General features: G+C 62.6%; 56 protein-coding genes and 3 pseudogenes (1 of these 59 cut by a window edge). 36 read left to right on the forward strand and 23 right to left on the reverse strand.

Translation table 11 applies throughout. The features are described 5' to 3' along the window. Positions 1-141: 141 nt before the first annotated feature. Both NKI66_RS15995 and NKI66_RS16000 read right to left on the reverse strand, forming a co-directional pair. The gene (locus NKI66_RS15995) at positions 142-447 is read right to left on the reverse strand and encodes a hypothetical protein (RefSeq protein WP_352632167.1); all 306 of its coding nucleotides are present in this window, start codon (positions 445-447) and stop codon (positions 142-144) included. Positions 448-610: 163 nt separating this feature from the next. Then, entirely contained in the window at positions 611-1,357 is a 747-nt protein-coding gene (locus NKI66_RS16000) for a helix-turn-helix domain-containing protein (RefSeq protein WP_352632169.1), read from the reverse strand. 230 nt (positions 1,358-1,587) lie between these two features. Between NKI66_RS16000 and NKI66_RS16005 the strand changes: the two genes are divergently transcribed. Beyond that, complete coding sequence (locus NKI66_RS16005) at positions 1,588-1,872, forward strand: hypothetical protein (RefSeq protein ID WP_128305546.1); 285 nt, start codon at positions 1,588-1,590, stop codon at positions 1,870-1,872. Here NKI66_RS16005 and NKI66_RS16010 read toward each other — a convergent pair whose 3' ends face one another. Beyond that, on the reverse strand, positions 1,873-2,598 hold the full coding sequence (locus tag NKI66_RS16010) for a Crp/Fnr family transcriptional regulator (RefSeq protein WP_031213618.1): 726 nt from the start codon (positions 2,596-2,598) through the stop codon (positions 1,873-1,875). Positions 2,599-3,041: 443 nt separating this feature from the next. Between NKI66_RS16010 and NKI66_RS16015 the strand changes: the two genes are divergently transcribed. Next, positions 3,042-3,257, forward strand: a complete 216-nt coding sequence (locus NKI66_RS16015; RefSeq protein ID WP_023813301.1) for a hypothetical protein — start codon at positions 3,042-3,044, stop codon at positions 3,255-3,257. After that, entirely contained in the window at positions 3,254-3,463 is a 210-nt protein-coding gene (locus NKI66_RS16020; RefSeq protein ID WP_023813302.1) for a hypothetical protein, read from the forward strand. The genes NKI66_RS16015 and NKI66_RS16020 overlap by 4 nt, the downstream gene beginning before the upstream one ends. A 75-nt stretch (positions 3,464-3,538) precedes the next feature. Here NKI66_RS16020 and NKI66_RS16025 read toward each other — a convergent pair whose 3' ends face one another. From NKI66_RS16025 to NKI66_RS16040, 4 genes are all read right to left on the reverse strand, one after another. After that, a complete protein-coding gene (locus tag NKI66_RS16025) occupies positions 3,539-3,655 on the reverse strand; it encodes a hypothetical protein (protein WP_023813303.1) in 117 nt (38 codons plus the stop codon). Positions 3,656-3,758: 103 nt separating this feature from the next. After that, entirely contained in the window at positions 3,759-4,790 is a 1,032-nt protein-coding gene (locus tag NKI66_RS16030) for a hydroxyacid dehydrogenase (protein WP_352721066.1), read from the reverse strand. 428 nt (positions 4,791-5,218) lie between these two features. Next, the gene (locus NKI66_RS16035) at positions 5,219-6,409 is read right to left on the reverse strand and encodes an FAD-dependent oxidoreductase (protein ID WP_352752214.1); all 1,191 of its coding nucleotides are present in this window, start codon (positions 6,407-6,409) and stop codon (positions 5,219-5,221) included. A gap of 117 nt (positions 6,410-6,526) precedes the next feature. Then, positions 6,527-8,038, reverse strand: coding sequence for a glucosamine inositolphosphorylceramide transferase family protein (locus NKI66_RS16040; RefSeq protein ID WP_352752216.1), 1,512 nt, complete (start codon positions 8,036-8,038; stop codon positions 6,527-6,529). A 249-nt stretch (positions 8,039-8,287) separates the two neighbouring features. On the opposite strand from NKI66_RS16040, the gene NKI66_RS16045 reads away from it, so the two are divergent. After that, positions 8,288-10,387, forward strand: a complete 2,100-nt coding sequence (locus NKI66_RS16045) for a GumC family protein (protein WP_031213619.1) — start codon at positions 8,288-8,290, stop codon at positions 10,385-10,387. A 1-nt stretch (position 10,388) separates the two neighbouring features. After that, positions 10,389-11,720, forward strand: coding sequence for a VpsF family polysaccharide biosynthesis protein (locus tag NKI66_RS16050; protein ID WP_352752218.1), 1,332 nt, complete (start codon positions 10,389-10,391; stop codon positions 11,718-11,720). Here NKI66_RS16050 and NKI66_RS16055 read toward each other — a convergent pair. Both NKI66_RS16055 and NKI66_RS16060 read right to left on the reverse strand, forming a co-directional pair. Further along, positions 11,683-12,945: a glycoside hydrolase family 5 protein gene (locus NKI66_RS16055; protein ID WP_352752220.1), complete on the reverse strand. Its 1,263-nt coding sequence runs from the start codon at positions 12,943-12,945 to the stop codon at positions 11,683-11,685. The two genes, NKI66_RS16050 and NKI66_RS16055, sit on opposite strands and share 38 nt — an antisense overlap. Next, positions 12,942-14,111: a DUF1972 domain-containing protein gene (locus tag NKI66_RS16060; protein WP_164893068.1), complete on the reverse strand. Its 1,170-nt coding sequence runs from the start codon at positions 14,109-14,111 to the stop codon at positions 12,942-12,944. Before NKI66_RS16060 ends, NKI66_RS16055 begins: the two co-directional genes overlap by 4 nt. A gap of 355 nt (positions 14,112-14,466) precedes the next feature. Between NKI66_RS16060 and NKI66_RS16065 the strand changes: the two genes are divergently transcribed. The 14 genes from NKI66_RS16065 to NKI66_RS16130 all read left to right on the forward strand — a co-directional run bounded on the left by NKI66_RS16065 (position 14,467) and on the right by NKI66_RS16130 (position 29,967). Beyond that, positions 14,467-15,636 (forward strand): glycosyltransferase, encoded by a 1,170-nt coding sequence (locus NKI66_RS16065; RefSeq protein WP_352752222.1) that lies wholly within the window; start codon positions 14,467-14,469, stop codon positions 15,634-15,636. Continuing rightward, positions 15,633-16,940, forward strand: coding sequence for an MATE family efflux transporter (locus NKI66_RS16070; RefSeq protein ID WP_031213623.1), 1,308 nt, complete (start codon positions 15,633-15,635; stop codon positions 16,938-16,940). Before NKI66_RS16065 ends, NKI66_RS16070 begins: the two co-directional genes overlap by 4 nt. An 8-nt stretch (positions 16,941-16,948) precedes the next feature. Continuing rightward, on the forward strand, positions 16,949-18,178 hold the full coding sequence (locus NKI66_RS16075; RefSeq protein ID WP_352752225.1) for a GNAT family N-acetyltransferase: 1,230 nt from the start codon (positions 16,949-16,951) through the stop codon (positions 18,176-18,178). Positions 18,179-18,190: 12 nt separating this feature from the next. Continuing rightward, on the forward strand, positions 18,191-19,414 hold the full coding sequence (locus NKI66_RS16080; RefSeq protein WP_352752227.1) for a GNAT family N-acetyltransferase: 1,224 nt from the start codon (positions 18,191-18,193) through the stop codon (positions 19,412-19,414). 157 nt (positions 19,415-19,571) lie between these two features. Then, complete coding sequence (locus NKI66_RS16085) at positions 19,572-20,687, forward strand: glycosyltransferase family 9 protein (protein ID WP_031213626.1); 1,116 nt, start codon at positions 19,572-19,574, stop codon at positions 20,685-20,687. A 243-nt stretch (positions 20,688-20,930) separates the two neighbouring features. Then, the gene (locus NKI66_RS16090) at positions 20,931-21,155 is read left to right on the forward strand and encodes a hypothetical protein (protein WP_023813316.1); all 225 of its coding nucleotides are present in this window, start codon (positions 20,931-20,933) and stop codon (positions 21,153-21,155) included. A gap of 45 nt (positions 21,156-21,200) precedes the next feature. Then, positions 21,201-23,684 carry a DNA ligase D gene (gene ligD, locus NKI66_RS16095; protein WP_023813317.1) on the forward strand — a complete coding sequence of 828 codons (2,484 nt, stop codon included), beginning with the start codon at positions 21,201-21,203 and terminating at the stop codon, positions 23,682-23,684. Between the two features lie 237 nt (positions 23,685-23,921). After that, a complete protein-coding gene (gene ku, locus NKI66_RS16100; protein ID WP_024501732.1) occupies positions 23,922-24,827 on the forward strand; it encodes a non-homologous end joining protein Ku in 906 nt (301 codons plus the stop codon). Continuing rightward, positions 24,824-25,939, forward strand: a complete 1,116-nt coding sequence (locus tag NKI66_RS16105) for a tetratricopeptide repeat protein (protein ID WP_023813320.1) — start codon at positions 24,824-24,826, stop codon at positions 25,937-25,939. The genes ku and NKI66_RS16105 overlap by 4 nt, the downstream gene beginning before the upstream one ends. Before the next feature lie 209 nt (positions 25,940-26,148). Continuing rightward, entirely contained in the window at positions 26,149-26,793 is a 645-nt protein-coding gene (locus NKI66_RS16110) for an alpha/beta hydrolase family protein (RefSeq protein ID WP_023813321.1), read from the forward strand. A 4-nt stretch (positions 26,794-26,797) separates the two neighbouring features. Further along, a complete protein-coding gene (locus NKI66_RS16115) occupies positions 26,798-27,568 on the forward strand; it encodes an exodeoxyribonuclease III (protein WP_023813322.1) in 771 nt (256 codons plus the stop codon). A gap of 191 nt (positions 27,569-27,759) precedes the next feature. Then, on the forward strand, positions 27,760-28,956 hold the full coding sequence (locus NKI66_RS16120) for a hypothetical protein (RefSeq protein WP_023813323.1): 1,197 nt from the start codon (positions 27,760-27,762) through the stop codon (positions 28,954-28,956). A 274-nt stretch (positions 28,957-29,230) separates the two neighbouring features. Beyond that, positions 29,231-29,410 carry a WD40 repeat domain-containing protein gene (locus NKI66_RS16125; RefSeq protein ID WP_245486366.1) on the forward strand — a complete coding sequence of 60 codons (180 nt, stop codon included), beginning with the start codon at positions 29,231-29,233 and terminating at the stop codon, positions 29,408-29,410. 5 nt (positions 29,411-29,415) lie between these two features. Beyond that, positions 29,416-29,967 carry an isochorismatase family protein gene (locus NKI66_RS16130; protein ID WP_023813326.1) on the forward strand — a complete coding sequence of 184 codons (552 nt, stop codon included), beginning with the start codon at positions 29,416-29,418 and terminating at the stop codon, positions 29,965-29,967. A gap of 266 nt (positions 29,968-30,233) precedes the next feature. Here NKI66_RS16130 and NKI66_RS16135 read toward each other — a convergent pair whose 3' ends face one another. From NKI66_RS16135 to NKI66_RS16145, 3 genes are all read right to left on the reverse strand, one after another. Continuing rightward, positions 30,234-30,479 carry a hypothetical protein gene (locus tag NKI66_RS16135; RefSeq protein ID WP_031213628.1) on the reverse strand — a complete coding sequence of 82 codons (246 nt, stop codon included), beginning with the start codon at positions 30,477-30,479 and terminating at the stop codon, positions 30,234-30,236. Positions 30,480-30,549: 70 nt separating this feature from the next. Next, positions 30,550-30,849 carry a DUF1236 domain-containing protein gene (locus NKI66_RS16140; protein WP_031213630.1) on the reverse strand — a complete coding sequence of 100 codons (300 nt, stop codon included), beginning with the start codon at positions 30,847-30,849 and terminating at the stop codon, positions 30,550-30,552. Positions 30,850-32,634: 1,785 nt separating this feature from the next. Continuing rightward, a complete protein-coding gene (locus tag NKI66_RS16145; RefSeq protein WP_023813332.1) occupies positions 32,635-32,922 on the reverse strand; it encodes a hypothetical protein in 288 nt (95 codons plus the stop codon). 14 nt (positions 32,923-32,936) lie between these two features. Here NKI66_RS16145 and NKI66_RS16150 point away from each other — a divergent pair, with 14 nt between their 5' ends. From NKI66_RS16150 to NKI66_RS16160, 3 genes are all read left to right on the forward strand, one after another. Further along, complete coding sequence (locus NKI66_RS16150; protein WP_023813333.1) at positions 32,937-33,152, forward strand: hypothetical protein; 216 nt, start codon at positions 32,937-32,939, stop codon at positions 33,150-33,152. A 103-nt stretch (positions 33,153-33,255) separates the two neighbouring features. After that, complete coding sequence (locus tag NKI66_RS16155) at positions 33,256-33,474, forward strand: exopolysaccharide production repressor protein (RefSeq protein WP_245273286.1); 219 nt, start codon at positions 33,256-33,258, stop codon at positions 33,472-33,474. A gap of 601 nt (positions 33,475-34,075) precedes the next feature. Then, positions 34,076-34,378 (forward strand): DUF1236 domain-containing protein, encoded by a 303-nt coding sequence (locus NKI66_RS16160; RefSeq protein WP_023813335.1) that lies wholly within the window; start codon positions 34,076-34,078, stop codon positions 34,376-34,378. Between the two features lie 87 nt (positions 34,379-34,465). On the opposite strand, the gene yghU is transcribed toward NKI66_RS16160, so the two are convergent. Next, positions 34,466-35,332 carry a glutathione-dependent disulfide-bond oxidoreductase gene (yghU, locus tag NKI66_RS16165; protein ID WP_023813336.1) on the reverse strand — a complete coding sequence of 289 codons (867 nt, stop codon included), beginning with the start codon at positions 35,330-35,332 and terminating at the stop codon, positions 34,466-34,468. A 195-nt stretch (positions 35,333-35,527) separates the two neighbouring features. Between yghU and NKI66_RS16170 the strand changes: the two genes are divergently transcribed. Next, on the forward strand, positions 35,528-36,433 hold the full coding sequence (locus NKI66_RS16170) for a S1C family serine protease (protein ID WP_013530631.1): 906 nt from the start codon (positions 35,528-35,530) through the stop codon (positions 36,431-36,433). An 87-nt stretch (positions 36,434-36,520) separates the two neighbouring features. On the opposite strand, the pseudogene NKI66_RS16175 reads toward NKI66_RS16170, so the two are convergent. Continuing rightward, positions 36,521-36,673: pseudogene (locus NKI66_RS16175) on the reverse strand (SDR family NAD(P)-dependent oxidoreductase); the annotation flags it as partial. 111 nt (positions 36,674-36,784) lie between these two features. Next, on the reverse strand, positions 36,785-37,396 hold the full coding sequence (locus tag NKI66_RS16180; RefSeq protein ID WP_164893069.1) for a hypothetical protein: 612 nt from the start codon (positions 37,394-37,396) through the stop codon (positions 36,785-36,787). A 248-nt stretch (positions 37,397-37,644) separates the two neighbouring features. Here NKI66_RS16180 and NKI66_RS16185 point away from each other — a divergent pair, with 248 nt between their 5' ends. Next, a complete protein-coding gene (locus tag NKI66_RS16185) occupies positions 37,645-38,244 on the forward strand; it encodes a YdeI/OmpD-associated family protein (protein WP_023813338.1) in 600 nt (199 codons plus the stop codon). Between the two features lie 255 nt (positions 38,245-38,499). Further along, the gene (locus NKI66_RS16190) at positions 38,500-39,633 is read left to right on the forward strand and encodes a transporter substrate-binding domain-containing protein (protein ID WP_245273287.1); all 1,134 of its coding nucleotides are present in this window, start codon (positions 38,500-38,502) and stop codon (positions 39,631-39,633) included. A 91-nt stretch (positions 39,634-39,724) separates the two neighbouring features. Here the strand turns inward: NKI66_RS16190 and NKI66_RS16195 are convergent, their stop codons facing one another. Further along, entirely contained in the window at positions 39,725-40,036 is a 312-nt protein-coding gene (locus NKI66_RS16195) for a hypothetical protein (RefSeq protein WP_023813340.1), read from the reverse strand. Positions 40,037-40,401: 365 nt separating this feature from the next. On the opposite strand from NKI66_RS16195, the gene abc-f reads away from it, so the two are divergent. Beyond that, positions 40,402-42,024 (forward strand): ribosomal protection-like ABC-F family protein, encoded by a 1,623-nt coding sequence (abc-f, locus tag NKI66_RS16200; protein WP_352721035.1) that lies wholly within the window; start codon positions 40,402-40,404, stop codon positions 42,022-42,024. A 4-nt stretch (positions 42,025-42,028) separates the two neighbouring features. Here abc-f and NKI66_RS16205 read toward each other — a convergent pair whose 3' ends face one another. Beyond that, on the reverse strand, positions 42,029-42,469 hold the full coding sequence (locus NKI66_RS16205; protein ID WP_023813342.1) for a lipid-binding SYLF domain-containing protein: 441 nt from the start codon (positions 42,467-42,469) through the stop codon (positions 42,029-42,031). Between the two features lie 252 nt (positions 42,470-42,721). On the opposite strand from NKI66_RS16205, the gene NKI66_RS16210 reads away from it, so the two are divergent. The 6 genes and pseudogenes from NKI66_RS16210 (at position 42,722) to NKI66_RS16235 (ending at position 47,378) form a co-directional block, all read left to right on the forward strand. Continuing rightward, positions 42,722-43,078: a hypothetical protein gene (locus NKI66_RS16210; protein WP_031213633.1), complete on the forward strand. Its 357-nt coding sequence runs from the start codon at positions 42,722-42,724 to the stop codon at positions 43,076-43,078. 67 nt (positions 43,079-43,145) lie between these two features. Then, positions 43,146-43,451 (forward strand): annotated as a pseudogene (locus NKI66_RS16215) (ABC transporter permease); the annotation flags it as partial. A 388-nt stretch (positions 43,452-43,839) separates the two neighbouring features. Continuing rightward, a complete protein-coding gene (locus NKI66_RS16220) occupies positions 43,840-44,208 on the forward strand; it encodes an Ig-like domain-containing protein (RefSeq protein ID WP_352752231.1) in 369 nt (122 codons plus the stop codon). 9 nt (positions 44,209-44,217) lie between these two features. Beyond that, positions 44,218-45,060: a COG3904 family protein gene (locus NKI66_RS16225; protein ID WP_352752233.1), complete on the forward strand. Its 843-nt coding sequence runs from the start codon at positions 44,218-44,220 to the stop codon at positions 45,058-45,060. Between the two features lie 62 nt (positions 45,061-45,122). Beyond that, positions 45,123-45,464, forward strand: a pseudogene (locus NKI66_RS16230) (ABC transporter permease subunit); the annotation flags it as partial. A 252-nt stretch (positions 45,465-45,716) separates the two neighbouring features. Next, complete coding sequence (locus NKI66_RS16235) at positions 45,717-47,378, forward strand: reverse transcriptase domain-containing protein (RefSeq protein ID WP_352752235.1); 1,662 nt, start codon at positions 45,717-45,719, stop codon at positions 47,376-47,378. 160 nt (positions 47,379-47,538) lie between these two features. On the opposite strand, the gene NKI66_RS16240 is transcribed toward NKI66_RS16235, so the two are convergent. From NKI66_RS16240 to NKI66_RS16260, 5 genes are all read right to left on the reverse strand, one after another. Beyond that, complete coding sequence (locus NKI66_RS16240; protein WP_127398960.1) at positions 47,539-47,784, reverse strand: MoaD/ThiS family protein; 246 nt, start codon at positions 47,782-47,784, stop codon at positions 47,539-47,541. Positions 47,785-47,848: 64 nt separating this feature from the next. Continuing rightward, entirely contained in the window at positions 47,849-50,110 is a 2,262-nt protein-coding gene (locus NKI66_RS16245; protein WP_352752237.1) for a xanthine dehydrogenase family protein molybdopterin-binding subunit, read from the reverse strand. Position 50,111: 1 nt separating this feature from the next. Continuing rightward, positions 50,112-50,588: a (2Fe-2S)-binding protein gene (locus tag NKI66_RS16250; RefSeq protein ID WP_352752239.1), complete on the reverse strand. Its 477-nt coding sequence runs from the start codon at positions 50,586-50,588 to the stop codon at positions 50,112-50,114. Further along, a complete protein-coding gene (locus tag NKI66_RS16255) occupies positions 50,588-51,448 on the reverse strand; it encodes an FAD binding domain-containing protein (RefSeq protein WP_352752241.1) in 861 nt (286 codons plus the stop codon). Before NKI66_RS16255 ends, NKI66_RS16250 begins: the two co-directional genes overlap by 1 nt. 284 nt (positions 51,449-51,732) lie before the next feature. Further along, positions 51,733-52,626, reverse strand: coding sequence for a LysR family transcriptional regulator (locus NKI66_RS16260; RefSeq protein WP_352752243.1), 894 nt, complete (start codon positions 52,624-52,626; stop codon positions 51,733-51,735). A gap of 102 nt (positions 52,627-52,728) precedes the next feature. Here NKI66_RS16260 and NKI66_RS16265 point away from each other — a divergent pair, with 102 nt between their 5' ends. Beyond that, positions 52,729-53,487 (forward strand): SDR family oxidoreductase, encoded by a 759-nt coding sequence (locus tag NKI66_RS16265; protein WP_023813354.1) that lies wholly within the window; start codon positions 52,729-52,731, stop codon positions 53,485-53,487. Positions 53,488-53,541: 54 nt separating this feature from the next. Next, positions 53,542-53,754 carry a tautomerase family protein gene (locus NKI66_RS16270; protein ID WP_023813355.1) on the forward strand — a complete coding sequence of 71 codons (213 nt, stop codon included), beginning with the start codon at positions 53,542-53,544 and terminating at the stop codon, positions 53,752-53,754. 274 nt (positions 53,755-54,028) lie between these two features. Here the strand turns inward: NKI66_RS16270 and NKI66_RS16275 are convergent, their stop codons facing one another. Next, entirely contained in the window at positions 54,029-54,940 is a 912-nt protein-coding gene (locus NKI66_RS16275; RefSeq protein WP_128304584.1) for a transcriptional regulator GcvA, read from the reverse strand. A gap of 216 nt (positions 54,941-55,156) precedes the next feature. Here NKI66_RS16275 and NKI66_RS16280 point away from each other — a divergent pair, with 216 nt between their 5' ends. Both NKI66_RS16280 and NKI66_RS16285 read left to right on the forward strand, forming a co-directional pair. Beyond that, a complete protein-coding gene (locus tag NKI66_RS16280; RefSeq protein WP_128304585.1) occupies positions 55,157-55,339 on the forward strand; it encodes a DUF1127 domain-containing protein in 183 nt (60 codons plus the stop codon). Further along, positions 55,336-55,345: the 5' end (the start) of an NmrA family NAD(P)-binding protein gene (locus NKI66_RS16285; protein WP_128304586.1), read on the forward strand. 881 nt of this gene lie beyond the right edge of the window; the window shows 10 of its 891 coding nt (coding positions 1-10); the start codon lies at positions 55,336-55,338; its stop codon lies beyond the right edge, outside the window. Before NKI66_RS16280 ends, NKI66_RS16285 begins: the two co-directional genes overlap by 4 nt.

Here is a 55,345-nt window from a genome sequence, read left to right on the forward strand (position 1 = left end):
CGACCTGGCATCTCAAAACACGAACAGGATGGAAACGAATCTCCATCCTGTTCGATAGGTCTTACCAGATCCTCATCCAGCCCAACTTAAGTGAACTGCATTACCCGCGAAGGGGCTGTTTCTAATCGGTTCGCTGGATTGCTACTTGCTGCCGCCGTTCGCTTTCACGCTGCTGCAGAATTCCGGATGGCTGTTGGCCGCAGTGGCGTCCTTCGCCTCGTCCTCGCAGGCCTTCATCATCGCGGTCTGGTCGTCCGGCGTAAGGGCCTTCCAGGCCTTCACGAAGTCGTCCTCGCCGACCATCGTCTTCCTGCTGGAGTCCGTGTAGAAGGGCTGCATCTTGGCCGGATCGTCGAGAGCCGACGTGCCGGTATCGCTTGCGGCAAGCGCGGAGCCGGCAACCATCGAGAGCGTCATCGCGCCGAAACAGATCATCTTGATGTTCATGGTGTACTCCTCCTGTTGCTTTGGGATCGTCGAAGCAACGATCAGTTGGAAAACGACAGGTTTGGGTGAAAGTTCCGGCTTTTTTTGCGCAAAAATCCCGAAACGAAGAAAAATATAGTCGAAAAACTTGAAACTTTCCCGATTTTTCCCGCAGAAAGCGAGTTTAGCGGGTCTCTCGTGCAAGACTGACCACCAGCCGATCGACGCTGGGGTCGTCGAGACTGACGATATGGGCCATCAGCATCGCTCGCCTCATGCTGATCCTGGTGACGTCCTGCCGCATGATGACCGACACAAAGGCCGGCCCCGATCCGGTGAGGACGATCGCCCTGCCGACCAGAACCGGTTCGGAGATGGGAGCCCACTGTACGGTCATGATCGAGGGCTCGCTTGTCTGGCGGCGGTTGATGCCTGTGAAATAGATCCAGTTCAGGCGCGAGATCGCCACGCCGTAATGGTTGCCGGGTATTCTCGAACCACCCTGGCCACCGCCCGGAGCCCAGCGCGTCACCCGCCTGAAGGTGACGAGATCGGTCTCACGCCGCACGAAGGTGACCGAGCGCATCAAAAAATCGGGTCGGCCGGGGATCGAAAAATAGGTGAAATAGGTGCCTCCGGCGATGGCGGGCGACGGCGGCCGCACCATGTTCTCGTACAGTGCCTCGCGCAACGTTGCATTGCTGTCGCCCTTGGCTGCCGCGGCGGCCGGCTCACGATACAACTCATCCTCGTCGATCTTGAAATAGTCGCAGATCAGCCTGGCGGTGGCTTTGTTGGGAACCGCCTTGCCTTGCAGATAGCGCTCGAACTGGGTGCGGTTGATGCCAAGCTCACGGCACACCGCGCTGACGGAAGCGTAGCGTTGGACCAGCCGCCTGAGATTGGCGGCGAGATTCTCGCGGATTGGCACGACATCTCCCCGACAGACGTACGGACCAGTATTCAAGCGATATCTTATATACACTTGCATGACGTAGCGAGGGTGCGAAGATGGACCTTTGTCCAATAGGGCGAGGATCCCGTGGGCGCGTAGACTGTACGATTTTGACAGTCCGGCTATGCAAGCCCCGCAAATGGGCGTATTTCGGTGGCAAGAGCGACCTCAGATCGGCCTCTCGACATCCTGCAATGGAGGGCGGTTTGGATCATACCGGCCTGGTCGAGCTTCTGGACTACACACAAGCGCAATTGACGAAGATCCGCCAGGCGGTCGCGGCAAGCGAGCACGCCGGTGCCATGTTCACCATCGACTGCCTTGTCGGAGCGGCGGCCGAGCAGACGAAGTGCAAGCTTGCAAGTCTGGAGCATGCCGGCTTGCCGGTCGGCAGGGATGGGCCGATTGGCCGAGGCGCATTTGAAGGCGGTGCGGCGCTGCCCGGCAAAGCGACATCGGGCAAGCCGGATGCCGGCGGCGACCGCTCCTGATCAGGGCGCGCCGATCTCGCCGATCAGCCTTGCATATTCGGCCTCGGCTTCGCCGTAACTGCCATTGGCAAGTTCCAGCAGCCCGGCGCGGTCACGAATGACGATCTCGCCCCGACGCGAGCGGATCAGCGCGCGGCCTTCGAGCAATTGAAGGGCAACGGTGACGCCTGGCCGCCTGACACCAAGCATGATGGCCAGGAATTCGTGCGTGATGGCGAGATGTTCGCCCGGCACGCGGTCGTCGCACATGAGCAGCCATCGCGCCAGCCGCTCCTCGAGCTTCAGCCGCGCGTTGACGAGCGCGGTGCAGCCGGCCTGGGTTTGTAGCGCGTTGATGAAGCGCAGCAGGAACATGCGCATGGTCGCACTTGCCGCCAATGCTGCCTTGAATGCGCCGGCTTCGATGCGGATCGCCTCGCCTTCGAGTTGTACATAACAGGCATGCGGCGCACGGTCGTCGCCCATCACCAGGGAGTATCCCGTCATGCCTTCGAAGCCGATGAAGCCCACTTCGGCCTCTTGGCCGCTCGCCGTGCTGGCGACCACCGAACCGATGCCCTGTTCGATGAAGTAGACGGCCTCGATCGGAATATTCGGGGTCACAAGCATCATGCGTAGCGGCAAGTCGCAGCGCTGCATGTGCGGCTCGAGCAACGCCAGATCATCCGCAGGCATGCGTCGCAGCAGTTGGTTTCGGTATTGATGATTTTTGTTGGGATCAGACATGGCGTGGCCCAATGCAGGGCAAGAGCCATCCAATCTCCCAGCCGTCCGTGCCCGTAAAAACGTGCGGACGATCGCCTATGTATAGGGGCGCAGAACGAATAAAGCTATGAATGCGATGTGAAATTCGAAGCACGGCGCCCCCCAACGCCCGTTCGCATATGAAAAGATCGGCCTGAATGTTAGTGTCGGAAACGTACCAAGCGCCACTTGGTACAAAACCGACATATATCTTGAGAGCGTCGGATCACGGTGAGGGCCAATAAAATCCGCCGGCTAATGACAAAGCGCCATGTCGCGCTGGGCCTGAGAACCGTTCGGCAGACCGGCGGGAGAATTGTACGATACTTACTGTGATGAGGCCGATGTTGACTCTTGCTCAGTCCGATTTCATTTTTTGACCGACAGCGTCAAGGAAGTGGTCGCTGCTCCGAAAGGGGCTTCTTATGCCGAGCCTTCATAAGCGCAATCCCGGTTTCCATCCTTCCGATCTGCAGCTGTGCCAGCGCGTCTTCGATCGGGTCTGCCTGGAGCGCAAACTTGACCGCGTGTCGGGGGAGTCGGACGTACAGCGGCTGGCAGCCACAGTGTTTTCGCTGTTTCAGAATGGCTGCCGCAATGAAGGCGAGTTGCTCGAAAGTTTCAGGCGGACCCGCCAATGACCAAGGCCAGGATCACGTCCGCGACACCGGCAGCCAAAAACGAACCTTACGACGCTGCGATCTTCGCCCGGAAATACGGCATGTCGCGGAAGGCCGCGGAGGTCGTGCTGTCCGCGAACGGACCGTCCAGAACGGCTTGTGACGCTGCCGCGCGCTCTTTTATGGAAGCGGTTGCCCGCAGAGCGAAGAGCAGCCATGAACACTGAAGTTGCGAGCGACTGTCGTTTCGCCGCCGACCCGCAGGCGCGTCCAATGCTGCCTTTATTGGACGCCGCGAGGCGTTAGCCTGTCGGCCCTGTCGGACCTGTCACTCCTGAAGCGGCTTGCTGCGCCGTCACGGCAGAGAGTTTCTGCCGTTTGAGCAGCATCGGTTTTTCATAGATCTTCTTCATGTTCATGGCTTCCCTCCACAAAATTCGATTGCGGGAGCGTCGTCGCCGGCCGCGCTCTTGTCAAGCCGACCTTGTCGAGGGTCGGCCGACCGGGACGAAAATCCACGCTTCAATTCCTGTCGGCCGGCTTGGAACGCATGCGCGAAACCGTCTCGCGCTCGGCGCGCTTGGAGCGCAGCGGCGGCAGGCCGCGGTCGATCAGGTCCATGTCCTCCAGCACCATATCGCCCATGCGCTTGAAGGCGATGTCGAGCGCGCCGGCACGGTGAGCCGAGCGCAGGAAGCCGGGCAGGGTGCGCACCGGATGGTCCCGCGCCAGCGGTTCTTCGGGGAAAACGTCGCTGGCGGCGACGATGTGGCCGCTCTTCACCGCCGCCATCAGCGCCGGGAAGTCGACCACGCCGGCGCGGCTGAGCAGGATGAAGGCGGCGCCCTTGCGCATGCCGGCAAAGGCCTCGGCACCGAGAAAACCCTGGTTCTCGCTGGTCACCGACGCAACGACGAAGATGAAGTCGCTGGTCGACAGCACCTCGTCGAGAGAGGCCGGTTCGACGCCATTGTCGATGAGGATCGATGGCGGCAGCCAGGGATCGAAGACTTTGGTGCGGGTGCGGAAACCCGACAGCAGCCGGTTGAGCGCCCGGCCGAGATCGCCGAAGCCGATGATGCCGACATCGGCGCCGGACAAGAGCCGCGCCGTGTGGTTGCCGTCGCCGCCCCACAGTTCCTGTCCCTGGCGGAAGGCGAGATCGGCATCGACGATGTCGCGGGCGAGGTTGAGCGCCATGGCAAGGCCAAGCTCCGCGACCGGCTCGGCGAACACCAGGCCGGTGGTGACGACATGGATGCCGCGCGCGAACAAGGTCTCGTAGGGCATGTTGTTGATGAGGTTGGTCTCGACATTGAAGACGCAGCGCAGCGCCTTCATCCGGTCGAGCGTTTCGGGCGATATGGGCGGCTGGCCGATGATATAGCGCGCCTCGGCCAGCACGTCGGCCGGCAGTTTCGCGACGCCGTCAGCGGTCGTCTCGACAATGCGATAATGCGCCTTGAGCCGCGCCAGCTGCCGGGCTGTGAAGATCAGGTCGAGCGTGCGTGGTTCCGGCGCACTGATAACCAGCGGCAAGGCGCTGTTGGACATGACTATTCCCTCTGTTCCCGATGGCCAAAATACCTTGGATGAAACGATTTACAACATCGCGCGGGGAGGCAAGGAGAGCGCGATTGGCGCTGGGATGAGGTGCCCTGTCGGAGCCGATATGTGCCGCAATGCAACAGTGAAGAATCGTTTGACTACGATGGCGCGGAAACGACGTAAGGACCAGTAATGACACAATTGACACGGGGCAGGGAATTGGTTCTGCTGGCACCGTACTAATTTGGAGGGCACTTTACAGTGAAGAAATACGAGAAACCAACATTGCAGAAGCGCGACAGGCTTTCGGGCGTCACGGCCCAGACTGCCCCATCGACACCTCCGCCGATCCTCAGTGATTGATTGGCGCCTGATGCATTCGCCTGACAAGGGCAATCAATAGCAGCAATCGATAGGGCGCGACTGGTCGCGCCCTATCGCATATTGGCCACGGGCGCCCGCCGCTGTCCCAGATGCCGGACCTTGCGGCCGATGATCATCAGCTGGCGCGCGGTGTTGTTGCGCAGGCGCCTTGCGCGCCATTCCAGTCCGGTGCCGGCGGTGATCGACTTGGCATAGTAACTCACCCGCATGCCATCCTCATCGGCAGCCACCTTGACCGGGTCGTCATAGAAAGCGTTGATCTTGTCAGCCGCCATGCCTGGTGTTTCGAGCCATCGTGGAATGTGAACCGAATGGAGTTGATCGACATCGGTCATCACGCGCCCGATGCCGACGCCCGGCGTCGGACACGTCGTGCAGAAGGCATCGCCGATGAAGATGACCCCGTCGCGGCGATGGCCTTGCGTGGTGCTCAGGCTGATCTGCCTGACCTCGACAGGACTTGCGACTTCGAAGTTGCCACATCGCGCTGCTATTTCGGGCATCAGCTCGCAGAGCATCTTTTGCGGCTCCTGGCGAAAGGCCCGCGTCCACGCTTCGGCCACATTGCGATAGAGGAACATGTTCGCCCGCATCTTGTCGCCGAGGGGAAAGATGCTGATGTAGGCGATACGGTCGGCAGCCCGCCTGCTGTAGCAGGTGACGGACTGATGACCGAAATCGCGCCGCGAGATGGCGAGGTCGAATCCCATCGACAGTGAATGCGCCTTCGATTGCTCAATACGCTCGACCCCGACGGCGCGCCGCACCGCCTCGCCGTGGCCGGTTGCCACCACCAGCAGGCGGGCATCGATGACGGCGCCGTCGGCCAGCACAAGCCGCTGCCGGTCCGGTCCAGTCGAGACTTCGGTTACCTTGCCGACCGTCAGCGGCACTTGCGCAGGCAAGGCATCGCGCAGGCCATTGATCAGCGCGCCGTAGGAGAATGTGAATTCAGCCTTCTTCTCATGCGCGAAAAACTGGCCGAGGCGAAAGACATGCGTGTCGGTCGTCGAGGTGACGAGACGCTTGAGTGTTGCATCGAGGCCGAGCTTTTCGAACAGCAGCATCTGATCCATGCCGATCTTCTCGGCCCGGAACTCCTCGTGGTGGACGCGGTGCGGGTCGATCAGCGCCACCTTGCGCCCGGCTTTTCCCAACAGCATGGCTAAGGTGGTCCCAGCCATTCCGGCACCGACGATCGCCACATCGACTTCGGCCGGGCAGGCCTCTGAGATACTCATTCTGCTGCCCTTTCTGGTGGCAACTGCACGTTCACAATCTCCGGTAGAAAATATCTTCCGGACCTGAATCAACCGCAAGCAACCGGAGCGCGTGCCTGGTAGTAACCAATGTTTAGGTTAATCGCGGGCCCGCTGCTTCCAGCGCGGTGCGATCGCCGAGCCATCGATGAACTCAAAGCCGCCAGCCTCGTTGAGCGTGTGAAGTTTACGCCCACTCCATAGCGCACCTGGATGCAAGATGGTTTCAACGACCTGCTCCATGCCGATCAAATCAAGGTGAGAAATGCGTGCGATGCCAAGCGCCGCGCCATAGCTCCTGCGGCAGTCCTGAACCGGGCGCAGCAGGTCGTTGCCGCGCCTGACCATGCGGCCGGCCGGCCGCGCCGAGGCGATGTCGATCAGCACGGGATTTTTGGGGTGCGGCGTCCAGGGGCCGCGAAAATCCGGCGCCGACCACAGATGCAGCGTGTCGGAGAAGGCGCCGCCGCCGTCGCGGACGGTGGCGAACAGCCACCAGGCGCCGCCATGCTCGACAAGCGTGGCGTCGCTGGCGACGACACCGGACAGAAGCGTCGCCTCCTTGATCCATCCGCCGGGAAAGGCGGTGGCCCGGTAGAGATCGACCGTGCCGTTGGCGCAGCTTTCCGGCACCATCCAGACCTCGCCGTCGCGCTCGAAGACGAAGGGGTAGGAGAGATGGTAGGGCAGATCCAGCACCGGTTCAGGTCGTCCGAGCGGGCCTGCCGGGCCGAAGGGCACGGCGGAGATGATGGCCTTGCCGAGCCGGTGAATATAGTCCTCGACGAACAGGGTCAGCTGGCCCTGGTAGAGGATGGGAAACGGATCGGCGTAGAAGCGGCTGCCATCGTCCGGCAGCTCTTGCCATCCCGACGCCGGATGCGCACGCAGGTCGAAAAGATCGCGGCCCCCGGTTTGCCGCCAGCCGACCTTCCAATGCGGCGCGTTGTAGCAAAGGTGATAGATCTTCTGGACGATCCGCCGCGCCAGCGTCTTGCCGGCTCTGACCCCAAGCTTGCCGGCCGAGGGCATTGGCGGCGGGCTGCCTGCCTGCGCCGGCTCTGGCAGATCGGGCACCGACTTTGCCGCGCCTGACATGGCAGCGACGATCAGGCTTGCTGTGCGCGCGAGCATATCCTGGAAGGACGCCAGCGCGATGCCGCCATATTCTGTGCCCAGACGCCCGGCGGCGATCGCAACGCCGTTCTCATCGATGCGGGCAAGCGGCGTGCGGCCGGCGAGGATCAGGGCCAGCAAGGCCGCTTCCCCGCTGGCGCCGTCATAGGTGACGCGCCAGACCCGTGTGCTTTCCAGCCTGACATCGCCGCAGAGGTCGATCACAAGGTCGGGCGAAGCAGGGGACCGCCGATAGGGCGCGAGCGCCGAAAGCGGCACACGCTTGGCTAGTCCATCATGGGCCAGTCCATCATGGGCCAGTCCGTGTATCGCCGTTTCGAGTTGAAACAGGGCCGCGGCGCTGCGCGGAATGCCGCCGCCCGCCGGTCTGACATCGACGGACAGTTCGACGTCGCCGAGCGCGGCAAGGCGCTCCAGCAGCGTGAGATGAAAGGCGCGGACGCAGTCGCCGTCCAGGCGTAGACTTATCTGCATGGTGGAGGTCCGAAAAGGCGGTGCCCGGCCTTGCCGGCCAGGCCGGTCCGGTCAAATTGTAACCCCATCTGCATCCGTCTCCGCTCGCTGCGTAGCCAACACCTCGATATGTATATTTTTAAGCAAACCGCGTGCCAAAATTCACGTCACCTCTCAACATAATTAACAATGTTTTAACAGTTGGAGGAATAGCTAGGTTATCGCCGCAAACTGATCTTGCCGGCATATGGAGTATTGTCGGAGGCAGCCATGCAATCATCCCTGCCCATGGTTCCTCAGCAACACTCTCCGGATGCGGCACGCGCGGGATCATACGCAGCTTCGACTGTCGAACTGGGCGACCTGAAGCGCATCCTGGTGCGCCGCCGGTTCTGGATCTTCGGTACCGTTGCACTGCTGACGCTGGTCGCCCTGCTCTACGGCCTTTTCACACCTGCGCTCTACAGCTCGGCGGCGGAAATCCTGATCGATCCGCAGGATCTGCAGGTGGTCACCAACGACGTCAATCCCAGCCGTATCTCACCCGATGGCGGCATCACGCAGGTCGAGAGCCAGGTCAGCGTGGTCCAGTCGACAGGCGTGCTGATGCGGGCGATCGCGGCGACAAACCTGACGCAGGATCCGGAATTCAACGGGCAGGGCTTGCTGTCGCGCCTGCTCGGTTCGGCATCGGCCGAAGGCGACAGGTCGGTGCAGACACTCGACGCGCTGCGCCGGCGCCTGGCGGTGAAGCGGGCCGACAAGGTCCTGGTCCTCGACGTCATCGTCACCGCCAAGAGCGCCGACAAGGCCGCCCTCCTGGCCAACGCCATCGCGCAGGCCTACCTGGTCGACCAGGCGAGCGCGCGCGCGAAAATGGCCAGGGACGCCTCCGAGTCGATCACCGCCCGGCTGGACGAGCAGCGCAAACGCGTCCAGCAGGCCGAGAATGCCGTCGAGGCCTACAAGTCCGCCAACAACATGGTGATGGCGGCAGGCAACCTGGTCAGCGACCAGGAACTGACCGAGATCAATACGCAGCTTGCGGCGGCGCAGAGCCGCACCGCGGCGCTGAAGGCGCAGGTCGACCAGATGCGCCGCCAGAGCGGCACGGCGGACGCGACCTCGGAAGCAATGCGCTCGGCGGTGATCTCGAGCCTGCGGGCGCAAGAGGCGACGCTGGTCGACCAGGTCTCGCAGCTCGGCACGGAGTTGGGGCCGCGTCATCCCTCGCTGATCGCAGCCCAGCAGCAGCTGCGCGACACGCGCCAGCTGATCGCGCGCGAACTCGGCCGCATCGCCACCGCCACCGAGACCGACTACGAACGGGCGCTGGCCAACCAGCAGGCGCTGGAAGCCAAGGTGGCGGGCATGAAGAGCAAATCGCTCGACACCGACCAGGCCTCGGTGCGGCTGCGCGAATTGCAGCGCGATCTCGAGGCGCTGCGTTCCGTCTACTCGAACTATCTCCAGCGTGCCCAGGAGACGCGCGAGCAGATCAATGTCGACAGCACCAATGCGCGCATCATCTCCAACGCCATGCCCGCCTTGAAGAAGAGCTGGCCGCCTTTGCCGTTGCTGTTGCTGGGCGCGATATTCGGCGGCCTCGGGCTCGGCACCGGTCTGGCGTTGATCGCCGAATATTCCTCGCCGACGGTGCTTTCCAGCGCCCAGATGCAGTCGGCCATCGACGCGCCGGTGCTGGGCGTGGTGCCGGCAAAGTCGGGCACTGGCCGGCGCTGGTGGCCTTTCGGCGGGGCGCGCGCCGTCGCCTCCAGCCAGAAGACCGACGCCGTCGTCGGCCTTGCACTGAGGCGCATGTTCAGTTCGGGCCAGCGTCCGGCGGACTGGCCGCTGGTGCCTTCCATCCTGGTGACATCGTCGCCGGGCGAGGGCGCGCAGCGCAGCCGGGTGGCGCGGCTGCTGGCCGATGCCGCGGCATCCAGGGGCAGCCGTGTGCTGTTCATCGATGCCAATGCCGGCGGCGACCAGAAGGATCCGCAGCCGGGAGTCCTCGATGTGCTGCGCGGCGAGTACGCCTTCGAGGCCGTCAGCCATTACGCAGCCGGCAGCAACGTTGCCGTGCTGGGCAGGGGCCGCTCAAAGGCGGTCTTCCAGGAAGCGCATGGCATCTATTTTGCGCAGCAGATGCTGGCGCGGGCCAGCCGGAGCTTCGAACTCGTCGTCATCGACGGCGGCGCGCTGGCCGACAATCTCAATGCCTCGCCGCTGGTCGCCATGGCCGACGAGATCGTGCTCGTCGCCACGCTGAACGCCACCCCGATGCGCGACGTCACGACGACCGCGCAGGCGGTTTCCGTCATGGGGCGGTTGCCAACGGCCGCCTTGCTGGTCGACGAGGCCGCCTGATATGGCTGCCAGTTGGAGCGCAAGCGCTTCGAACCATGGTGTTGCCGCACCCCGCGCCGGCACGTCGCTCGATGCGCTGACGCGCTTCGGACTGATCGCGGCGGTAGCGGTGCTGTTCAGCATCTCGGGCGGCATGCTGTGGCTGGTCGGCTACAATTATGATGGCCTGTTCGGCAACCCGGCGACCAAGATCCACCCGTCCACCTATCTCATCGTGCTGCTGCTTGCCTGGCGCTCCTGCACCTTCGGCAATCCGGTCGGCTATCTAGTGCATGTCGCCGATAGGCGTCCGGCCAGCGCGCTGATGGCCGCCATATCGATCGTGCTTCTGTTCGTCGTCATCGCAAGGCAGCGGCCCGGCATGGCCGGCATGATCGATACGTTCGTGGCCGCGGCACTTCTGGTGCTGATGCTCAGCGAGGACGACGAACGGACCTTCGCCGGGCTGCAGACCGTCATTCACGTGGTCATGACGGCGAATGCGCTGCTTGCCCTTTTCGAGTTCGCCACCAAGACGCTTATCTTCCCCTATCGCCTGGACGGCGTGGCGTTTACCACCGATCTGCGCTCGAGCGCGCTGCAGGGGCATCCGCTTGCCAATGCCATGGTGACGTCGATCTATGTGCTTGCGCTGCTCTCCGGTGCCAGATCCCTGTCGATGCCTGTGCGGATAGGGTTGATCGGCCTGCAATGCGCGGCACTCGTCGCCTTCGGCGGCCGCACGGCGATGGTGACGACGGTGGTGCTCGGCGGCTGCTACCTGCTTTTTCAGGGCACCACCAAATTGCGCCAGGGCCGCGTCAATCTCTTAGGTGCGGCACTCGGCTTCATGCTTGCCGCACTGCTGCCGGTCGTCATCATAGTGGCGGCATATCTGGGCTTTTTCGACGCGCTGCTGGAGCGCTTCGTGTCGGACAGCGGAAGCGCCAATGCCCGCGTCGAGATGTTCGAGCTTTTCAAGCACCTGGAATTGCGCGATCTGATCGTGGGGCCGGATGTCGAGCTGATCGACAGCCTGCGCCGCATCAACGGTCTCGAACAGGGCATCGAGAACCCGATCATCCGCACGGTCCTCTATCAGGGCGCCTTCTTCACCCTTTTGCTGACGTTCGGCTTCGTGCTGTTCCTGTTCGAGGTGGCGCGCCGCTGCCATGCCGGCATCTGGCTGCCGATGCTGGGCTGGGTCATCCTGATCAACACTTCGGAAAGCGTCGCGTCGAAGACGACGCTGCTGACCAAGTTCGTGGTGCTGGCATTGGTGCTTTACCGGCCGGCGCGGGCAGCTTTCAGACCGGTCAGTCCACCGGCATGGTCAGGCCAAGCGCCGCGATGATATCGGGGTCCAGCGCCCGGGTGGTGTCGTCCATCATGCCCATGCCGTCGAAGAGATCCCACAGTGCCCAGGCGAAGCCGAGTTCCTCGGCGCTCCGCCTGACATCGGCGATGTAGCGCCCGCGATCCGGGTTGGGCGCGGCGACATAGCGGGCGTCGGTGCGCAGCGCGCCGAACTCGCCCATGATGATGCGTTCCGGCGCAAGGCCGTGGCCGTCGGCCCAGTCGCGAACCTGGCGAAGATATTTGTCGACAAACCAGCGGTCGGGCCGGGCGTCGAAATAGACTTTCAGCACACGCTCGGTCTCGGCATAGGCTGCCTGCTTGGCGTCTTCAGGGGTTTCGGTGTCCTGCGCCATGCGCGCCCTGACCGATGCCAGCGTCTGCTCCAGCGAGCCGGCGGATGCCGGCCACGGCACATTGTTGAGCGACCGGTAGACGGGCTCGCGCATCCAGGGCGCGCCCTGATGGCTGAACAGATAGGGCTCATAGAAGTGAAAGGTGAACAGGATCGGTTCGAAGGGCGACAGCGGTGCCGGATCGAGCGCGGTCAGTCCGCTCACCATCGAGCCGCAGCCTCCGGTGACGACCAGCGGCAGGGTCGCTGCCGATGCCCTTGCCGCCGTCAGAAGCGCGAGCTGAATTTGCAACCAGACGTTCGACGCGCAGGCCTGCGCCGGTTCGTTGACCGGCTCGAGCGCCACCCTGCCGGGCTGGAACCGCGCCAGCCTGCCGGCAAGCTCGCCGACCAGCCCGCGATAGAGATCGAAGGCGGGTGCCACGGTGCTGGAGACCATGCGGTCGGGGTTCCAGTAATGGGTGGCCGCATTGGCCTGGATGTTGACGATGATGCCGAGATCTGCGTCGAGGGTGGCCGTGACAGCCGCGTCCAGTATGTCCAGCAACTTGCCGCGCGTGGCGGCGTCGGCGGCCAGGAAAGGGCCGGGATCAACAGGCAGACGGATGAAATCGAGCCCGGTCCTGCGCAGCCGACGCAGGTCGTCCGGGGTCGGCACCGGCCGTTGTGACTGGAAGGGCGGCCAGTCATAGTCGGTGCGCGGAGCGGGAAATTCGCGCGTCAGCGAGAACCAGGGCCAGGCGTTGACGCCGCGCCGAAATCGCGGCCCGGCGGCTGCGCGAGCGATTGGTGCGACCGGGAGCGAGCCGAGAGCCGCCGCGGTGGACAGCGCCGTCCGCAGCACCCGCCGACGCGACCAGCCTGTCATACGGTTCCTGGCGATGCGTGATCCATCGCGGTGGTCTTGGCGGCAGTCATGCCGAGCAAATGATAGGCCTCATTTTCATAGGCAAGCAGGACATCGTCCCAGCGAAAGGCTTCGCGGGCGCGCGCCCTGGCGGCAACGCCGCAGGCCTTGACCAGGGCATCATCGTCCAGCGCCTGCTGCATCCGCTTGGCGCAACTGTCCTTGTCGGTGAAGTAGATCGCCGCAGCCCCGGCGGTCCATCTGTTGTAGGGATTGTCGTGGGCGATCACCATGTTGCCGGCCGCCAGCGCCTCGACCAGCGAGGGGTTGGTGCCGCCGACCGTGTGGCCATGCAGATAGGCGCGGGCGTGGTATCTGAGCGCCTTGACCGTCGCCTGGTCGTAGATGGCGCCCGGCAGGACCACCGAGCCATTCGCCGCCTTGCGGATGGCGGCATGATAGGGGATGTCGTCGGACAGCGTTCCCAGCACCACCAGCTTCATGTCGCGCTTGGCGGAGCAAAAAGCTTCGACGATCGGCAGGATGTTGTTGTCGGGTTCGATGCGGGCGATCGAGACCAGATAGCGCCCGGGCTCGAGGCCGAGCGCCCGGACCGGCGCCTCGGGCGCTGATGTCACCGGATCGGCGCCATAGGCGATGGTGGCGATGGCGCTGCGCGGCCGGCGTGTCGCCAGGTGATCTGCGATGGCGGGATGATCGGCGACCAGCCGATGCGAGGCCCATGCGCCGATCCATTCGTTGAGCCAGAACCAGGTTCGCGCCGCCATTCCCCATTTTGGGCGGCGCCACTCGATGCCGTCCATGTTGGTGAAGATCTTGCGTCGTTTCAGCCTGAGCCAGGTCAGGAAGACCGCGCCATTGTAGCCGAGCACCAGGCAAACACCCGGTTGCCGGGCGGCGTTGCGGGCGCATTGCCAGTCGAATTCCAGCGTCGCGCGCGGTCCCTTGGAGGCGACCTGGATGTGAATGAGCTCGATGCCGCGCCAGGTTTCGCTGCGCACCCTCTGGTCGATCCGCTCGACCTCATCTTGGCAATAGACGCCAACTTTCCAACCGCGCCCGACAAGAAACAGCGCCAGTTTTTCGGCAAAGGTTTCAAAGCCGCCATGGGCCGCGGGTATGCCGCGGGTCCCCAGGATCAGAATGGCGGGCGTTTCTGGTTTCATGGCCGGCGGCACTTTCACATGTCTCATATATTAGATATTGCTTAATTTATAATGAGCAGATGGCAACTTCCGTGCCACCTCCCGATTTCAGTATCTTGCGAGGGATCATCGCGCGGGGTTGTAAAAAAACGGTGTTGAAGCCGATGGTTGTTTCATTCTCGGTCAACCCTTCTGTGCGTAGCTGTATCGAAACGAAGCAATGCCTGGGGCGTACGGCCGGCAGTCGGGCGTATCGAACCGATAGTCGGACATATCAGCCGATAGTCTGATGTATCGAACCAGGCATGATTCTTGCGGACGGGCTTCTGCCACAATCGCCCAACGCGATGGTTGTAGCACCCGGCGGGATATAAAGATGCGGATTGCCTGCGTTCATCAGGGTTATGAACTCTATGGTTCTGACCGCAGCTTCGCGGAGAGCGTTGCCGCGCTGCGCGCCGCGTTTCCGTCGGCCGACATCGAAGTGGTCTTGCCGCGCAGCGGGCCGATCGTGCGGATTCTGGAAGCGCATGCCAGCCGGATCGTCTTCGAACCGCTCTGGGTGCTGAGGCGCCAGGCCATTGCGCGTCTTGCGACAGTCGAGATGGCGCGACTGCCGGTTGCCGTGTTCAGGGCGTGGCGGCGCCTCAAATCTTGCGACCTCGTCTATGTCAACACCTCGATCGTGGCCGACTATGCGCTGGCCGCACGCCTTCTTCCCCACAAGGCCGTCCTGCACATCCACGAAATCCCCGAAGGCGCCATGCGCAGGGTACTTGTCGGCCTGATGCGCTGGAGCCATGCGGATCTGATCTTCAATTCACGCGCGACACGCGCCGCGTTTGGCGATCCCAAGGCGGCGCGCGCGTATGTCATCTACAACGGCGTTGCCGGGCCGGCGGCGGTCGAACCAATGACGTATGATGGCAAGCGCCCATTGCGGGTGCTGCTGCTTGGCCGTATCAACCGGATCAAGGGGCAGGAAATCCTGCTGGAGGCGATCGCCTCGATGCCGGCGGAACTCCAGGTGAGGATCGAGGTGCGGCTGGTCGGCGGCGCCTTCGAAAGCACTGAGCGCGAGCATGCGCTTGCCGAACTGGTCGAAACCATGGGGCTTACCGGGCGCGTCAGAGTCCTGCCTTTCATTCCCGACCCTTCGGAGCATTATCGATGGGCCGATATCGTCACCGTGCCGTCGCGGCGTCCGGAATCGCTTGGGCGCGTCGCCATCGAGGCGATGGCTCATGGCCGGCCGCCGCTTGTGTCGGCGATCGGCGGGCTGGTGGAAGTGGTCAGCGACGGGGAGACCGGCTGGCATGTCCCGCCCGGCGACGCAGCAGCTCTTGGCGCGAAATTGCAGGAGATCATCCTCGCCCCTGAGGCCTGGCGCGGGTTTGTCGCTGCCGGGCGCGCGCGCTACGAGGCGATCTTCAGCGAGCCGGTCGCGGCCGCGGCGATCACCGCGATCGCCGCCGACAAGCTGAAGACGACCATCGCTCGGCCGGGCAGGGCGCCTGCTGGCCGCGAAGCGGAGACACGGCCGTGAAGCTAGCGTTTCCGAGCCATCTGGTTCGACGCCTCGTGCTGATGATCGGCGGCGAGGCGATGCAGAGCGGCTTTCATTTTGCCCTCAACATCATGCTGTTGCACATGCTGTCGGCGCAGGGCTACGGCCTCTTCGCCATCGGCATGGTGATGGGCGGTGTCGGCCTGTCCTATATCAGGTCGCTCACCGCAGTTCCCGCCAGCATCTGGATGAGCAAGAGCACCAACAGCGCCGGCGTCGATACCTATGACGTGGCGTTCGGAACGGCGGCGCTGATCGTGGCTTTGCTGATGGCCGTCGGCACGGCAGTCCTGATGCATGTTCTTGGCGACCCAAGCGGAATTGCCGCCGGCTGCTTCGTCGGTGCCTGGTCGTTGCGCAGCCATATGCGCACGGCTTTCTTCGCACGGCGCCAGCAGGTTGTCGTCTCCATCAGCGATGGCGCTTTTACAGTCGCCGGCTGTGTCCTGACCGGGCTGTCGATCTGGTTGGTCCAAGACCCGCTGCAGACCGTGTTCTATGCACTAGCCGCGGCAAATGTGTTCGGCATTTTCGTCCTGGTCCGGCTGGCTCGGCGCTCGCTTCGCATCAGCTTCCGCATGCCGACGCGGCGACGCTATGTCCGGCTCTGGCCCCAGCTGCGCTGGTCGGCATTCAGCGCGACCACCACCAACATCCAGGGTCAATGTCTGGCGCTGCTGGTCGCCGGCATTGCCGGTCCTGCCGCCTACGCACCTCTGGCGGCGGTTCTGGTGCTGTTTGCCCCGCTGCGCATCATCAGCCTTGCGTTCGTCAACATGACGCAGCCGGATCTCGCCAGGCTGATGCGGAACAATGAAACAGGCCGTGTCTGGACGCAGGCCAAGATCTGGGCGCTCGTCATGGGGTTTGGCGGCCTTGCATATGGATGCGCCATCATGTTCGTCCTGCCGATGATAGAATCCCAGGCTCTCCAGGACGCTTCGACCTGGTTCATCGGGCTTTTCGTGATCGCGAATTTTGTCCCGATCATGCTCTACATCATGCCCCGCATCGTGCTTGAGATACTCGGCGATTTTCGGATCGTCGCGTTCATCACCACGGGCGGCGCGGTCGTCGGCCTGGCGCTGATCGCGGCCCTGCTGGCAATCGCGTCTCCGCCGTGGGCGTTGTTGGGTTCCGCCGTCTCGGAGATGTTCGTGCTCGTGGCATCGTGGTATTTCGCGCATCACCGCATGTGGAATATCGAGCATCCCGATGAGGCGCGCGACAGCCGGTTGGGCGCGTGGCGGCGCACGCTGCCGTTCGCTACGGCAAAGCGATAGGAAAAAACATGGCAGTCCAGGCGGTGCAAATTGCTGCGGTGGCCGGCTCGCCCGATGGCCAGTCCTCCCATCCGGCCACCGTCGTCGCCATCGATGCCTACACGGCGCGGCTCCACACCAGCCTGGAAGCGGTGAGGCCGCTCTGGCTGCGCCTCCAGACGGACGGTGTGTGCACCGCCCACCAGAATTATGCCTGGGCCGAGGGGATCGTTGCGCGGCTGATGCCGCAAGGTGCGGAACTGCTCATCGTGGAGGTAAACGATGCCGTCACAGGCGTGCCGCGAATGCTGGTGCCGTTGATACGGCGACCGGCTTTCCGCCATCGGGTGATCGAGTGGCTGAGCTGTGGCGTTTGCGACTACTCGGCACCGTTGCTGGCCGATGCGAGCCCGTGGACGACGCAATCGGCGCAGGCCGCGTGGGCCGCGGTGCGTTCCGTGCTGCCGCCGGCGGACCGCATCCAGATCACGGGAATTCCGCAATCGATCAGCGGTGTCGCCAATCCGCTAGCCCTGCTGGCGGCCACGCGCGATTCCCTGCATACCAGCTTCGGCCTCGCCATCGACGGCGATCCGGAAACCGTCCTCAAGCGCCTATGCCGGCCATCCTTCGTCAAGGCTTTCAACAAGGACTGGCGTCGCCTCGAACGGCTTGGCGGCGTGGAACTGGTCGAAGCCAACACGCCGGCCCTGGTGGAGGTCATCTTCGGCGGCCTGGTCCGGATGCGGCTCAGCCGCTTTCGCGAACTGGGCCGCTTCGACCTGCTGACGCAGGCGGCGGTTGTCGACTTCTATCGAAACGCCGCTCTCGAGGGCCTGTCGGATGGGTCGGTGCGGCTCTTCGGGTTGCGTGTGGGTGAAGCTCTTATCGCGGTCCAATACCTGCTGATCCATCAAGTCACCGTTCATGCTCTGCTGATCTCAATCGATCAGGGCGCGGTGCCCAATGTCTCGCCGGGACTTCTGATCATGGGCAAGTTGATGAGCTGGGCGCGCGGGCGCGATTTCAATTATTTCGACCTGTCGGTAGGCAACCAGAGTTATAAGGAACATATGGGTGCCTTGGGTTCGGGCCTGCGCGAGCTTTGCCACGGGATTACGGTGCGAGGCAGCGCCGTGAGCGCAGCCATCGAGATCCGCAACCGGGCCGAGGTGTTCGTGCGCTCCAAACCTCGGCTGCTGAAGAGGCTCCAGGGACTGATGCGGGGTTTGCGGCGCCTGCGTGGGGGATCAGAATGACGGGAGAAGCATGTGGCAAGCTACGCGGCGGGAACGACTCCGATAGGGGATTTGCCCGGTGGGCCATTTTCCCCGACTGTCGCCAACGTTGATGCAACCGCGCACTTCACGGCTCGGCTGCACACCAGCTTCGACACCGTAAGGCTGCTATGGCTGCTCCTTGAAGCTCACGGCGTCTGCACTGCCCACCAGCATTATGCCTGGGTCGAAGGAATCGCCGCACGGCTGATGCCCAAAGACGCGGATCTGGTCCTCGTCGAGGTGAGTGACGCCGTGACCGGCGCGCCGGCCATGCTGCTGCCGCTGATGCGGAGCCGGGCTCTCGGCCACCACGTGATCGAATGGCTGAGCTGCCGCGTGTGCGACTACGCGGTGCCGCTGCTGGCGGATGGGAGAGCGTGGACTAGGCAGAGTGCCGACGCCATGTGGGCAGCGGTCCGTGCCGTGCTGCCATCGGCGGATCGCATCCATATCGCGGGAATTCCGCAGCAGGTCCACGGCGTGGCCAATCCGCTGGCATTGCTTTCGGTGGCGCGCGACTCCATCCAGGTCACCTCCGGCCTCGTCCTGCATGGCGACCCGGAGACGCTCATCAAGCGAATCTGCAAGCCGTCCTTTGCCAAGGCCTTCCGCAAGCATTGCCGCGGCTTCGAACAGCTTGGTGGCCTCGCTCTGGTCGAGGCCGATACGCCTGACCTGGCCGAGGAGCTCCTGGATGCACTGCTGGAACTGCGGCTCAAGCGTTTTCGTGAGCTCGGGCGTTTCGACCTCCTGACGCAGGCCCCGGTCGTCGATTTCTACCGCGCCGCGGCGCTACAAGGCCTGTCCAACGGATCGGTGCGGCTCTTCGGACTACGCGTCGGTGAAGCCTGGCTTGCCTCCATCTATGTTTTGGTGAGAAAAGGCACACTTCACGCCCTCCTGCTCGGCATCGACCAGAATACGGTCGCCAATGTCTCACCCGGCCTGACGACGATGGGCAAGCTGATGGTGTGGGGATGCGAGCGGGGCTTCGACTATTTCGACCTGTCGGTCGGCGGCCAGGGCTACAAGCAACATATCGGTGCCTCGAGCTCGGTACTGGCCGAGATCTGCGAACCGGTGACGGTGCGGGGCAGGGCTGCGAACGCAGCCATTTTGCTGCGCAGCCGGGTCGAAGGCATGACGCGGTCGCGTCCCCGGCTGCTCAAGGCCGTCCAGGGCCTGACGCGCCGCTTGCGGCGATTGAAGGACTGAGGACGAGCGTTTGCCGACGACCGATGCAAAGAGGCACCAAGGCCGGCAAGCTTGTTGACTGGGTTGGTTGGCTCTATATCTGAAAGCGCCGCTTGCCGTTCAGAAATGAGTGTCCTCGGCAGATTTTTTAAGTTGGCGTTTTCGGCAGATCATATCGATGGATGCAAGTTTAGGAGATGGGATTCGTTCCATCCTCATTATTCAAACGAAGTACATTGGAGATGTCGTTCTGACATCTGCTTTGGTTCGCAATCTGCGTCTTGCTTATCCGCAAGCATCGGTAACCATGCTTTGTGCGCCTGGTCTCAAGCAGTTCATTGTCGCGCAAGGGATCGCCGATGTGGCCGTTGGCTTTGAATCCCGTGGCAGAGGAAGGACTCTGCTCAAGCGTTTGAGCGACCATCGTGGCGTCATCTCTGATCTGCGGCGTCGGAAATTCGATCTTAGCATCGACCTTACCGATTCAAAAACCTCGCGGATCATGCATCGCTTGATCGGGGCTCCACTTCGCGTCGGCTTCGATCCTTCCGAGCATCCGATGAAGTTCTGGGAAATCCAGCTTGCAAACGTGCTCGCCGCGACCTTCGGACATGGCGGACCGCATTATCTCTACAGGAACCTGTCTCCACTCAGCGCCCTCGGGTTGGATTATCAGGACCCAACGCCTCGGCTGCAACCGACCAGGACTGCCCAGGAAGAGTGTGCCAGGCTTCTTGCGGAAAACGCTTTGGCGAAGAAGTCCTATGTGGCCGTGCATGCCGGCGCGAGGTTTGAAGGCCGTTGCTGGCCGCCGCAACATTTTGCTGCGGTCATCGATGAGGTATACGCCAAAACCGGGCTGCGATCCCTCCTCGTTGGTGGGCCGGATGAAGGGCTTGCCGCGCAAAGGATCCTTGAAATGGCAGCATCGCCGGTCGCAAGTGTCGTCGGAAAAGCCTCGCTTGAGGTCTTGACAGCATTGTTGGCCGAAGCGTCGATCTTTCTTGGCAATGAGAGCGGCCCGATGCACATCGCGGCCTCTGTCGGAACTCCAGCGGTGGGGCTGTACGGTCTGACGTCGCCTGAGCAATGGGGCCCATTCGGTGTCTCCAACCGGACGCTCCAGCCGCCCATGCCTTGCCCATGCATCGCTCCAGGTTTGTGTAAAGAAAACAACGCCGGTGGGGTCTATTGCGTCCAGCGGCTCCAGGTTGCCGATGTTGCGGCGGCGACACTCGATCTCATCGGCATGGAAGTTCAAAAATCTGCTCATTCGGGCACGCCGGCCGCGTAGCAGAGCGGCAGCGACGGACGCTAGTTTTGGCGGCGTGGTGGTGCACAGTTCATCTTCGTGTGCTTCACGTCTTGATTCAGGCCAAGGCCCAAGCATATTCAAAAGATTGGTAAATTTAACCGGGCCGCATCCTGCGCTGTCCGCGAAATTGACAGGACGGCGCGTCTCCGCCATCCTTGACCCCAGTCGTCAGGCTGCCGGTAGCGGCCGCGTTTTGTGTCTGGGGCGACCGAGGGCAGTGTCATGTTCAGTCCCGTCACAGGTCAGAATTCCAAGCGCGCCGCGGTGCGCAAGGCGCTCGATCGTCACAAGGTCTACATCACCGCGCAGCGTTTTTCGGCAGGCACCTACCAGGCCCGGGTTCTGGTCGATGGCGAGGCCTATTGGGTCGACGAATTTCGGCTGAGCCAGCTGCAGCAAGGACTGTCGCCGGCAGAGCTCGAGTTGACGCCGGCCGCTGACGATTGAGAGCGTGACTGGCTTGTTCCTGGCCGCCGTGCTTCGATCCTGGCGATGACGACTCCACCAAAGCTCAAAGCCTATCGCGCCAAACGCGAATTCGCCAAGACGCCGGAACCGGTTGGCGGGCTCGTCAGCAGCAACGGCAACCGCTTCGTCGTCCACAAGCACCACGCCACCGCTGACCATTATGATCTGCGCCTGCAGGTCGGCGATGTTTTGAAGAGCTGGGCGGTGCCGCGCGGGCCTTCGCTCAATCCGGCCGACAAGAGGCTGGCGGTCGAGACCGAGGATCATCCGCTCGAATATATCGACTTTGAGGGTGTCATTCCCGAGGGCGAGTATGGCGGCGGGCCGATGATCGTCTGGGATACCGGCACATGGGCGCCGATGGACGACGTCGAAAAGAGCTTGCGAACCGGCGCCTTCAAGTTCCGGCTGGCCGGCGACAAGCTCAATGGCGGCTGGATGCTGACCCGGCTGAAGCCGAAACCCGGCGAAGACGAAAACAAGAAGAACTGGCTGCTGTTCAAGGAGCGCGACCTCGCCGCCGACACCGCGCTTGACATCCTCACGGCCCGGCCGGAAAGCGTCAAATCCGGATTGCGCATCGAGGAGCTGGCGGCGCCGGCGAAGCCCGCCACCAAACCCGCGCCCAGACAGGGATCGCTGAAGCCCGGCACGCTGCCGGGCGTGTTCAAGGCTCCCATGCTTGCCCGTATCGAGCCGCAACTGGCGACGCAGGTGCCAAAACCACCCGATGGCGACGACACCCAACAAGTCTGGCTGCACGAGATCAAATTCGACGGCTACCGCACCATGGCGCATCTCACTGGCGGCGTCGTCAAGCTGATCACCCGTGGCGGCATCGACTGGACGAAGCGCTATGGCGACCTGCCGCATGCGTTCGCGAAGCTGCCCTGCCGCGATGCCATCATCGACGGCGAGATCGTGGTGCTCGACGCCCGGGGCATCAGCCGCTTCGCGCTGCTGCAGGATGCGCTGGCCGAGGGCGCCGGCAGCAAGCTCCATTTTTACGCCTTCGATCTTCTCCACCTCGACGGCTGGGACCTGACCAAGGCGCCGCTGGTCCGGCGCAAGGCGCTGCTGGCGCAGATGCTGTCGGGCCTCGGCGCCAATTCCGCCATCCAGTTCTCCGACCATGTCGAAGGTTCAGGGCAGGGGCTCTACGACCAGGTGTCGGAACTTGGGCTGGAGGGTGTCGTCTCAAAGCGCGCCACGGCCATCTATCAGAGCGGCCGAACCAAAAGCTGGACCAAGACCAAGGCACTGCTGTCGGACGACTTCGTCATCGCCGGCTTCACCATCTCCGATGCGGCCGAAGGGCTGGCGGCGCTCGGCATGGCAGAGTTCGAGGGTGGTGAATTGCATTATCGCGGCAAGGTCGGCACCGGTTTCGATGCCGCCACCGCCGGTGAGTTGCTCGCCAGGCTGGAGCCGCTGCGGGAAGGCGCCACCCCGCCCGAGGGTGTCCCGCGCGAAATCATGCGCGAGATGAACTGGGTGCGGCCGCTGCTGTCGGCGCGCATTCATTACGCCAACCGCACCTCAGACAATGCGCTGCGCCACGGCGTCTTCTGTGGTTTGAGGGATGTCGGCCTGTCGACGCCGGTCTCGTCCAAACGCAAGCGGCTGATCGCCGAGGCCGACCTTGCCACAATCTGGGTGACCAACCCGACGCGCCGGCTGTTCGGCAAGACCGGCCCGACCAAGCTCGACATCGCGGTCTATTACGCGCTGGTCGGCGACTTCATGCTGCCGCACATCCTCGGCCGGCCGGTGTCGCTGGTGCGCTGCCCGACCGGCCTGCCGAAGGATTGCTTCTTCCAGCGGCACGCCTTCACCGGCATGCCGCCCTCAGTGGTGACATTCGAGGCGACGAATTCCGAGGGCGAGACCAAATCCTATCTCTCGGTCGAAGGCGCGAAAGGGTATCTGGCGCTGGCGCAGTTCGGCGTCGTCGAGTTCCACACCTGGGGCACCCACCGCACCAGCCTCGACAGGCCCGACCAGATCGTCCTCGACCTCGATCCGGGAGAAGGGATTTCATGGCGCGAGGTGGTCGAGGCCGCCGTGCACATCAAGGGCGAATTGGAGCGCCTGGGGCTGGTACCGTTCGCCAAGACCTCCGGCGGCAGCGGCATCCACATCACCGTGCCGGTGACGGGCGCGCAGAACTGGAAGAAGCTGCACCAGGCGACCAGCGCGATCGCCACGCATCTGGCGGCAACGGCGCCTGACACCTTCACCACCACCATGGGCAAGGACAACCGCAAGAAGCGCATCTTCATCGATTATCACCGCAATGCGCGCGGCCACACCTCGGCAGCACCTTACTCGCTGCGCGCCCGCACCAATCTGCCGGCCTCGACGCCGGTCAGTTGGAGCGACCTCGAATCCATCGATGCGCCGCAGGATCTGAACTATTCCTCCCTGCCGGGGCTGCTGGCGACGTCGGGCGATCCGTGGGCCGAGATCGACGAGTTCGCGCGGGATTTGCCGACCTTGAAGAACTAGGTTCCTCGGCCCCCATGAAATGGAGGAGAGCGTTGCGGGGCGAGGAACCCAACGCCATCGACGCTTCCGACAATTTGAATTATTCTCTCCGCCACGACCTCAAAGACGTGGCGGAAGATTTCGTCAGGGATTTGCCTGTATTGTGCGGGGTCGGTGTAGGATTTGCGCAGCCTCGTTCGTCCTTCGGACGAAAAGCGCTGCAGTGAATGTCAGTGCATGGCCGCGTAGGAGTGTTTCATGGCGCCCAGGGCAAGTTGGAAAGGTTACCTCAAACTCAGCCTCGTCAGCTGTCCGGTGCGGTTATATCCCGCCACCAGCGCCAGCGAGCGCATCTCGTTCAACCAACTGCATAAGAAGACCCACAACCGCATCAACATGAAACCGGTCGACCCCGAATTGGGGCTCGTCGAGCGTGCTGATCTGGTCAAGGGCTACGAATACGAGGACAAGCAGTACATCATCATAGATGATGCCGACCTCGATGCGGTGCGCATCGAATCCAATCACACGATGAACATCGAGGCCTTCGTGGACGAGGACGAGGTCGACGTCATCTATCAGGACGCGCCCTACTACATGGCGCCTGACGGCGCGATGGCGGAGGAGACCTTCGCCGTGCTGCGCGAAGCCATGCGCAAATCCGGCAAGCTGGCGATCGCACGCCTGGTGCTGTCGAGCCGCGAGCGGGTGGTGACGATCGGCGCGCGCGAGAACGGCATGTTCGTGTGCACCTTGAGGAATCCGAACGAAGTGCGTGGCACGGCTGAATATTTCGGCAACATCCCAGCCGGCAAGCCCGATCCCGAAATGCTGCAGCTCGCCGAAGCACTGATCAAGCAGAAGGAAACCACCTTCGATCCGAAGAACTATGAGGACCGCTACGAGGCGGCACTCATGACGATGATCCGCGAGAAGCTGAAAGGCCACAAGCCGATCATCGCGGCGGCACCCGAGCGCGGTAATGTCATCAATCTGATGGATGCGCTCAAGGCGAGCCTGTCGCAATCGAAGCCGCCGGCCAAGTCGAAAAGCAAGGCCGACGAGGTTGCCAAGCCCGCCGCGAAGAAGGCGGCAGCGGGTGGTGCTGCTGAAAATCCGTTGAAGGCCAATCTGCTGAAGGCGGTCGGCAAGAGCAAGAAATGACGGCACCGACCGGCGCTGTTTTTGGCACGATAGGCGCGCTGGCGGCTTTTCCGCTCAGGCTGGCTGCGCGGGAAGTGGAACGCCGACACGGCCAGCTGCGGCGCGGTATCACCAGGCGCACCACGCATGTCGTCTTCGGCCGGACACTGTTGGCCAAAGCCGGGCTCTCCAGGAACGGCGATGCCGAGATCGAGCGCCGTGTCGCCGCCGAGCGCGCGGCCGGGCGAACGCTGATCAGCGAGAACGGATTCCTGCGCCTTCTCGGACTGATGAAGACACCGGAAGCGTCTTCGCTGTCGCGGCAATCGCTGATCGATCAGTCGCGGCTATCAGGCTCCGACCTCGACCTGCTCGGCCTGTTCGATGCGTTCGAGCATGACGTTGAACCCTATTCCTTCCGCGACCTGATCCTGGCGCGCAAATATGCCGGGCTCATCGCCGGCGGCGCGACATGGGGGGCGATCGCGCGCTCCGTCCACCGCTCCGGCCCGGTGGCGTCGCTGACCGCCAAGTCGCTCAATGTCGGCTCGCAGCATGGGCGCGCCGATGCCATCTATCTCGAAGGCGGCCAGAGCGAACTCGATGGGCAGTTGCTGTTCGATCTCGGAACAGCCGGGGCAGAGGGTGACGACACGCTAGAGGAGTTGTTCGCCGAGGCGGAAGCGGCGGAGGAGCAGGGCGACAATGATGGGGCCGCCGCGCTCTACCAGCGCTGCCTGGCCATCGATCCGAGCGATGCGATTGCCGCCTTCAACCGCGCCAACTGCCTGCGCGCCGGCGGCCACGCGGCGGACGCCGCGCACGACTATATCAATGCGATAAAACTCGACCCGGCCTTCGTCGAGGCGTGGTTCAACCTGGCCGGACTGATGAGCGAGCAAGGTCGCGAAGCCTCGGCGCGAAGGCACCTGCAGAAAGCGATCGCGCTCGACAAGACCTATGCCGATCCGGTGTTCAATCTGGCCCGGCTGGAATTCGACGCCGGCAATCTGCTGGAGGCGCGCCGGCTATGGGCGCGGTATCTCGAACTCGACGCGGAGTCCGAATGGGCACGGGTTGCAGCCAAGGGCGTGCAGTTCGTGGATCTGCAGCTGGCGCGGGCGGCGGGGTGAGTGATGCTGGCGCTTGAACACCCCCCTCTGGCCTACCGGCCATCTCCCCCGCAAGGGGGGAGATCGGAAGCTTGGGCGTCCCGCTCCTTCTTGCAAAGTGGGAGATTGGCGAAAGCGGTTGAGCGCGCAATCTCCCCCCTTGCGGGGGAGATGTCCGGCAGGACAGAGGGGGGTGTGACGGAACTCGACCTCTCCAGCGAGACCGCCCCATGACCGCCTTCCTCTTCGACGGTCCCGACACCGCGCCCACCACCATTCTGCTCGCCCACGGCGCCGGTGCGTCGATGGATTCGCCCTCGATGACCGCCACCGCCAAGGCGCTGGCCGCGGCCGGCTTCCAGGTCGCGCGCTTTGAATTCCACTATATGGCCGCGCGCCGCTACGGCCACCGCAAGCCACCGCCGCGGGCCGAGACGGTCAACCCGGAATATATCAAGGCGATAGCCGACCTCAGGGCAAAGGGCGTGACGGGACCGCTGATCATCGGCGGCAAGTCGATGGGCGGGCGCGTCGCCTCCATGATCGCCGACGAGATGTTTGCCAAGGGCGAGATTTCAGGGCTGGTCTGCCTCGGCTATCCCTTCCATCCGCCGGCCAAGCCCGAGCAATTGCGGACAAAACACCTCGCCGGGTTGAAGACGCCGACGCTGATCTTCCAGGGCACGCGCGACGAGTTCGGCACCAGGGACGGGGTTGCGACTTATGGCCTTTCCGACCGCATCGAGATTATCTGGCTGGAGGATGGCGACCATGATCTCAAGCCACGCAAGAGCATCTCGGGATTTTCGGCGGCCGACCATCTGAAGACGCTGGCCGAGACGGTGAAGGCGTGGTCGGGTCGGATCGCTTCCTGAAGCGATGAAGATCGCCTCCTTCAACATCAACAACATCAACAGCCGGCTTGAAAATTTGCTGGCTTGGCTGGCTGCGGCAAAACCCGATGTCGTCTGCCTGCAGGAACTGAAGGCGCGCGACATGCAGTTTCCGCGCTCGGCATTGGCGGCGGCCGGCTATGGCGCGGTGTGGAAGGGCGAGCCGACGTGGAACGGTGTTGCCATCCTGGCGCGGGGTGCCGAGCCAGTGCTGACCCGCGATGCCTTGCCCGGCGACGATGCCGACAGGCAGAGCCGCTATATCGAGGCGGCGGTGAACGGCATCATCGTCGCTTGTCTCTATGCGCCGAACGGCAATCCTCAGCCCGGCCCGAAATTCGCCTACAAACTCGCCTGGCACGCGCGGCTGGAGGTGCATGCCGAACAGTTGCTCGACACCGGCCTGCCGGTGGTGCTGGCCGGCGACTACAACATCGTGCCCGAGCCGCGCGATATCTACCCCACCCGCTCCTATGAGGACAACGCGCTGGTGCAGCCGGAAAGCCGGGCGTCGTTCCAGCGCCTGCTCGACCAGGGTTGGCTTGATGCCCTGCGCAAGAAGCATCCGAAGGAAACGCTCTACACATTCTGGGACTATCGCCGCAACCGCTGGCCGCGCGATGCGGGCCTCCGGCTCGATCACATCCTGCTGTCGAAGAAACTGGCACGCCGCCTGACCGTTGCCGGCATCGACCGCGACGTGCGCGGCGAGGACGGCGCCAGCGACCATGCGCCGGTGTGGGTGGAATTGAAGTAAGGCGACTGCTTTCATGCGTCGCGCTTGAACGGATTCCTGCAACGCGCTTTAAGTCTTTGTCTCGATGCATGTCGCTGTCCCAAATCCGGGTTCGCTTTTGGCCGACATGCAATAACCTGTCGGCAAGTAGCCCAACGCAGCCGGATCGCCCGTGAACGCAATCCCCCATGAGATTTGTGAAGCGAGGCTCCATGCCTGACTTGGGCGCTGTCCAGATACTGGCCGCCGCCATTGTGGTGCTTGCGGCTGCTGTCGCGTCCTGGCTGCTGTGGCGGAAGCGCAGCCGTCGCAAGGGACGGCGGCTAACCAATCCGGCTGCCGACTATGCCGTCCGTACCGATTGGAACGCCCGCGGGGGTATGCTCAATTACTCGTCCTTCGTCTATTTCGATGTCGATCGCGACGGCAAATACGGCGCCGGAGACCGGCCGATGGCCGGGATCATGGTGCGGCTGTATGACGAAGCCGGCAAGCTCGCCGCGTCCGCGCGCACCAACAATGCCGGCTTTGCCAACTTTCCCATGTCGGTGAAAAGCAGAAAGGCAGTGATCCGCAAGCCGGGCAACTGGCGCTTTGTGGTTTCGGTGCCGCCCGGCTGGCAGGCGAAAAGCGAAAATGACATTCAGTCCCGACACTTCCTGCCGCTGCCGGGTTCGCCGGCCGGGATGGTATCGCAGGAGATGCTGCTGCCTGTCGGTCTGGCACCGCCGCGCCGCGTCAGCGGGCGCGTCGCCGGCGATGGACCAGCGACCCTCTCCGTGTCGGGGAATGGGTACGTCCTGGAGACGCGGGCACTGGCGCCGGGTGCCGTCTTCAGCTTCGACCTGGCTGAAGAAGCCGACACGGTCAGCGTCAGCGGCGGCGGCTTGGCGCGGCGGCTGACGCTATCGCCCTACTCGGCGGATCTCGGCCTGCTGTCGCCGCAACGCGCCGGCATCGACACTGATGCCGCCCTCGAAACGATCGATTTCGACGATGTGACGTCGCGCAGCCTCAGGAAAATTCCGGCTGGCCATGCCGGATTGGCGTGGCGCAACCTGAATGCGATGGCCCGCGACTTCACCAAGGACAGCCAGGGCTATGTCAATGGTAATGTTTCCGGCGACCATGTGCTCTACACCAGCAGCGGGCTGCCGGCCGAATTCAGCTGCGAACGGCCGTTCGGCTTTCACTCGGTCATGCTGAGCGCCGCCTGGCTGGCGTCGGAAGGGGAGGTGGCGCTGATCGAAAGCTGGCTTGGCGAGCAGCTGATTGCAAGCGACGAGGTCACGCTGTCGGCGCTAACGCCGCTGCACTACGCTCCAATGCTCAAAGCTGTAACGCGTGTTCGCCTGTCGACGAAGCACTATTGGCAAATGGTGTTGGACGACCTGATCCTGGTGCGTTGAGGTTTGGACGCGCCAGGAGCAGGTGGCGCTGAAATTATTGCGGTGTCGGCAACGAGGAGCCGTTGGCCGCAGTGACCGCCGACAACCGGCCTTTTTTCAAGAACGATGGCTTCACATAGATTTTTTTCATATCAGACTCTCCTAAAATCCCGATCCGATGATGCCAGACTGCGGCCATCTGTCAACCATGCGGGCTGAAATCGGCAAACTGCAATAAATCCAAGGAGGCGCGGCAAGGCGCCCGCCCTCCAATAGCGGCAACCGGATCGCAATGTTGGACAGCCAGACCGGCCCGATTTATGCGGTGGCCTTCGCCGCCGACGGCGCGGTGCTGACCGGCGGCAACGACCGCACCATCCGCGACTGCCGGCCACCGGCGGCGACGGCGTGGTGCTGTTTGCCGGCGCGCCGGAATGAGCGAAATCTTGATCACCCTGTCCGCCGTGCTATGTAAAACCCATGCCAGCACCCAGCCTCCCAGACAATGCGCCGCTCATCGTCATCGATCTCCAGACCGGCATGTTCGACGGTGTGCACGAGCAGCCGATCCATGATGCGCCTGATATTGTCGAGCGCACCAAGGCGGTGATCGATTGGGCGCGGCGCGGCGGGCGCAAGGTCGCTTTTATCAGGCATGACGGACCCGATGGCGACCCGTTGGCACCGGATGAGCTGGGCTGGCCGGTTTGGCCCGCGCTCGGCCAAGCGGCGGACGAGCCGACCTTTGCCAAATCCGTTCGCGATGCTTTCAGCAATCCTGCCTTCGGCGACTGGCTTGCCGGTCAGGGTGCGAGTGCTGTCGTGCTCTTGGGCGCACAGACCGATTTTTGCGTGGCCGCGACGGTCAAGGGCGCCATCGCCAGAGGGCTCGGCGTGACCGTGGTCTCCGATGTGCACAGCACGCTGGACAATGCCAGCGAGAGTGCCGAGCAGGTCATCCTCAGGCACAATGGCGAATTCGCCGAGGCCGGCGTCAATCTGGTGACCACAAAGGCGCTTGTCGGCGGCTGAAGCCCGACCGTCGCCGCAGCGCGCATTATCAGGCGGGCCGGCTTGAGGACTTCGCGAGAGAAGACAGGCGGCTGCCGTGGTCGACGCGGACGGGGGGGCGCATTGTTGGGATGGCTCGGGCGCCCGCGTCAACCAGGGCGGCTCGTACCGCCGCATTAGCAACATTGCACATTGCGGGCCGCTCGAAACTTCCGCGAAAGCGGAATAGGCCGGAGCAAAAGTGCGGATTCGGCTGAGACTTTCGGCGCGCTTTCCCGGTCAGGGAGTCAAAAAGTCTGCTGGCTTGTCGGGATGTCGCTCAGGGCGTTTGCCGGGTCCTGCACCGGATCGGCGAGGAACGATGCCGCAATCAGGTCGTCGGCATCGATCCGACCATGACGATCTTCCATGATGGCCGCGACCTTTTGAAAGGTTTTCATTTCGGCATCCGTCACCCGCGCATCACGCATCCTGGCTTGGAGATCGGCCAGGCGAACGCCCAAAGCAGGGGATGTCACAGCTTTGCTTGTCATCTTCACTCGTCCTGATTGGAAGCTGGGCAACCCGCCGCCATGGCTGGCGGCGGGTTGGACAGTTCGAAATTCAATCGTAGACCTTGATGATCTTGCGGGTGCCCGGATCCACCAGGACGGTGCGGTTGTCGACCACCACGTAGCGGTATTTGACATCGGGGATCTCATGAAGTTCGACCGTGTCCGGCAACGCGCTACCAATATTCAGTTCCACACCGGGAACCTTGACCGAAGCGAGAGGCTGCTTCTTCACATACTCGCGGATGACCGTGTCCTGTTCAGGCTGAATGACAACGTCCTGAGCGGCAACGGCGCCGACACCAGCCAACAGCAATAGCGCCGCTGCGGCGCCCGTTAGGTGCATTTTCATACCGTTTCTCCTTGCGAGTCAGCATGACAGGATCGTTCAACGCTGACGGCAACTGAACTTGAGCCAAATGAAAATGTTCCTCCGCTGGGGCTTCGGTCGGGTGAGACGTGCGACTTAAGTCTGGTCTGCGAGCGCATTGGTCTTACCGACGGGAACGGCTCTCTGTTCATGGCTGTTTGTCTCCCGGAATTCGGAGAGACAGATGGACAAAAGTGTTGGCCAAGCGCGCTGGTTGCTCGCACCGATTTTCGCGACAGCTGTCACCTTTCTGGTGATGGGGATAGTCCTTGGCTGACATGTCGTCGATCGGCGCAGCAACGTCCCTTCCTGCGCTGATAGGATTCGCAAGCCGCTTCGGCGGCTGGCGAATCCTCTATTTTCACCATGCGCCGGCCTGCTCATTCGGCAGCCGAGCGCTTCGTTCAGCTTATGCAACGTTGGGAGGTTACTATGGATCGGCGATCCTTCTTGACGGCGATGTTTGGCATTGCCGGGGCCGCGGCCCTTGCAGGGGCAATTCGCCCGATCGAGGCAGCGGCCGGTGTTCCAAGCGCTGGAAACGGCATTCTCGATGAAATTGAGGCAGAGGCCCTCGACGACGAAGGTGCACATGCGGAGGTGCAGCCGGTCGACCATCGACGCTGGGATCGGGGCTGGGATCGGGACTGGGATCGGGATCGGGGCTGGCGCCGGCGCCGGCACGGGCGGCGTTGGAGACGGGTCTGCCGCAGTTACTGGCGGCATGGTCGCCGTCGCGTCCGGTGCTATCGCAGACGTGGCCCTTCGGTCGTCCTTCGATTTTAGCAGCTAGCCTGCACGTCCTAGCGATTTGATCAGTGCGATGGGCTCGGCGTCCGCATCTTTCCTGCGGCTGCCGAGCCGGAGGCTGTTTGTCGAGGCTGAAGCTATACGTGGCGAACGGCGCGAAGATGAATCCGCGCCACACAAAGGCGAAGACGGCAAGGCGAGGACAAGAAATGGCCCGGCAGCCAGGTGCAAAGGGAGGACGCCGGGCCAGCCGACTTCTGGCGGTCGTCGGCCATCGCTACATTAGATATATCTAATGTTAATGCAAGCAACCCAAAACTTCTCCGATGGACAAAACACCGTCCGAAGCTGTCCGTTTCGCTGCATGATCACCAGCACGGCCGCCGCACTGCAGACAGCGGCAATGGCGGATCTTCCTGGCCTAAGTCTGGAGGACTTGCGCGGCGGCAATCTCGCTATGGCTCAGCAGTAGCTCGTTCAGTTTGCCGCTTTGCTATCGGCCGCGTGTATCGATCGAGCGGGCGGGGAAGACAGGGCACGTTGATCCGCAGGCTGCTCACTGAAGTAAAGTGAACTGCCGAGTAGAAGGAACACGATGCCCACCGCCGTTAATCCAACCATGAGCACGGCGATCGCCGTTCCTGGGCCATGGCCCGTCTTGATGATGGTGGATCGGTGGGGCATCGCGCTGTTCTCCAGGCATGGCACCCGGCGGGGCCGCTTTCGACAAACGACGAACACGGCCCCGATGTTCCCTCGTTGGAAGCTTCAATCGGTCACGTCGGGCTTTTGCTTTTTCCTGTAGGACCAAGGTCTTATCCGTCGTGCGCAAAAGTCCAAGGGGCCTTGTTCAGTTCCGATAATGTCCCTTGGATGTTCCGCTATTTTAGGTAAATCTGATATAATGCCTAGGCGGAAAACTTAGCCGGCCAAGCACATTTTCCCGCGAACCGGGCATGGAAAATGTGGCTTTGGCAAGTTCAACAACAGGCAGTCATGTCTCGGGCGACGAATGGCTCACGTCTCGTCGAATCGGCCCTCGCGGGTCTGATCGCGCGTGATCGCGGCTTCTTCCTCATCATCGGGAAGGGCATCGTCGCTGTCCTGGTACGCGTTATCGTCGTCCTCGTCGGGCAGATCGCCGTCTTTTTCGACGCCGTAACGCATGTCGCCGTTTTCCGGCACGGACTCTGGCAGGATCTCGCCGCCCTTGATCGCATCCCAATCCTGCTGCTCGATGGTAGGCCCATCCGCCTGCGGTGCGTCATCTTCGATGTCGGCGCTTGGTTTGTTGCGCGGTGCCATGCCGGCCTCCTTCCTTGAAAAAACTGGAGGCGAAACTCGGCGTGCCGGCATTTGTTCCCCTGCTCGAAGTGCAAAGAGCGGGCGTGCTTCTGGATTTTCGACGGCTGGCGCGTCAGCCCAGCCCCGCCGGCACCGCCGCCGCGCGCCGGATCGCCACCGTTGCCAAGTCGCCGCGCAATGGAAAGCGCGCAGTGGCGATCGGCCGCTTACTTGCGAAGTTGCTAAAATAATGAAATGTTGTTCGCGGGAAATGGGATGAGCAGGGACTGGTTGGAACCGGCGCGGTTTCGGCGGTTTGGGGAAACCATGTATTTTGGGCAGTTTCTCGTAGGAATGTCAGCCACGGCTCTCATTGTCGCGGTGTGGACCTATATGGTCACCGGCTCTTTCTGGGAGGCATTTGCCTGGACGATAGCGACGCTGCTTGTCCTGCAGGTCGGCTACTTCGTGCTCATCATGAGGCTGATCTTCAGGCGCTCGCACGATATCGTGCCGAGCCAGGATCCGGTAGACGCCTTCCCGCCATTGCATCGCGACGGTGTCCAGCTTTGAGACCGGCTGGCCAGGATCACTCGCGCGTGTGCGCCCGGGCAAATTCGGGGAACCTCGCCCACAGCGCGATCACGGTGTTTGGTCACTGAGAGACAGCGTTGTCTGGGCATAGCCCTGCTGGAGGTTTCGGCACAGCGTATCGTGGGAACATTTCGGCGTCGTCGTGGGAACATGATGCATGCGCGACCGGCTTCGCATGGCTCAGGCCGTCAGGTGGAACAAGTGATCATGCTTCGCGTCCTCTAGCAGTACCGGTGAGGTTGCCACCTCTATCGGCACTGCCATGGCTCGCTCTGCTCCCGGCGGGGCGAGTCTTTTTCGTGCTCCCATCGTCGAGATAGAGGACGCGAGGCTGATTTGACGCGGCGACAACAGGTGCTTCGCCAATTCGGCTGCAGAAGGGATTTTTCGTCTTCTAATGTCCGTACACATTTGTGCAAGTTTTCAAGCATTTCCGCGCTGTCTGCCGCATGCTTGATCAGCAACAAATTAATATCCTGGCTGCAAACATAACATCTTCAATTCTGAAGTTGGATGGAACCACATGGCAGCGGTGGAGTTTTTATGGAGGGCGGAATTCAATTGTCACTAGGAGACGGTCATGAAACTTTATCTTACAAGCGCGGCGGCTGCCATCGTCCTGACGGGCGGCATTGGTGCGGCGCTGGCGGAGAGCGTCGTCGTCGTCCAGCCGCAGCAGGAGACGGTCGTTCGCGAATACATCAAGAGGGAACCGCTTGCCTCGGTGAACCTTCTGGGGGTCGAACTCAAGCTCGGCTCGTCGGTACCGGACACTGTCGAACTGCGTGAAGTGCCCGACGTCAAATACCGCGTCGCGGTGATCAATGACCAGACGGTCCTCGTCGACCCGGAGACCCGCCAGATCGTTGAAGTGCTGCACTAAGGGGTTCCCGCAGCACTGGACCTTGGGAAAAACCCGCCCCGACGTCGCGTCGGTGGCGGGTTTCCTTTTGTCGCGATCCGCGATGGCCTATTCGGCGGCCAGTCTATCCTGCGTCTTGGTCTCGAAATCGCTGGCGTCGTGGCGCTCATGCAGTTGCATGGCAGGCTCGCCGAAAGCGCGGTTGACCATGCGGCCGCGCTTGACCGCCGGTCGGGCGTCGATCGCCTTGGCCCAGCGTTGCACATGTGCGTATTCCTGCACGGATAGGAACTCGGCGGAATCATTGTACATGCGTCCGAGCGCCAGCCCGCCATACCAGGGCCACACGGCCATATCGGCGATGGAATAGTCCTTGCCGCCGAGATATTCAGTCTCGGCCAGCCGGCGGTCGAGCACATCCATCTGGCGTTTCACCTCCATCGAGAAGCGGTCGATGGCATATTCGAACTTTTCCGGCGCATAGGCGTAGAAATGGCCGAAGCCGCCGCCCAGATACGGCGCCGAGCCCATCTGCCAGAACAGCCAGGACAGCACTTCGGCGCGCGCCGGCTGTTCGGTAGGCAGGAATTCGCCGAACTTTTCGGCGAGATAGACCAGGATCGAACCGGATTCGAAGATGCGCACCGGCGTCTTGCCGCTGCGGTCCATCAGGGCCGGGATCTTGGAGTTGGGATTGACCTCGACGAAGCCGCTGCCGAACTGGTCGCCATCGTTGATCCGGATCAGCCAGGCATCGTATTCAGCGCCCTTGTGGCCGCGCGCCAGAAGCTCTTCCAGCATGACGGTGACCTTGACGCCGTTCGGCGTCGCCAGCGAATAGAGCTGCAACGGATGCTTGCCGACGGGCAGTTCCTTGTCTTGCGTCGGCCCGGCGATCGGCCGGTTGATGCTGGCAAAGGCTCCGCCGCTCGGCTTGTTCCAGGTCCATACTTTCGGCGGTGTGTAGTCGGTCATTTCGTGGCCTCGTGTCGGGGAAGGATGGCAGGTCGCCATAAACTAGGGCTGCGGATGTGTAAGTTCAACTTGCGTTGAACTATTATCGATGCCCGCATTGCCAACATCGGCAATTGGGCACTTCCTCACCCTTGCGCCTTCTCCTGCGTGGCATACCTATAGAAGATGTCACCAAAGCCCACCCAGGACAGAAGCATGACCATCAATCCCAATCCGCGCTCGGTCGTCGCCGTGCGGGCCACTGTCCCCGAAGATGCCTTTACGGCCGGGGCGCTCGGCACGCTCAGGGAAGGCAGCGGCGTCGTCATTCGCAACGACGGGCTGGTGCTGACCATCGGCTATCTCATCACGGAGGCGGAAGAAGTCTGGCTGACCAGTCATGACGGCCGCGTCATCCCCGCGCACGCGCTGGCCTACGACCAGGAATCGGGCTTCGGCCTGGTGCAGGCGCTGGCGCCGCTCGGCCTGCCGGCGGTGGCGCTGGGCGATGCCGGCAAGGCCAGGATCGGTGACGCCGTCGTGCTGGCCGACGGTATCGGTCAGTCTGTGCAGGCCAGGATCGTGACCAAGCAGGAATTCGCCGGCTATTGGGAATATCTGCTCGACGAGGCGATCTTCATTGCACCGGCGCACCCGTCCTGGGGCGGTGCCGGGCTGTTCGGCGCTGACGGCTCGCTGCTCGGCATCGGTTCGCTGCGCCTGCAGATGAGCCGCAACGGCGAGGTCGCCGATATCAACATGGTGGTGCCGATCGATCTTTTGCCGCCCATTCTCGACGACCTCCTGACACGCGGCCAGGTGGCCAAGCCGCCGCGCCCGTGGCTCGGCGCCCTGTCGGCCGAAAGCGACGGCAGAGTGGTGGTGATGAGCGTGACCGAGGGCGGCCCGGCGGCCAAGGCCGGCCTGCGCCAAGGCGACATCATCTCCGACATCCGGGACGGCGCGGTCGACGGGCTGGCCGATTTCTATCGCAAGCTGTGGGAGAGCGGCTCGGCGGGGGCCGAGATTCCAATGCGGGTGTTGCGCGACGGCCGCGAAACCTGGCTGCGCGTCAAATCGGCCGACCGCGGCAGTTTTCTGAAAAAGCCGCAACTGCAGTAGACGCGTCGATGGCGTCGGCGATGTCATCGGGTTGCCAATTCGCCCGACGGGCAGCCGCTCGGCCATCGCGGCCAGGGCCTCGGCGGGATTGCCAAGCGCCTGGCGCGCCTGCCGCAGCCGGTTCTCGCCGCGCCCGGCGATGATCACCTCGGCGCCGGCCTCGACGCAGCGCCGGGCCAGCGCCAGACCCATGCCAGAGCCGCCACCGACGATCAGGATTTTCTCATTTGAAATGCTCATTCGCTCTGCCTTTGCTTGGATGGAGAAGGGCAGGGAATTGGCAGTTCGGTACGGCAAGTGAAAACGGAAGAAACCGATAGCGCTATCGGAAGCGCCGATGATGCAGGGCGATCAGTTGCCGCAAGCGGTGAAGGCGGTGCCCGGGTTCCAGTCCTTGAAGGCGATGGTCTGGCCTTCGACCGAGACGGTCTTGTGCTTGGTGCTGCCGTCCGGCTGCTTTTCGCTGCCGGTGCCTTTGCCGGTCAGGACATTGTACTCGCAGGCGCTTTCGGCATTCTCCTTCAAATAGTCATCATGGTCATAGGCGAAGCCGGCGACGATGAAGGCAGCGTCGCGCCAGGCGATGGTCAGCGTCATGTCGGTCCGTTCGCTGCCGACCGGCATCGCCGGCAGGTAGAATTTGATCGAACCGTTGGGCAGCATCGTCAGTTCCGGCTCGGTGTCGGAGTTCTCGTAACCCGGCCGGTCGTAGCCGTTCCATTCCCCGTGGATCTGCTCGTGCACGGTTTCGACGGGCTTGAGGTAATTGTGCTCCTTGTCCCTGAGGAAGAAGTGGACATCCATCGGGTGGCCGGGCTCGGTCTCCACCACCATGGCGAGATCGACGGCGCCGTCGCCGTTGAAGTCCCCGGTCACCGCTGTGATGATCTTCCGGGTTTCGATTGGCTCGGCGAGGGCGGCCGTGGGGAGAGACAACACAAAGGCGAGCAACAGAGATTTCATGGCATATTCCCCCGGGAGCGAGATGGCGTGCCCGAGCACGAGCATGGCAGGTATTCCGAAATTTCATACAGCGGGGCCGGGAGAAAAATGTTCAGGTCGAGGGGCGCGAAGGAACGCCGTAGGCGCCCGCCAAGTTTGCTGCCGGAAACTGACAGCGACTCGTGCCATTCTGGTCGATGACGGGCAATGCCAGGGACGACAGAGAGGGAACTGATGGCGCGAGCGACACCGAAAGGACAGGCCGGCTAATGGCGCCGGTCAAGGTTGATCCCGACAAGGTCCATGAATTCCCGGATCCGGGCAGCTTCTACGCATGGCTCGGCAAGCACCACGCCACGGAAACCGAAGTGTGGATCAAGGTTCACAAGGTGGGGTCGGGACTGAAGTCGATCACCCCCAAGCAAGCCATCGACGTGGTGCTGTGCTTCGGCTGGATCGATGCGGTGCGCAAGGGGTTGGACGACAAGAGTTTCCTGCAGCGCTACACGCCGCGCGGTCGGAAGAGCATCTGGAGCCTGATCAACATCGACAATGTCGCGCGGCTGGTCGAGGAGGGCCGCATGACCGAGCATGGGCTCAAACAGGTCGAGGCGGCCAAGGCGGACGGGCGCTGGGCGCGCGCCTATGGCAGCGGCAAGGAGATGAAGATCCCCGATGATCTGCAAGCGGCAATCGACGCCGAACCCGCTGCGAAGGCGATGCTGGCAAAACTCAGTGCGCAGAACCGTTTCGCGCTCGCCTTCCGCACCCACAACATGAAGACCGAGGCCGGGCGCAAGAAGAAGATCGAGACGTTTGTGGCAATGCTGAAGCGCGGCGAGACGATCTACCCGCAAGGCAGGAAGTAAGGTTTGGGGTGGGCTGGTTTGGGCGCCAGTTCGTCTTCGGCACGGCAAGCCTGTCCGCACGGGATCCGGCGTTGCGCGAAGCGCTTCAGGATCTGAATCGTGAAATTGTTCCAACTGCTTGTTTTTGCGCAATTCGATGGTCGGCGCGTCGCGCGGCTGCTTCAGCAACGACATCGCCGGTGGACGAAGGACGGCACGGCGGCTACCCTTCGAAAGCCGCGACGATCGAGCGGCGGACGCTGGGAGTCGTTGCCGTTGAGAAGAGTTGCTTCGTGGACGATGGCGCTGGGTCTCATTGTCATCGTCGCGTGTGTGGGAGCCGGCGCCACGCTTGCCCAGACCTCGCCCGACCAGACGTCTCCCGACCTGGCTTCTCCCTCGGCCTCGCCGGCAAAAGAGATCTCGGTCGGGATCAAGGAGGCGCCGCCTTTTGCGTTCAAGCTGCAGGACGGCAGCTGGTCGGGATTGAGCATCGACCTCTGGCAGAAAATAGCCGGGCGGCTCAACCTTCGCTTCCGCTATGTCGAAGTGCCTGCCGTGCAGGACCAGATCGATGGCGTCGTCAACGGCAGGTTCGATGCGGCGATGGCCGCGATCACGGTCACGGCCGACCGCGAAAAGGCCGTCGACTTCACGCAGCCCTTCTTCACGACCGGGCTCGGCATTGCGACACCGCTCAACAACCAGCCGTCATGGCGGCCGGTGCTGCATGCCCTGACGTCGTTCGGCTTCCTGCAGGCGGTGCTGGGGCTGGTCATCATATCGGTGGTGGTCGGCGTCCTGATCTGGATGTTCGAACGTCGGCACAATGACGATTTCGGCGGCGGCGTCGCCAAGGGACTGTTTTCCAGCATGTGGTGGTCGACCATCGCCGCGACGCAAGCCAGCACCGGCGACTTCGGTCCGCGAACCGTGCCGGGGCGCGTGCTGGCCGCGCTCTGGATGATGGGATCGATCATTGCCATCGCGGTGTTCACCGCGGGCGTCACATCGGTGCTGACGGTGACGCAGATGGAAGGAATGGTGCAGGGCGAAAGCGATCTCGCCCAGGTCACGGTCGGCGCGGTGCAGAGCTCGTCGACGGCGTCCTATCTGGATTCGACCCAGATCCGTCATCAGGACTTTGCCTCGATCCAGCAGGGCCTCAACGCGCTTCGCGCCGGCAAGATCGATGCGCTGGTGCACGACAAGCCGCTGCTTGGCTGGCTGGTCGGGCAGAATTACGCGACGAGCCTGCAGGTTCTCGATGCGACCTTCGACCAGCAGCAATATGCCATTGCGCTGCCGCTCGGCAGCCCGTTGCGCAAGTCTCTCGATGTCGCCCTCCTGCAGACCATCGAAAGCGATTGGTGGAAACAGGCCGTTTTCCAGTATCTGGGCGAGAAGTAGTCGACAGGAACTTCCGCGGTGCGATGCGCTGGAAAAACCGCCCTCACTCTGCGAGAGAGGCGGCCCTTTCTTCAAGGATTGATGGTTGCTGTCACTGGTTCAGGTCGACCGGCGTCACGCCAAGAAGCTTCAGGGCGTTGGCGTAGGTCCTGATGCCTTGGGCCTGTTTGCGCTCGGCACAAAACCGGTTCGCCTTGTCCTGGAGCGCGGTTGCTTCGGCGATCTGGCTTGCGCTGGTGCCTGGGGTGGCCTTCGTTTGGATGGCCCCGTCGAGTTGAAGGCCGAGCTGGCTGCAATATTCGCTCCGGGTGACCGCAGCGTCCGCACCCGATTGTGCGACCGCCAGCATGGCGAGCGAAATGCCTGTCAGGGCACCGATCCATCCGGTCGAACGTCGTTGCATGTTTCGGGACCATTTCTTCGCGTTGTACAGCAGCCCGCTTGACCGCCGCGAAGGTGGTTATGACAGGCGATGTTTTCGCGAGTTTTCCCGGATGTTGAATGTTGTTTCCGAAGTGTGTCTGGTGGAGCGTCTTCACCCTCCCCCTTGTGGGGAGGGTCGCTCCGCGCAGCGGAGCGGGGTGGGGGTCTTTTGCAGCGCCGCGCCCCCACCCCGTCCCACCGACCTTGCTTCGCAACCCCGGTGCGCCGACCCTCCCCACAAGGGGAGGTGAAGCGCTGCGGCGCTTGCGCCTCTTCCTTTGCGGCCCTCCTTCGCGTAAGGCGCCGGGCAAATCCTTTCACGCAAGCATATAGCCCGGACACCGCATGATCAGACTTGAAAGCATCAGCAAGCAGAACGGCCGTCAGCTTGTCTTCATCGAAGCGTCGGCGTCGCTGCAGAAGGGCGAGAAGGTCGGCCTCGTCGGGCCGAACGGCGCCGGCAAGACGACGCTGTTTCGCATGATCACCGGCCAGGAGCAGCCCGACGAAGGCCAGGTGCAGGTCGATCGCGGCGTCACCATCGGCTATTTCAGCCAGGATGTCGGCGACATGGAAGGCCACAGCGCTGTGGCCGAAGTGATGAACGGCGCCGGGCCGGTGTCCGAAGTCGCGGCCGAGATGGCAGCCCTCGAGGCGGCCATGGCCGATCCCGAGCAGGCCGACCGGATGGACGAGATCATCGAAAAATATGGCGAGGCGCAGCACCGCTTCGAGGAACTCGACGGTTATGCGCTGGATGGCCGCGCCCGCGAAGTGCTGGACGGTCTCGGCTTTTCGCAGGAGATGATGGACGGCGATGTCGGAAAGCTGTCCGGCGGCTGGAAGATGCGCGTGGCGCTGGCCCGCATCCTGTTGATGCGGCCCGACGCCATGCTGCTCGATGAGCCAAGCAACCATCTCGATCTGGAGAGCCTGATCTGGCTGGAGTCCTTCCTGAAAAATTATGACGGCGCGCTGCTGATGACCTCGCACGACCGCGAGTTCATGAACCGCATCGTCAACAAGGTGGTCGAGATCGATGGCGGTTCGCTGACCGGCTATTCCGGCAATTATGAATTCTACCAGCAGCAGCGGGCGATCGCCGACAAGCAGCAGCAGGCGCAGTTCGAACGCCAGCAGGCGATGCTGGCCAAGGAGATCGCCTTCATCGAGCGCTTCAAGGCGCGCGCCTCGCATGCCGCGCAGGTGCAGAGCCGGGTGAAGAAGCTGGACAAGATCGACCGCGTCGAGCCGCCCAAGCGCCGCCAGACGGTTTCGTTCGATTTCCTGCCGGCGCCGCGCTGCGGCGAGGATGTCGTGACGCTGAAGAACGTCCACAAGGGCTATGGCAGCCGCTCCATCTATGAGGGGCTCGACTTCCAGGTCCGCCGCCGCGAGCGCTGGTGCATCATGGGCGTCAACGGCGCCGGCAAGTCGACGCTCCTGAAGCTGGTCGCCGGCGCTTCCGAGCCCGACACCGGCACGGTGGCGCGCGGGCCAAGTGTCAAAATGGGTTATTTCGCCCAGCACGCGATGGAAGTGCTGGAAGGCGAGCGCACTGTGTTTCAGACACTGGAGGACGCGTTTCCGCAAGCTGGCCAGGCGCCGCTGCGGGCACTCGCCGGCTGCTTCGGTTTTTCCGGCGACGAGATCGAGAAGAAATGCCGTGTGCTGTCAGGCGGTGAGAAGGCGCGGTTGGTGATGGCGCTGATGCTGTTCGACCCGCCCAACCTTCTGGTGCTGGACGAGCCGACCAACCATCTCGACATCGCCACCAAGGAGATGCTGATCACCGCACTTTCGCAGTACGAGGGCACCATGCTGTTCGTCTCGCACGACCGACATTTTCTGGCGGCGCTTTCCAACCGCGTGCTGGAATTGACGCCCGAAGGCATCCACACCTATGGCGGTGGCTATACGGAATATGTCGAGCGGACGGGGCAGGAAGCGCCGGGATTGAGGAGCTAGGCCCTTACCGCAGCGAGATGCTCATGCCGCTGAGGTCGGCGTTGACCTGCAGGCCGACCTGCCTGCCCGTCAATTCGAGCCGGGCGCCCTTGTCGTTGCTCATGACGATCACCTGAGCCCCTTTGCCAAGCGCGCCGCCACCGCCTGCCGCACCATAGACCCCGGTCACATCCCGTGCGCGTTTGATGTGGCGCACGGTACCTTGAAAATAGGTTTTGGAGACGCCGAAGGCGAGACCGCCCGAGACGCCGCCGACCGAGATGGGATAGCGGCGGCCATGGAAGGTCAGCGTTCCTTCGCCTCCGGAGCCACCGACAAAGAAGGCAGCCTTGTAGACGGCGAAGCGGATCGTGCCGCTGTCGGCATGCGCGGCGCTGGCAAAGCCGATGCTCGCGGTGGCGATGGCGGCAACCGCGATGGAACGAAATCCGGATGAAATCTTCATGGTGAGAACTCCTCAATGTAGCCGCTTTGCCGGCCGCAGCGTCGGATCAAAGTTACAACTGAACAGTCTCGCCCGTGATTTGGTTCCAGGCCCCGCGATTTGGTTCCAGGCATGGGTTCGAATCCGGCGGCTGGAGGGCCGGGGAGAGGGCGGCGGGTTGCGAAGGGTGGGGAAGGCGCCCGACCGCAGCTATCGCCTTGCGGGATGAAGAGGTCTATGCAGGCCCTTCACAAGGCTCAGGAGAGGCTTCGGATGAGAATCGCAATCTGCCTCGCATTGACCGCGGCAGTGGCCGGATGCGCGACCTCCCCGGTCGACTATGAGGCGTCGCTTTCGCAGCAGGACCAGAAATGGGCTTCGCCGGCATGCCAGCAGGCCCGCAGGGCGGCTTCGGATTACGAGGCTCGCGAGAAAGAGCATCCGGGGTGGGGTTTCGGCGTCCTGCTTGGTCCATACTCGATGGGGCTCGTCGCAGCCATCAAGGAGCATGAGCAGAAGCAACGAAAGCTGTTCGCCCGTGAAGTGCACCTGCAATGCTCAAGCCTGCCGCTGCCGAAGGAACTGCAGGGCGATTTGAACCCTGGGGTGCCGCCGACGAAGTATCCATAGCCCTGCCGCGCCTTCCCGGGCAAAGGCGCCGGGCTGCGAAGCGGCGATGGAGAGCCGCCGTTGGCCTTATGTGACCTCCAGCATGCTCGCCGGCACCACCGGCCTGCTCTATATCGGCCTGATCAAGGCCCCCTCGCTGTCGCTCGCCGAACCGCTGGTGCTGCCCTCGGTGGCCGCCGCCGTCACCGGCGGCACCTCCATCTTCGGCGGCCGCGGCGGCTACACCGGCACCATCATCGGCGCCCTGATCCTGACCGTGCTGACGACGCTGCTGACGATTTTGCAGATGCCGGAGGGGGCGAGGCGGATCTTGTTCGGGCTGATCGTGCTGTTCGTCACCGCGGCTTATCTGAGGATTGTCGAGGAGAGGTAAAACCAGAAGAGCCAACGATGGCGGCGGATCAGATCACAAACAAGGCGATCAAGACAGCCTGAAGCTCGGCCAATTCATGACGCCAATTTCAAATAGAAAATAAAATCCATTGCATGACATACCACCAATATGCAGAAATCCCTGCCTGTAGGCGGGGGGGATCGCGGATGTGGAGAAATCCAAGGAAAAGCTGACGCTATTTTTTAATGGGCTCAGATAATTCTGCAGACCAAGGGCATTGGTCGGATTCTGCCAATATATTTGACTTGCAATTTCGAAGAGTTGTTGATTCCACCGAGTCCGAAAGATTGATCGGCTTCGGGCATGGATCGACACGCGACAATCCGATGCTTTATTTAAATCTCATCTGGCAAGAAAGTGCTATTCCATGATCTCCACCAGACTTTCAGCCCTTGCTCTCGCCGGCTTTCTCGGCATGAGCCTTGCAACATCAGCGCAGGCGGACGAATGTCCGTGGCGATTGCGTTTCTGGCTCGGCGTGGACGCGACTGGCAGCGCCATGGTCCATAGTGGCCAAAAGTGTGTATTTCCTATCCGAGCCAGCGGTACCCTCACAACTCTGAAAATCATTTCCCGCCCTCAGCATGGCGTCGTCACGGCCCTCAGCCGCTCGGTCCTCACCTATCAGGCCCAAAGTGACTACAAGGGCACTGACACCTTTGTTTTCGTCGCCGCTGGAAAAAGCCAAGTCAACCACGGCAAGTCGACAGTGACCATGACTATGAAGGTTGATTGAGCTATCATCATGGCAATGCGCGTTGCTTTACTGCCGACCGTTTACCTCATCATCGCCGCATCTCTTTTTTGCTTGATTGCGGCAGCATCGGCCGCAGAAACAAAGCAAGTTCCCGACGAGTGGCCAATGAATTTTGCTCTGGTGCGCAACGGCGACTGCACGCAAACCTGCATCCAATGGATATCGGCCGAAGGCGCCATAACAGGTGACACCGGCAGACGGTTCAAGAAGTTTCTGAAACGGCTGAAGGGCAAGAAACTTCCTGTCGTGTTTCAGTCTCCCGGCGGGGACGTGGCTGCCGCGCTTTCGGTTGGGCGCATGATCCGCGCCGCCGGCCTGGAAACCGCAGTGGGCAGAACGCTGCTAAACGGCTGCCCAATGCTTGTACCGCGCTGTCCAGAAAAAATCGTCCAGAACGGCTGGTCGCAAGGTGAAGTCCACTCAGGAGGCGCCTATTGCTTCTCGGCTTGCCCACTTGCATTTATGGGCGGCCAGGTTCGCGCTGCAGCTGCTAATGCCCGCATCGGCCTCCATCAAATAACGGTCAATGGCTACAAAGGATCCGAACAGACCGGGAGAAGAGACCTCGATGCAATTTCGACGCGGTCCGACCCCACGTTGAAGCAAATGCTTTCCACCTACCTCGACGAAATGGGCGTCAGCAGCCACGACGTGTTCGCCATGATGGGACTTGCGACACCTTACGGTCTCTACAACCTCCAAAGCGCTGAAGCCCTGAAATCAGGTGTCATTACAAAAGTCTTCTCGTACTCTGATGATCCGGGCTACATCATCAGTGGAATTGGCGTGTTGCCTGCGGCCGCTTCGCCGGCGAAGGACATCTTGCAGTGAGAGAGCTCTGCTTCTTGGTGACGGCGCAAATTTTTGCGACACCAAGAAGCGAAGCGTTGCCATCACACGCCCACTACTGCCAAGTAGTAGCCGCGCTCTTCATCACCTCAAGCGTGCTCGCCGGCATCACCGGCTTGCTCTATATCGGCCTGATCAAGGCCCCTTCCCTCTCGCTCGCCGAACCGCTGGTGCTGCCCTCGGTGGCCGCCGCCGTCATCGGCGGCACCTCCATCTTCGGCGGCCGCGGCGGCTACACCGGCACCATCATCGGCGCCCTGATCCTGACCGTGCTGACGACCCTGCTGACCATCCTGCAGATGCCCGAAGGCGCAAGGCGGATCTTGTTCGGGCTGATCGTGCTGTTCGTGACGGCAGCGTATTTGCGGATTGTGGAGGAAAGGTAGGGGAGAGGCGGCTGCTTTTGGCTCGAGGCGACTATGGCAGGCGAAACTCTGAAAGACAGCACTGCGCCTTCTCTGTCATTCACGCGGGAGAGCTGCGCCAAAAGTGGCCGTTCATTCGTAATGCCGAATGCAACTCGGATGATCCGCAAAATATCTACGAGCAGGTTTGAAGACTCACCAAAGAACTGATAGGCCTCGTCACACGAGGTCTCCCCTCGCATACGCGCTGTAGTAACTGCGGCGTAAGAGCTAATGTCTGCACATATCGTGCGCGCCATCAATAAACGCGTCACATGGCGTGATTGGAAGGGAGACCTCGTGCCGACGTCCTATTTTGGTATCCCTGTTGTCCGCGCCACAATACCTCCTGAGTTGGCCAATGAAGCTTCGCTTCTCACCTATTTGGGCATGTCAGCCAAGGAGTTGAAAAAGATCTGGTGGTTTCGCGGACGCATGTACCACCAGTTCGAGATCGCCAAGGGGAAGGACAAGACCAGGATTATCAGCGCGCCGAACGAGCGCCTCAAATATCTTCAGAGGCAGATCGCTCCGCTACTTGACCGGCTCTATCGCGTTCGAAATCCAGTCCATGGTTTTGTCTCTGGAAAATCGGTAAAGACCAACGCGTTGGCGCACCTGCGTAAGCGCTACGTGCTTAACATCGATCTGAAGGATTTCTTTCCATCGATCACCGAAAGCCGAGTCACTGGCGTCCTTGAAGCTCTCGGCATCGACAGTCGCGTAGCAAGCATCATTACCCGTCTCTGCTGCTCCAACTCTCATCTGCCTCAGGGCGCGCCAACCAGTCCTGTCCTCTCCAACATGATCTGTTTTCGCTTGGATAAGGAACTGCTTGCCTTCGCGAAGGGCGTACGCTGCATCTACACACGCTATGCAGATGACATCACGCTTTCGAGCCATCAACCCATGGCGGCGCTGTTCGAGGGACCGGCTCAGCCCTTGGGCCATTTCGCACCCGATCTCCTCGTTTCGGCCCTGCGCAACATCGTCGTCAGTAACGGATTCGCGATAAACCCCGCAAAGGCACACTACGCCGACCGAAATTCGCGCCGGATGGTTACCGGGCTCAAGATCAACGAGCTAATCAATGTAGACCGTCGCTATGTCCGAAATATTCGGGCAGCGCTCTATTCGGTGGAGACACTGGGCAGAACGGCCGCGCAGGCGAAATTCAAGAGAGACCATGGTGGCTCGTCCGACCTTGGCAAGCATCTCGGAGGCAAGATCACCTGGCTTAAGTACATCCGAGGCCAATCTGACCCTGTATTTCGGGCTATTGCTATCCGTTTCAACGCTAGCTTCCCGGACCGAAAGATCGAGGTGACGCCGACTGCGGACGAGATCCGGGACCGGGCTGTGTGGGTTATCGAGTATTGTGAGGGTGAGGGCGAGAAGCTCAAGTTGTTGCAGGGCAGTGCATTCTTCCTCAAGGATGTCGGCCTTGTCACCGCCGCGCATTGCGTAGAGGGAGTGGACGAAATTGAGGTCTATCACCCGAGTAAGTTTGCTAACAGATTCACGGCGACCGTGCTCAAGCGAGACAAGCATCGTGATCTTGCGATTCTTGGTCACGCTATCCCAACTACCGAGTATTTCGACTTCGAGCGATCAACTCACGCCGTTGCTGTCGGTCAAGAGTTGATCGCAGTCGGCTATCCAAGCTTTGGTCCTGGCGACAGGCTCAATGTACGAGATGGGAAGGTGAGCTCACTTCCTGTCAAGCACGGTGTTAAGTTGATCGAAGTGACGCAAAAGCTTTCACAGGGCATGTCTGGTGGTCCCATTCTCGACAGCAACGACGCGGTCGCCGGTGTCGTCCACAAAGGTGGACCCGGCGAAGGACGAGACTTTGCTATTCATGTCGAGGTGCTAAACGATTGGCTTGCTGAGTAGGCGTTGGATTATCCGCGCCGGCACGGGCCGACGCGCTGATTGTAAAGGTGTCCGCGGAGATCGCGCCGCCCGCTGATGAGCGTCCGCTGAATTACGTGAATTACGAGTTACGGTGTCGAGTTACGGTGACAGTGCACTTTTTACCCTGCCAGGTGTTCGCCTATCCCCCCGCCAGCCTCGGCAGCAAAAAAATCTCCGCCCCCTCCGGCAGCTTCTTCGACCACGTATCGCGATAGATCGTCCCGTCGATCGCAACCGCGATGCCTTTCTCGATCCAGGGCTCGAGGCCGGGATACTGTTCAGCCAGCTTCCTGAACAGCTCCCTTATGTCCTTGGCCTCGATCTCGACCTTGCTGTTGCCTCCGGCGGTCGCGGCGAGCGAGCCCCAGAGCGTTACTTCGACCATTCGCGAGACCCCTATTCGGGATGGAGCATGATGTTATCCGAAAACCGCTTCGCACTTTTCGGCATCATGCTCTAGCCGCCTCGATCGCCGCCAGGATGCGCGGCGGCGACATCGGGATGTGCGTCATGCGCACGCCCGCGGCGTTCGACACCGCATTGGCGATCGCCGCCAGCGGCGGCACGATCGACGTCTCGCCGACACCGCGCACCCCGTAGGGATGGTTGGGGTTGGGGATTTCGAGGATCTGCGTGTCGATCATCGGCAGGTCCGAGCAGACCGGGATGCGGTAGTCGAGGAAGCCGGCGTTCTGCAGCCGGCCGTCCTTGCCGTAGATATACTCCTCGTTGAGGGCCCAGCCGATGCCTTGCGCGGCGCCGCCCTGGTACTGTCCCTCGACATAGGTCGGGTGCACCGCCTTGCCGGCGTCCTGCACCACCGTGTAGCGGATGACCCTGGTTGCGCCGGTCTCGGGATCGACCTCGATATCGCAGATATGGGTGGCGAAGGAGACGCCGGCGCCATCGGCGACGAGTTCGCTGTGGCCGGCGATCGGTCCGCCGGTCTTGCCCGATTCGACCGCGATCTCCTTCAGCGACAGCTTGCCGAGATTGCCGTGCTTCTCGCCCTTGGCGATCGCGTGGCCCTTTTCCCAGACCACGTCGTCGACGGCAATGTCCCACATCTGCGCGGCGCGCTCGCGCAGGATCAGAATCGCATTGCGGGCGGCCGAGATCGTCGCCATGGAGGAGGAGAAGGTGCCGCGGCTGCCGTCCGTCATGTCGTTGTAGCCGAGGCTGGAGGTGTCGGCGACGATCGCCTTGACTTGGGAATAGTCGATGCCGAGTTCCTCCGCCGCCACCAGCGACAGCGACGCGCGCGAACCACCGACATCGACCGTGCCGACGGCCAGCGAGACCGAGCCGTCCATGCCGATGTTGAGGTCGGTGCAGGTCTGGCCGCCGAAGTTGAACCAGAAGCCGCAAGCCATGCCACGGCCCTGGTTCGGGCCAAGCGGCGCCTTCATGTGCGGATGGCTCTTCACCGCCTCGAGCGTCGGGCCGATGCCGATCGGGCCGTAGACCGGGCCGTAGGAGGATCTTGTGCCTTCCTGCGCGGCGTTCCTGATGCGGAAGTCGACCGGATCCATGCCGATCTTCTTGGCCAGCTCGTCGACCGCGCTTTCCACCGCAAACGCCGCCATCGGCGCCGAAGGCGCGCGATAGGCCGCGGTCTTCGGCCGGTTGACCAGCACTTCGTAGCCGACCGTCTTGACGTTATCGAGCTTGTAGCAGGCGAACGCCGTCATGGCGCCGATCTCGGCCCAGGAGCCGGCATACGGGCCGCAGCTGTAGCGCAGCGTCGCTTCGGCGGCGGTGATCGTGCCGTCCTTGCGGGCGCCGATCTTGACGTCGATCGAGGTGGCGCTGGTCGGGCCCGAGGCGCGGAACACCTCGTCGCGGGTCATCACCAGCTTCACCGGCCGTCCAGCCTTGCGCGACAGCGCCAGCGCCACCGGCTCGGCCCAGACATGGGTCTTGCCGCCAAAACCGCCGCCGATCTCCGAGGAGGTGACGCGCAGTTTCGAGGCTTCCATGCCAAGCAGCTGGGCGCAATGCTGGCGGTAGACGAAATGCCCTTGCGTGCAGACCCAGAGATCAGCGGTGCCGTCCGAGCTGAAATTCGCCACGCAGGCATGCGGCTCGATATAGCCCTGATGCGTCTGCTCGGTCTTGAAGGAGCGCTCGACGATGAAGTCGGCGTGGCCGAAACCCTGATGGACATCGCCATGGCCAAACTGGCTGCGCTTGGTGACGTTGGAGGGTTTTACCGGCTTTTCCTCGAGCCCCTCGGTGAAGATGGCATCATTGATCAAGGGCGCCGTGTGCTTCGCCGCCTCGTCGACATCGGTGACATGCGGCAAAAGCTCGTATTCGACCTCGATGAGCTTCAGCGCCCGCCTGGCGGTGCGGGCGTCGATCGCAGCGACCGCGGCCACCGCGTGGCCGTCATAGAGCGCTTTCGTGCGTGCCATGCAATTGTCGAGGACGTCGTACATGGCGGCATCGCCATCGGTGAGGTCCGGCAGGTCGGCCGCAGTGATCACCGCCTTCACGCCGGCGAGCTTCTCCGCTTTCGAAATGTCGATCTTGACGATCCTGGCGTGAGCATGCGGGCTTCTGAGAACACGCCCGACCAGCTGGCCGGCCATGTTGAAGTCGGCGCCGTAGCGCGCGCGGCCCGTCACTTTGTCGATGCCGTCGGGACGGATCGGACGCGTGCCGACGGAGGTGAATTTACGTCCGGAAAAACGTGGATCGAAATTCATCTCAGGCTCCCTTCATCACGACGGCCGCGTCCTGAACGGCGCGCACGATCTTGTCGTAGCCGGTGCAGCGGCACAGGTTCCCGGCAAGGCCGAAGCGGATTTCCTCCTCGGTCGGGTCGGGGTTCTTGGCCAAAAGGTCCTTGGCCGCGATCAGGAAGCCCGGCGTGCAGATGCCGCATTGCAATGCCGCATGCTCGAGGAATTTCTGCTGCAGCGGGTGGAGCGTGTCGCCATGGGCCATGCCCTCGATGGTCTCGACGCGGCGGCCTTCAGCCTCGGCGCCGAGCACCAGGCACGAGCACACCAGCCGGTCGTCGAGGATGATGCTGCAGGCGCCGCAGTCGCCGGTGCCGCAGCCTTCCTTGGCGCCCGTCAGCCCCAGCCGATCGCGCAGGACGTCGAGCAGCGTCTCGTCGGGCTGGCAAAGATATTCGACAGCGTCGCCGTTGATTGTGGTTGAAACTGCTATACCAGCCATCATTTGCCTCCCGCACGTGCATAGGCGGTCGTTGCGGCCCGCTTGGCCAGCACACCCGCAACTTTCCTCCGGAATTCAATAGTGCCGCGCTTGTCGTCGATGGGACGGCAAGCCCCCGCGCAGACCTGGGCGAGCCGCTCCAGCGTCGCCTCGTCCAGCGTGGAGCCGATGAGCACCTCCGCCGCCTCTTCGACCAGAAGCACCGTCGCCGCCACGGCGCCCAGCGCCACGCGGGCCGATTTGACCACACCGTGCTCATCGAGCGTCAGGTTCACGCCGGCGCTGACCACCGCGATGTCCATTTCGGTGCGTGGAATGAAACGCAGATAGGCATCGCCCGAGCGCGGCGCTTGGCTGTCGAGCAGGATCGCCTCGATGATCTCGCCTTTGGCGAGCGACGTCTTGCCCGGCGCGGTCGGCACGCTCTGCACGGGGATCGTGCGCCGGCCCGACGGCCCGACGACCACTGCCCTGGCGCCGGCGGCAACCAGCGCCGGCACGCTGTCGGCGGCCGGCGATGCGTTGCAGAGATTGCCCACGATGGTGCAGCGTCCCTGCACCTGCTTCGATCCGATCAGCTTGGCCGCCTCGACGACACCGGGCCATGCCTTCCTGAGCGCGGTGTTCTCCCCCAGGACGGCGCAGGGAACCGCCGCGCCGATGCTGAAGCCTTCAGCCGTTTCCCGGATCTCGCTCAAGCCGTCGATCGCCTTGATGTCGACGATCAGCTCTGGTTCGGCAAAGCCGCCCTTCATTCTGACCAGGAGGTCGCTGCCTCCCGCAAGGATGGCGGCCGTACCAGCCGACCCGGCCAACTGGCCAACGGCATCTTCTATTGAAAGCGGACGTATGTAGCGCATCGTCTCCCCTTGGTCATCGCGATTTCAGCGACCGTTATAAACAGTCTCCTCATAATGGCCATCCGGTTCCTCATCTGCGGCGATTGGGCCAGGCGCCGCAATGTCCAGTCCAACAGACGGAAGGTGGCGCGCTGAATGGCAGCAACCGGCTTTGGGACGATTTTCGTGAAACTTCGGTTATGGATCAAGTGCGCTCATTCGCTTTTGTCCGCTTTTGGACCGGAACGGCCTCAGCCCGTGGCGCGCTTCCCGAGAAAACTGTTCACATTTTTCCTGGAATTGCCCTAGAGATCGGCCTCGGCGAAGATGTGCGAGGCCCAGTCGAGGAAGACGCGCAGGCGTGGCGAGAGCTGACGGTTCTGCGGGTAGAGCGCCGACAGCGGCGTTGGCGATGGCGGATAGTCGGCCAGCACCTCGACGAGCGTCCCATCCGCCAGATCCTTTTCGAAGCGATAGCGCGGCGCCTGGATGAGGCCGAGGCCAAGCCGCGCCAGATCGGCGGCGGTGTCGGAATTGTTGGCGGCGACGCGGCCTGGCAGCCGCACCTCACGGATATTGCCGGCGACGGTGAATTCGAACGGAAGGGTCTCGCCAGTGCGCGACGAAACAAAGCCCACCGCCTGGTGACCGTCGAGCGCATCGGGGGAGGCGGGCGTGCCGTGGCGTTCGAGATAGCCAGGGCTGGCGCAGGTGATCTCGCGGATGACAGCCAGCCGCCGCATGATCATGCCGCTGTCGGGTAGCTCGCCGACGCGGATGACACAGTCGACGCCTTCACGCACGAGATCGACCAGCCGGTCGCTTTGGCCGATCTGCAGGTCGATTCTGGCATAGCGGTCGAGGAACTCCGGCAGGCGCGGCAACAGGAATGTGCGGGTGAGCAGCGTGCTGGCGTCGATGCGCAGCAGCCCGAAGGGCTCCGCATTGCGGAAGGCGGCTTCGGCATCCTCGATTTCGGCCAGGATCGACAGGCAGCGCCGATAGTAGGCTTCGCCGTCCTGGGTGGCGTTCACCTGCCGCGTCGTTCGTTCCAGAAGCCGCGCGCCGAGATGCTCTTCCAGTCGCCGGATGGCTTCCGTCGCCGTTGAACGCGGCAGGCCGAGATCGGCTGCGGCAGCGGTGAAGCTGCGCCGCTCCAGAACGCGAACGAAGAGCCGCATCGTGTCCAGTCGATCCATGGCCTTTGTTCGCAGTTTCCGAATAGTGATGTCAATAGGTGGCTGATTATCCGGAAAGCCGCCCGACCTATATCCGTGTCACCAACACACGGAGAGACTTCCATGACATCCAATCAAACAGATACGGGTGGCCAAACCAGAACCGCGATCGTGACCGGCGCCTCCAAAGGCATCGGCGCCGCCATCGCACAGCGGCTCGCCCGCGACGGCGTCGCCGTCGTCGTCAACTATGCACGGGGCCGCGCCGAGGCCGAAGAGCTTGTGCGCAGCATCGAAGCCGGCGGCGGCAAGGCGATCGCCGTTCAGGCCGATATCGCCGATCCGAATGGGATCGCAGCGCTGTTCGACGCCGGCGAGAAGGCGTTCGGCGGCATCGACATCCTCGTCAACAATGCCGGCGTCATGAAGATGTCGCCGATGGCGCAGACCGACGATGCTTCGTTCGACACGCAGATCGCGATCAATCTCGGCGGCGTGTTCCGCGGCATGCGGGAAGGCGCGCGCCGGCTTCGCGACGGCGGCCGCATCGTCAACTTCTCCAGCAGCGTCGTTGGCCTCTACCAGCCGGGCTATGGCGTCTATGCCGCCACCAAGGCCGGCGTCGAGGCGATGACCCACATCCTGGCCAAGGAGCTTGGCGCGCGCCGTGTCACCGTCAACGCGGTGGCGCCCGGGCCGATCGAGACCGCCCTGTTCACGGACGGCAAGAGCGAGGCGCAGATCGAGGCCATCGGCAAGATGATCCCGCTCGGCCGGCTTGGCCAGCCCGACGACATTGCCGGGCTGGTCTCGTTCCTCGCCGGACCGGACAGCTTCTGGGTCAACGGACAAATCATCCGCGCCAATGGCGGCGTCGTCTGAGGCGTCGCCGACCGCTCCACCCCGAACCTGAAACTCCACAGAAAGGAAAAGATCATGCCATTCGCCAACATCAAGTTACCGCAAGCAGCGCTCTCCAGGGCGCAGAAGGAAGACCTCATCCATCGAACGACAGCCATGTTCGTCGACTTTTTCGGCGAGGGTGCGCGCCCCTTCACGATGGTGCTGGTGGAGGAGGTCGCCGACGGCGGCTATGGCCGGGCCGACGAAGTGTTCGTCGTGCCGGAAGTTTTTCGCGCAAAGGAGTAGTGCCGGGCCGACCTCCTCTCCCGACTTCGTGAGGCGAGGAACTCCAGTCTAGTAAAGTTTGCGCCAGAACCCCCACCCGGACCTCCGGTCCGACCTCCCCACAAGGGGGAGGTAGGGAGCCCAGCTTTTCCGCATTTCCAAAAAAGGCGCTGTTCGGCAGGCGGGCAGGGCGCCTTCCTCACCCTCCCCCTTGTGGGGAGGGTCGATGCGAAGCAGCGGGGTGGGGGTCTGCGCGGCGCTGCAGCGCTTGGGTTTGCAAGCGTAGACCTCCGCTTCAATCGCCCTTCGTCGCGCCAATCCAGTCGGCCGCCACTTCGGCAAACAGCCAGTCGCGGAACGCCCTGATCTTTTTCTGGCGCAGCGCGCCGTCGCGGTAGACGACATAGTAGCGCGAGGCGGATTTCAACGCGAGATCGAAGGGACGAACCAGCCGCCCCGCCGCAAGGTCGGCCGAGACCAGCGCGCTTCGGCCGAGCAGCACGCCTTCGCCATGCACCGCGGCCTCGACGGCGAAGGTGGCGGAATCGAAGCGCACGCCGCGCTTCGGATCGACATCTGCCACGCCGGCATGTTGCAGCCATGTCGCCCAATCGATGCGAAAGGCATCATGGATCAATTTGTGATGCCTGAGATCCGCCGGCAAGCGCAGCGGATGTTCGCCTTGCAGCAGTTCCGGGCTGCAAACGGGGAAGACCTCTTCATCGGCGAGAAATTCCGCTGTCACTCCGGCATAGCCGCCCTTGCCGTAGCGGATGGCGATGTCGATGCCGTCGCTGACGAAATCGGAAAGCACGCCGGAGGTCGACAGCCGCACGTCGATATCGGCGTTGGCGCGGTGGAAACGATGCAGCCTCGGCACCAGCCAGCGGCCGGCAAAACCGTCCGAAGTGCTGACATTCAGGATGCCTGTCGTGCGGTCGGGCGTGGCGGCGATGGTGGCGGCGGCGATCTGGTCCAGCGCCGTCCTGACTTCCGATGCATAGGCGGCGCCCACCGGCGTCAGGCGAACGGACCGCGTTCCCCGATCGAAAAGCTGGATGCCCAGCCTGTCCTCGATGTTGCGGATTGCGCGGCTGACCGCGCCATGGGTGACGTTGAGTTCAGCCGCCGCCTTGGAGAAACTCAGATGCCTGGCGGCGGCCTCGAAGGCGGGCAGGGCAGTGAGGGGCGGTAGTTTGCGCGGCATGATCCACCTGTGAGCGTTGCTCACAAATCCTGCACAAAGAGTCGTTTGTCGTCCAGCCCAGAAATGTTCAATCTGTTGGTGTAGCAGCGCATGCAGATCGGATTCTCCATCTCACCGTTGCGCTGAACGACCAGAAACAATGTGAGCAATCGTCATGCTCGTCCTCCGCGGACGGCGTCGGCACGCTTGCGCCTAGGCAAATACAGGAGACGGACAATGAACCCGACCTTCGAATCCATCGGCGCCGCGATGAGCGGTCTTGCACTCAGAACCGCTGCAGTCGTCGAGCGCCGCCGGGTGCTTCGCCGAGTTTCACGCTTCTCGAATCCTCGCTTGCACGACATCGGCTTCGAGCGCGACTGGGACGGTTCCATCCTGCGCAATGGGAGGGCGATATGACCAGCA

Source organism: Mesorhizobium sp. M0518 (assembly GCF_040321125.1).
Lineage (GTDB): Bacteria > Pseudomonadota > Alphaproteobacteria > Rhizobiales > Rhizobiaceae > Mesorhizobium.

Bases quoted from the DNA above. Each gene is read 5' to 3' on its own strand.
- NKI66_RS16015 (WP_023813301.1), top strand. From the start codon at position 3,042: ATGCCGAGCCTTCATAAGCGCAATCCCGGTTTCCATCCTTCCGATCTG.
- ligD (WP_023813317.1), top strand. From the start codon at position 21,201: ATGACGACTCCACCAAAGCTCAAAGCCTATCGCGCCAAACGCGAATTC.
- NKI66_RS16090 (WP_023813316.1), top strand. From the start codon at position 20,931: ATGTTCAGTCCCGTCACAGGTCAGAATTCCAAGCGCGCCGCGGTGCGC.
- NKI66_RS16180 (WP_164893069.1), bottom strand. From the start codon at position 37,396: ATGAAATCTCTGTTGCTCGCCTTTGTGTTGTCTCTCCCCACGGCCGCC.
- ku (WP_024501732.1), top strand. From the start codon at position 23,922: ATGGCGCCCAGGGCAAGTTGGAAAGGTTACCTCAAACTCAGCCTCGTC.
- yghU (WP_023813336.1), bottom strand. From the start codon at position 35,332: ATGACCGACTACACACCGCCGAAAGTATGGACCTGGAACAAGCCGAGC.
- NKI66_RS16010 (WP_031213618.1), bottom strand. From the start codon at position 2,598: ATGTCTGATCCCAACAAAAATCATCAATACCGAAACCAACTGCTGCGA.
- NKI66_RS16210 (WP_031213633.1), top strand. From the start codon at position 42,722: ATGAGAATCGCAATCTGCCTCGCATTGACCGCGGCAGTGGCCGGATGC.
- NKI66_RS16195 (WP_023813340.1), bottom strand. From the start codon at position 40,036: ATGCAACGACGTTCGACCGGATGGATCGGTGCCCTGACAGGCATTTCG.
- NKI66_RS16280 (WP_128304585.1), top strand. From the start codon at position 55,157: ATGAACCCGACCTTCGAATCCATCGGCGCCGCGATGAGCGGTCTTGCA.
- NKI66_RS16115 (WP_023813322.1), top strand. From the start codon at position 26,798: ATGAAGATCGCCTCCTTCAACATCAACAACATCAACAGCCGGCTTGAA.
- NKI66_RS16250 (WP_352752239.1), bottom strand. From the start codon at position 50,588: ATGGCTGGTATAGCAGTTTCAACCACAATCAACGGCGACGCTGTCGAA.
- NKI66_RS16045 (WP_031213619.1), top strand. From the start codon at position 8,288: ATGCAATCATCCCTGCCCATGGTTCCTCAGCAACACTCTCCGGATGCG.
- NKI66_RS16235 (WP_352752235.1), top strand. From the start codon at position 45,717: ATGTCTGCACATATCGTGCGCGCCATCAATAAACGCGTCACATGGCGT.
- NKI66_RS16170 (WP_013530631.1), top strand. From the start codon at position 35,528: ATGACCATCAATCCCAATCCGCGCTCGGTCGTCGCCGTGCGGGCCACT.
- NKI66_RS16245 (WP_352752237.1), bottom strand. From the start codon at position 50,110: ATGAATTTCGATCCACGTTTTTCCGGACGTAAATTCACCTCCGTCGGC.
- NKI66_RS16160 (WP_023813335.1), top strand. From the start codon at position 34,076: ATGAAACTTTATCTTACAAGCGCGGCGGCTGCCATCGTCCTGACGGGC.
- NKI66_RS16065 (WP_352752222.1), top strand. From the start codon at position 14,467: ATGCGGATTGCCTGCGTTCATCAGGGTTATGAACTCTATGGTTCTGAC.
- NKI66_RS16255 (WP_352752241.1), bottom strand. From the start codon at position 51,448: ATGCGCTACATACGTCCGCTTTCAATAGAAGATGCCGTTGGCCAGTTG.
- NKI66_RS16120 (WP_023813323.1), top strand. From the start codon at position 27,760: ATGCCTGACTTGGGCGCTGTCCAGATACTGGCCGCCGCCATTGTGGTG.
- NKI66_RS16220 (WP_352752231.1), top strand. From the start codon at position 43,840: ATGATCTCCACCAGACTTTCAGCCCTTGCTCTCGCCGGCTTTCTCGGC.
- NKI66_RS16085 (WP_031213626.1), top strand. From the start codon at position 19,572: ATGGATGCAAGTTTAGGAGATGGGATTCGTTCCATCCTCATTATTCAA.
- NKI66_RS16040 (WP_352752216.1), bottom strand. From the start codon at position 8,038: ATGCAGATAAGTCTACGCCTGGACGGCGACTGCGTCCGCGCCTTTCAT.
- NKI66_RS16050 (WP_352752218.1), top strand. From the start codon at position 10,389: ATGGCTGCCAGTTGGAGCGCAAGCGCTTCGAACCATGGTGTTGCCGCA.
- NKI66_RS16060 (WP_164893068.1), bottom strand. From the start codon at position 14,111: ATGAAACCAGAAACGCCCGCCATTCTGATCCTGGGGACCCGCGGCATA.
- NKI66_RS16030 (WP_352721066.1), bottom strand. From the start codon at position 4,790: ATGTCCAACAGCGCCTTGCCGCTGGTTATCAGTGCGCCGGAACCACGC.
- NKI66_RS16260 (WP_352752243.1), bottom strand. From the start codon at position 52,626: ATGGATCGACTGGACACGATGCGGCTCTTCGTTCGCGTTCTGGAGCGG.
- NKI66_RS16035 (WP_352752214.1), bottom strand. From the start codon at position 6,409: ATGAGTATCTCAGAGGCCTGCCCGGCCGAAGTCGATGTGGCGATCGTC.
- NKI66_RS16155 (WP_245273286.1), top strand. From the start codon at position 33,256: ATGTCAGCCACGGCTCTCATTGTCGCGGTGTGGACCTATATGGTCACC.
- NKI66_RS16075 (WP_352752225.1), top strand. From the start codon at position 16,949: ATGGCAGTCCAGGCGGTGCAAATTGCTGCGGTGGCCGGCTCGCCCGAT.
- NKI66_RS16110 (WP_023813321.1), top strand. From the start codon at position 26,149: ATGACCGCCTTCCTCTTCGACGGTCCCGACACCGCGCCCACCACCATT.
- NKI66_RS16205 (WP_023813342.1), bottom strand. From the start codon at position 42,469: ATGAAGATTTCATCCGGATTTCGTTCCATCGCGGTTGCCGCCATCGCC.
- NKI66_RS16140 (WP_031213630.1), bottom strand. From the start codon at position 30,849: ATGAAAATGCACCTAACGGGCGCCGCAGCGGCGCTATTGCTGTTGGCT.
- NKI66_RS16130 (WP_023813326.1), top strand. From the start codon at position 29,416: ATGCCAGCACCCAGCCTCCCAGACAATGCGCCGCTCATCGTCATCGAT.
- NKI66_RS15995 (WP_352632167.1), bottom strand. From the start codon at position 447: ATGAACATCAAGATGATCTGTTTCGGCGCGATGACGCTCTCGATGGTT.
- NKI66_RS16105 (WP_023813320.1), top strand. From the start codon at position 24,824: ATGACGGCACCGACCGGCGCTGTTTTTGGCACGATAGGCGCGCTGGCG.
- NKI66_RS16020 (WP_023813302.1), top strand. From the start codon at position 3,254: ATGACCAAGGCCAGGATCACGTCCGCGACACCGGCAGCCAAAAACGAA.
- abc-f (WP_352721035.1), top strand. From the start codon at position 40,402: ATGATCAGACTTGAAAGCATCAGCAAGCAGAACGGCCGTCAGCTTGTC.
- NKI66_RS16185 (WP_023813338.1), top strand. From the start codon at position 37,645: ATGGCGCCGGTCAAGGTTGATCCCGACAAGGTCCATGAATTCCCGGAT.
- NKI66_RS16275 (WP_128304584.1), bottom strand. From the start codon at position 54,940: ATGCCGCGCAAACTACCGCCCCTCACTGCCCTGCCCGCCTTCGAGGCC.
- NKI66_RS16025 (WP_023813303.1), bottom strand. From the start codon at position 3,655: ATGAACATGAAGAAGATCTATGAAAAACCGATGCTGCTCAAACGGCAG.
- NKI66_RS16145 (WP_023813332.1), bottom strand. From the start codon at position 32,922: ATGGCACCGCGCAACAAACCAAGCGCCGACATCGAAGATGACGCACCG.
- NKI66_RS16055 (WP_352752220.1), bottom strand. From the start codon at position 12,945: ATGACAGGCTGGTCGCGTCGGCGGGTGCTGCGGACGGCGCTGTCCACC.
- NKI66_RS16240 (WP_127398960.1), bottom strand. From the start codon at position 47,784: ATGGTCGAAGTAACGCTCTGGGGCTCGCTCGCCGCGACCGCCGGAGGC.
- NKI66_RS16270 (WP_023813355.1), top strand. From the start codon at position 53,542: ATGCCATTCGCCAACATCAAGTTACCGCAAGCAGCGCTCTCCAGGGCG.
- NKI66_RS16135 (WP_031213628.1), bottom strand. From the start codon at position 30,479: ATGACAAGCAAAGCTGTGACATCCCCTGCTTTGGGCGTTCGCCTGGCC.
- NKI66_RS16265 (WP_023813354.1), top strand. From the start codon at position 52,729: ATGACATCCAATCAAACAGATACGGGTGGCCAAACCAGAACCGCGATC.
- NKI66_RS16225 (WP_352752233.1), top strand. From the start codon at position 44,218: ATGGCAATGCGCGTTGCTTTACTGCCGACCGTTTACCTCATCATCGCC.